Origin of the sequence: Octadecabacter algicola (genome assembly GCF_021532625.1) — a bacterium.
GTDB classification, from domain to species: Bacteria; Pseudomonadota; Alphaproteobacteria; order Rhodobacterales; family Rhodobacteraceae; genus Octadecabacter; species Octadecabacter algicola.
In genome coordinates this window covers 1-55774 of the sequence record NZ_JAKGAR010000002.1, presented here as the reverse complement: position 1 = coordinate 55774, position 55774 = coordinate 1, and the positions used below count along the sequence as shown (strand labels likewise).

Below are 55774 nucleotides of genomic sequence, written 5' to 3'. Positions count from 1 at the left end.
GTATGCGCATGTGTCTCCTTCAACGAGTTCGAGCGGCATGGGATAAGTTTCATGCTGCGATCGCCCGTTCAATTGCACGGACCACGTTTTCGCGGTCAGCTTGATATTTAATGAGGTGTTTGTCGCCGGCGGACGTGACGACCTGAACCGCGCTTAGAAATGGACGGACGGCGGTGATGTCGCCCAACGATGTGATCCGCATGTTCGGGCCCAAAAGGCGTTGGTTTGTCAGGTCCCAACGAACTTTGAGTTCGTCAGACGCCAAATAAAACGCACGCAGCGCAATCGCCGCGAGGCCGCCAACAGCGCCAGTCCAAACATGAGGATTACCCATCAACCAAAGCACCAACATCCCCAGAACCATCGCGACAACCGAGATCCACGCCATTTCGCGCCAATAGGTCATTCGGTCACTCGAGAACGATTGCAAGACATGCTCACTTTCATTCAGGGAAGTCGTAGGTGTGAACGATGGCTTCATCATCCTGCCACCTTGATCATGACCCAAACAAGAACAGCCATAACCAAAAGAGCAATCGTTGCGATCCGCCCCGACATAGCGGCGTCCGAAGGTTTCTTCTTTAATGGAGCATCTTCGATAACAGCTTGAGGGTCGGGGTTCGGCAACGGTTCAAACGTAACTTCCATCCCGTCTTCTTTAAAAGCTGCGATGTAGCGCAACGGAGCAACAGGGACCAAGGTTTGCTCGACGCCACCAAACGCCGACGTCGCAACCATCACCACATACCCTGTGATTCCGTCTAGCAACTCACGGTAGGGTTCAATGTCCGCTTCCGCGACGCCATTGCCAGTGATCATATACTGGGCCAATCCCATATCAGCGAGGTCGGCAACATCGAAAACTTCGACGAAGTCTTCGTCCAGATGGGTTGCACCCAGCGCTTCTTTCAGGGGCCAGACGGTATCATCATCGCCACTGTAATTCGGGTCAGCAAAAGCCGCGATATAATCCGCTGTCAGATCAACAGAGTAGAGCCGATAGAGCCCCTTTTCATATTGGCCGACATTCACTGGATCAATCATATGGCACCCTTTGCGGTCTCAATCGCGGCGATCAGAGCGTTCGCGTCTTCTGGGTACAGCAATTTCGTCCCTTTGCCGCCGTTGATCCACGCCAAACGCACGCCATTTCGGTTCTTCGTAACGGCTCCGATGTCGTCTAACGCAACCGACTGATCCGCTTGGAAAATCACTCTCTTGTTGGTGATCCACGCACGGTATCGGCCCAGCCGGACCCGTTCCTGCATCAAGATCACGCATGTCACAAACATCGGAACTACGGGCCAAAGAGTATCTGGAAACACAATCAGAAACACAACGACAGCAGGAACCGTCAACGCGATCATCAACAACGCCGTCCGCTTGAAAGCCCGAAAGCTCGGCACGTGATCAAACATCACGACTTCACCGTCTTCGAGCGGCGGCAGGTTGCTCATACCATGACCCCAACGGCCTTGGCCCCGCGTTTGGCGCGCAGGTTACGCGCCAATAAATCCATTGCAGCCATGCGCACAGCGACGCCCATTTCAACCTGTTCCTGAATAACAGACCGGTTGATGTCGTCGGCAATCTGGCCATCAATTTCAACGCCGCGGTTCATTGGGCCGGGATGCATAACGATCGCGTCGTCCTTTGCATAAGACAGCTTTTCCGCATCCAATCCATAACGGTGGAAATACTCGCGCTCAGACGGGATAAACCCACCGTCCATGCGCTCCTTTTGCAGGCGCAACATCATCACAACATCGACGTCTTCCAGCCCTTCGCGCATGTCATGAAACACCTCAACTCCAAGGTCTTCTACCCCAGACGGGAGCAATGTCGGCGGACCAACCAGCCGAACGCGGTTTTCCATCTTGCCTAACAGCATGATGTTGGATCGCGCCACGCGGCTGTGCGCAACGTCACCGCAAATCGCAATCGACAGGCGATGTAAACGCCCTTTGGCACGGCGGATTGTCAACGCATCTAGCAAAGCCTGCGTCGGATGTTCGTGCCGCCCATCGCCTGCATTCAACACGGCGCAGTTCACCTTTTGCGCCAACAGATCAACCGCACCAGAATTCGGATGCCGCACCACCAGAAGATCAGGATGCATAGCATTCAGCGACAACGCCGTATCAATCAAGGTTTCCCCTTTTTTGATACTGCTCGCTTGCATTGCCATATTCATCACATCCGCCCCAAGGCGTTTGCCTGCGATCTCGAAACTCGCCTGTGTTCGGGTCGAGTTTTCGAAGAACATGTTAATCTGGGTTAGCCCCTCAAGCACATCGCGATGGGCACGGCCTTTGCGGTTATCTTCGGCGTATCTGTCCGCCAAATCCAGTAATGTCGTAATTTCCGTTGGGTGGAGATGCTCAATCCCCAGCAAGTGATCAGCACGGTATGTCATGGGCGCCCTTCCCTTCGGTTCACGCGCTTATATGGGGCCAATGCAGGCGCGGCAAGATCAGCACGTGAACTCCTTCATTTCGCACGGTAGAATGCGTTATGGAATCGGCTGTTGAATATTGGACATCGAAAGCGCTCCTCGACTGGCAGGTCGAGATGGGCGCAGATGAGGCTATCGGAGACACCCCGATAGATCGCTATGCTTTGGAAACCAAAAAGCCTGCGCCAAAGGTCTCAGCGAAACCCGCCGCACCACCGCCCCCACCAGCAGAAGTCGAAGTCGACACAGCCGCCGTGGCCACTTCGGCAGCGAATGCTGCGCAAGACCTCGATCAATTGCGTGGCGCTTTGGACGCATTTGAACACTGCACGCTCAAGGCCGCAGCCCGAAATATGGTTTTTTCTGACGGTGTCGCTGGCGCTCCGATCATGTTCATCACTGACGCACCAGACCGCAACGAAGACCGCGCAGGCGCGATGTTCGCGGGGCCAAGTGGCATCCTGTTTGACAAAATGCTTGCCGCAATCGGAATGGGACGCAGCGGCGATAACCCAGTTTACTGCGCGCCTGTGCTGCCATGGAATCCTCCTCAGAACCGGGAACCCAACGCAGCCGAAATCGCGATGATGCTACCATTCTTGGAACGCCATATCGCCCTTGCGGCACCGAAGATCGTCGTTCTAATGGGCAATGGCCCGTGTCAGGCCTTGCTTAAAAAGAGCGGGATGACACGCCTTCGTGGCCGCTGGGTGGAAACTGCATCCTTGCCCGCCTTGCCTATGTTTGCACCATCTTATCTGCTGTCGCACAACGCGGCAAAACGCGATGCTTGGGCAGACCTTTTGGCGCTCAAGGCGCGACTGAAAGACCTAACATGACCTCCTCCCGTGAATTCATCCCAGTTCGGATTGCCGTTTTGACGGTTTCGGACACACGCACAATTGCCGAAGACAAATCAGGCCAAACGCTGGTGGATCGCTTACGGGACGCTGGTCATCACTTGGCAGAGCGCAAAATCCTGCGCGATGAGCGAGCGCAAATCGCCGAGCAATTGCGCAACTGGTGCGCCGATCCTGAGATTGACGTCATTCTAACCACCGGCGGCACGGGCCTTACGGGGCGTGATGTGACAGTCGAAGCCCACCGCGACGTCTATGAAAAAGAAATCGATGCTTTCGGCACGGTCTTCACGATTGTCTCCATGCAAAAGATCGGCACAAGCGCCATTCAATCTCGTGCGACGGGCGGGGTCGCCAACGGCACTTACCTATTCGCCTTGCCTGGAAGCACCGGCGCCTGCAAAGATGCTTGGGATGAAATCTTGGTCAAACAACTCGATTATCGTCACATGCCGTGCAATTTCGTAGAAATTTTACCCCGTTTGGATGAACATCAGCGACGGAAGTAACGATCTCGTGCGTATAAGATCCAAGCTCTTCTATGCGTCCGTAGTATTAAGACATAGTTCGCGCACCCATATTCGCCATCAAAGGCCCACATGACATGCAATTTCTTAGACGCAGCCTGATCGGTATTTTTCTTTTGTCACTGACGCTGGCCCTCTTCGCTTGGGCCGGCAATACGGTAAGGCTCGCGGTACAGGAACGCATGAATACGGAACCCCGCAGGTTTCAGCAACGCGAACGGGTTATGGCGGTCAACGTCGTACAAGTGACACGCGAAACGATTGCGCCGTCCCTTGTGGTGTTTGGCGAACTCAGCAGCACCAATACCTTTGATCTGCGCGCCCTGACGGGTGGGACCGTACTAAACGTGTCTGAAAACTTCGTCGAAGGGGGACGCGTCGAAAGTGGCGAACTCCTTGTCAAAATTGACCCCCGTGATGCCCAATCCGCCCGCGACCGTATCGCAGCGGACCTAAGAGACGCAGAAGCCGAAGTTCGAGACGCCGAACGCGCCTTGATCATCGAAACCGACGAAGTTGCTGCCGCCACCGAACAAGCGACCCTGCGCCAACAAGCCCTGCAACGTCAAAACGATCTGGTCACACGCGGCGTCGGGACAGCGGCCGCCGTAGAAACCGCCGAACTTGCAGTTTCGGCAGCAAACCAGTCGGTGCTGACCAGCCGACAAGCCGAAGCACAAGCGCAAGCGCGATTGGATCAGGCCGCAACTCGGCTTGACCGCGCTCAATTAAACCTCGCAGACGCTGATCGCGTCGTGACCGACACTGAAATCCACGCGCCTTACTCGGGGGTATTGGCCGATGTCACGATCACCCAAGGGGTTCGCGTCACAGCCAATGAACGCCTTGGCGAAGTCATCGACAACGACCAACTCGAGGTGTCATTTCGTCTGTCCACTGCGCAATACGCGCGTCTGATCGGCGAGGACGGCGCATTGAACAATGCACCTGTCACCGTTTCCCTTGAAACCCAAGGCTTCACACTTAGCGCAACAGGGCAAATCACACGCGAAAGCGCCGCAGTTGGCGAGGGCCAAACAGGGCGTCTTTTGTTTGCGCGTCTTGATACGAGCACAGGCTTGCGGCCCGGCGACTTTGTGACTGTTTCGATTACAGAACCTGAATTGCGCGGCGTCGCGTTGGTCCCAGCTACAGCAATTGATGCCAATGAAACCGCCCTGCTTTTGGACGGTGAAAATCGTTTGTCCGAGGTTGATGTAGAAGTTTTGCGGCGCCAAGGGGATGACGTCATCATCCGCGCACGCGACCTGTACGGCAAACAGATTGTCGCCGAACGCTCCCCTCTTCTGGGCGCGGGGATTGCGGTTCAACCTATCGATCCAACCGCCGAACCGGTGGTCCCGGAAGCGCCCGAAATGGTAGCATTGGATGACGAGAAACGCGCCGAAATGATCGCCTTTGTCGAAGCATCCCGTATGCCGCCCCCCGTCAAAACCCGAGTGCTGGAACAATTGGCGCAAGACGAAGTGCCGAGTGATGTGATCGCTCGTATTCAAGAACGGATGGGCTCATGAAGATGTCCGCTGGCGGTATCCTGTCCTACCTGACCCGCCATGCGACGGCGGCAAACTTGTTGCTGATAATTATGCTTGGAGCAGGCATTGCGGCCTTTCCCAAAATGCGGGCACAGTTTTTTCCCGACGTGATCGTCGATAGTGTTTCGGTCTCTGTTCAATGGACAGGCGCTGGCGCAGAAGACGTCGATGACGCTGTCGTCCAAGTCTTGCAGCCCGCCTTGTTAGGTGTTGAGGGCGTTGTCACAACAACATCCACATCGTCTGAGGGCTCCGCACGTATTTTCCTCGAATTCGAACCCGGTTGGGACATGGCGAAAGCCACAGAAGATGTTCAATTGGCCGTGGACGCCACATCCAACCTCCCCGATGACGCCGAAGACCCAACTGTGCGTCGCGGCCAATGGTCTGATCGCGTTACGGACGTTGTGATAACTGGGCCCGTTGCGCCGGCTCAACTGGCCCGCTTTGCAGATGAATTTGTCGTTCGCCTGTTTGCGCAAGGCGTAACCCGTACAACCATCCGCGGCGTCGCTGCGCCCTCTACGATCATCGAAGTTCCGTCTATTGCGCTGGTGCAATACGACATCTCTATGTCAGAGATTTCCAATGCTATCGCTCAGGAAGTCACCGCTGACCCCGTTGGCGACGTTAGTGGCGCTGCGCGCGTGCGGACCGGCGTTGAACGCCGCACTGCTGATGAAATCGAAGCGATCGTTCTTCGCACCGATCTGAATGGCGCGACCCTGACCGTAGGCGACGTCGCTCAAGTCTTCGTGGAAGGGGTTGACCGCGAACGTACCTACTTCGTTGGTGGCAACCCAGCGATTTCAATCCGCGTGGACCGTGCTGCAACAGGCGATGCGATCAAGCTACAAGAGACGGTCGAACAGGTCGCCCAAAGCTATGCCGAAACCCTCCCCAACGGGTCAAGTATAGACCTTATTCGGGCACGGGCTGAACAGATCACTGGCCGCCTTAACATCCTTTACGAAAACGCACTTCTAGGGCTCGCCCTAGTGGTCACTCTGTTATTCTTGTTCCTAAATGCTAGGACGGCGTTCTGGGTCGCGGCAGGTATTCCCGCTGCCATGTGTGGTGCGATTGCGCTGATGTGGTTTGCCGGTCTGACGATCAATATGATTTCGCTGTTTGCACTGATCATTACATTGGGGATCGTGGTGGATGATGCCATCGTAGTCGGCGAGCACGCTGACTATCGTCACCGTAAACTTGGCGAGGACCCCGCCCAAGCCGCCGAAAACGCCGCGAAGAAAATGTTCAGCCCTGTGTTTTCCGCGACGCTTACGACAATCATCGCATTCTTTGCGCTGGTGCTTGTGGGTGGGCGTTTTGGGGATCTTATTTCCGACATCCCGTTCACGGTGATTGTCGTTCTTATCGCATCCTTGCTTGAGTGTTTCTTTATCCTGCCCCACCACATGTACAAAGCTCTGTCACACACGGGCGGAAATAAATGGTACGATGCGCCGTCCCGTGTGGTGAACCGAGGGTTCGATTGGTTCAAAGAAACCCTATTCCGCCCCTTCATGGCTGGCGTGATCTGGGCGCGCTATCCTGTCATGGCTTTGGCTGTTGTGCTTTTATCATTGCAGGCTGCTTCGTTCATCCGAGGTGACGTTCAATGGCGCTTCTTCAGCTCGCCGGAACAGGGCAGCGTCACGGGGAACTTCGCCATGCTCCCCGGTGCAACCCGAACGGACACGATGGAAATGATGCAGACCCTGCAAGACGTCACAGAGACGTTGGGCGCAGAATTCGAAGCCGAACACGGAACAAACCCGCTCGACTATGTGATTGCTGAAATCGGCGGCAACTCGGGTCGTGGGATCGCGGGATCCGACACCAAAGACGCCGACCAATTGGGGTCAATTGCCATTGAATTGATCGACGCAGACCTGCGCCCTTATTCCAGTTCCGATTTTGTAACCGCGCTGCAGGATCGCGTGATCCGGCACCCGATGTTGGAAACTGTGTCCTTCCGCAGATTTGGTAGTGGCCCGGGTGGCGATGCAATCGATGTGCAACTGTTCGGCGCCAATTCTGAAATCCTGAAAGCCGCCGCCGAAGCGCTCAAAGTTGAACTCGCCCAGTTTGGTGAGGTGTCTGCAATTGAAGACTCTCTTGCTTACGATAAAGAAGAACTCGTCCTCGAACTAACCCCGCAAGGCCAAGCGCTTGGCTTCACCATTGATGGGTTGGGCAGCGTGCTGCGCGACCGTCTCGGCGGGATTGAGGCCGCGACCTATCCTGATGGTCCTCGCTCTGCCACTATCCGCGTCGAACTTCCGGCGGGCGAACTTACAGCAGACTTCCTTGATCGCAGCCAGATGCGCGCCAGCAGTGGCGCCTATGTGGCCTTGGCCGATATCATAACGGTCACGTCCCGCAACGGGTTCTCGACGGTTACGCGCGAGAACGGTGTCCAGCTTATTTCTGTGACCGCAGATCTTGCCGAAGACGACGCCGACCGCGCCACGGAAATCCAGACCCTGATCCAAGACGATATCCTACCGCGCATTCAAGCGGCCTACAGCGTCTCAACCACTCTTTCCGGGCTTAGCGAGCAAGAGGACGCGTTCCTAAACGACGCCCGCACAGGTCTCATCTTCTGTTTAGCCGGTATTTTCTTAGTCTTGGCGTGGATTTTTCAAAGCTGGACACGGCCTATTGTTGTGATGGCGATTATCCCGTTTGGTCTGATCGGGACCATTTACGGCCATATTATCTGGGAGGTTCCGCTGTCTATGTTTACGGTGGTCGGCCTGCTGGGCATGACCGGCATCATCATCAACGATTCAATCGTACTTGTGAAAACCATTGATGAATATGCCGAAACCCGTGGCATGAAACCCGCCATTATCGATGGCGTCAGTGACCGCCTGCGCCCTGTTCTCCTGACGACGCTGACCACGGTTCTTGGCCTTGCGCCGCTTCTCTACGAGGGATCAAGCCAAGCGGAGTTCTTGAAACCCACAGTTATTACGCTGGTCTACGGCTTGGGCTTTGGCATGGTTTTGGTGTTGTTTATCGTGCCGTCCCTCATGGCGATGCAAAGCGACGTTGCCGTGCAGGTTCGATCCGCCAAACGCGCCCTGACAAACCGCGCAGGCGCAGCCGTTTGGCCGACACGCATTGCGGCTCTAGGCGCGCTGGCACTTTTCGGGGCTATCGTCGCCCCCGTGATGCTAACGGGTCGCTCGTTGATACCAATGCTCGGCAGCAGCATAGCGATCTCAATCGTAGTATTTGCAGCCCTGACATTGATCTTTTTGCTGATTGTCTATCTTGTGACGGCTCTATTCGTGATGCGGTCAAGCAGTAAGGCAGACAGGATCGCAACAGCCTAGTTTGCGCCGCACCCCAGAATGTCGACCGACTGATTGCCTGCAATCACAGTTATCCGCACCTCGGAACGGTTGAGGGCAAAGCCGCCACCGTTCACATGGATCATGTCAGATCGCGCAAACAACGCATCACCATCGCGCCAAGTCTGGGGTTGAGACACCCAGACTTGTTGATCGCCAGCCTCGATCACCACGGCTTCGTCGCCAGCCATCGGCGGCATGTCCACTCGCGCAGTCACACGTAGCCCGTTTTCAACCGGATCAATTGCGCAAGTCACATCACCAACGCCTGCCTCAACAGAGGTCTGAGGCCGGTCCAGCAAAGCTGCGATGATTGCGGGGTCTCGCGCACCATCCGCAGGTAACGCCGTATCAAATTCAAGGAGTACCGGCACGCAAATTTCATCACATACACCAATCTGTACTTGGCCTCGCATCAGTGCCGGCGCCGTGTCATCCGTGACCGATAGTTCAACCGGAATCACGACAGATTGCGAATACCCAATGGATCGCATCCCGTTTTGGTCAAACACTTCGGGCACCGGCCAATGGAACGCCGCGCCCGTCAGGTTTTGTGATCCTTGCCAGCCAAAACGCGGGGGAATGCCACCATCACCTGGCGCGCGCCAATAGGTTTTCCAGCCGTCGGCAAGCTGCAATTGAAGTCCAGCCATATGGGTGCCGTTGTCGGTCCGCCATCCCGGCAAGACTTCAAGTTCAACCACACCATCCGCTGGCCCGGCCCACACAGGGGCAGCCACACAAAGCGCAATCAAGGAAACAGAAATTCGTTCAATCATGCATCTTCTTCGAACATCTTGCGTTCAAAGGAAAGTCACGTTTGGGTTAAGGATATGTCAGACAACGCGCTCAACCCCTTGCGCCTCCGTCGTCCGCGTCCCATCTTGAACCAATGACCGATAGCACTAACCTTCTTGGAAAACTCCTGATTGCGATGCCCGACATGGGGGACCCGCGGTTCGACCATTCTGTCATCTATATCTGCGCGCATTCCGCGGAGGGCGCTATGGGGCTCATCATCAACAAACCCACTCCCGAAGTCCGTTTTGGCGATCTCCTCGAACAGTTGTCCATCGACGAGGGGGAGCTAACGGTCGATGTTCGCATTCACTATGGCGGCCCCGTTGAGACGGGCCGCGGGTTTGTGTTGCACACATCGGACTATGCATCTGGCGCAGGCACAATGAATGTGTCCAACGGTATCGCAATGACCGCGACATTGGATATTCTAGAAGACATCGCGATGGGCAATGGCCCCAACAGGTCAATGCTTGGCCTTGGCTATGCTGGCTGGGGCCCACACCAGCTTGAGAACGAGTTGATAAATAACGGCTGGCTTGTCACGGACGCCAATGAAGACATCCTTTTTGGGCGCGCGGCAGAACACAAATGGACGGCGGCACTTAAGACGCTCGGCATAGACCCTTTGATGTTGTCAGCTACAGGCGGTTCTGCCTAACCGCACTATCTTGGCGCAGCTGCGCGGCGAAGACGGTCGTTGATTGCACGACCCAAACCATGCTCGGGGATCGGCGACACCGCGATCTTTTCCGCGCCCAGCGCATTTAACTGATGCAATGCATTAAACAAGTTCGCGGCCGCCTCGACCAAATCACCTGACGCAGACAGGTTGATAGCCGCTTCAACAGCACCAAACCCCAACAAGGTTTCGCCAACTCTGACGTCCACAGCGTTCAAGCGCACGTCGCCTTTCGGCGCATAATGTGACGCGAGTTGCCCCGGTGAATTTGGGGCTGCAGCATCACCTGCTTGTGCAAGTTCTTGCCCCAACGCGGCTTCGATCGCCTCACTTGGAAGGCCTCCAGCGCGCAACAATGTTGGCACTGGGCGTGTCGCCACTATCGTCGATTCCAGACCTACACCACAGGTTCCGCCCTCAACGATCCCATCGATCCGCCCCACCATCTGGTCACGAACATGGGCAAAACTTGTAGGGCTCACTTGCCCTGACGGGTTAGCAGAGGGTGCCGCAATCGGCCCCCCGTATGCGGCCAACAACGACTGTGCCAATGCATGATCCGGCACCCGCACCGCCAGCGTGTCCAATCCTGCTGTAACCAGCGGCGAAATCCCTGCCCCGTCTTTCAGCGGCAAAACCAGCGTCAATGCGCCCGGCCAAAACGCCGACGCCAACCGTAACGCGTCTTCGTCAAATTCGACCAAGGTTTCAGCGACAGCCAGAGTCTCCACGTGCACGATCAAAGGGTTGAAACTTGGTCGCCCCTTGGCCGCATACAAACGTGCCACAGCATCGCTATTGCGGGCATCTACACCCAATCCGTAAACCGTTTCTGTGGGGAACGCGACAAGGCCGCCACCGCTTAACAGCTCAGCGGCGACCGTCAGACCAACAGCATCTGGTGACAAAATCTTTGTATCGATTTCATTCATGACGCTGCGTTTATGTTGCGGGTTTGGCCCATGTCTTTAGCCTTTCATTGAATTGCCCACATACGCCCCAAACGGGCTGATTCCAAGAACGACCTAAATAAACCCAAGCGCTGGATTGATCCTATGCCGTATACTTCCCCTGTCGCCGACTTTCAGTTTCTGATGGATCATGTCGTGAACTTCACGCAGATCGCGAAGACAGACCGCTTTTCCGAAGCCACTTCAGACATGCGCGATGCGATCATGACGGAAGCAGCGAAACTGTGCGATGAGGTCGTCGCGCCACTGCAAGGCGCAGGCGACGAGCAGCCAGCATTTTTGGAGAACGGAATTGTACGTACCTCTCCTGGGTTTGACGCAGGGTACAAAGCCATCGCCGAGGGCGGCTGGATTGGCATCTCGGCCAGTCCTGAAAATGGCGGCATGGGGCTCCCGTTGACACTGGCCACAGCGGTCAATGAAATGCTGGCGGGCGCTTGTCTCTCGTTGCAATTGAACCCGTTGATGACGCAAGGCCAAATCGAAGCCCTCGAACATCACGCAAGCGATGCCATTAAAGACCTCTATCTCCCGAAACTGATTTCGGGCGATTGGAGCGGGACAATGAACCTCACCGAGCCACAGGCAGGGTCGGACGTCGGGGCGCTTGCCTCCAAGGCTGTGCCAAACGAGGACGGTTCTTATGCAATTTCGGGCCAAAAGATTTATATTTCTTGGGGCGATAACGACTTCACCGAGAACGTCTGCCATCTCGTGTTGGCGCGTTTGCCCGATGGCGTCCAAGGGACCAAAGGCATCAGCCTATTCATGGTTCCAAAGATTATCCCGAACGCAGATGGCACGTTGGGTGAGCGCAACTCGCTGCGCGTTGTTAGCCTTGAGCATAAGATGGGCCTACATGGCTCCCCAACTGCCGTAATGGAATATGATGGCGCAACGGGCTGGCTGATCGGCGAAAAACACGGCGGCATGGCGGCGATGTTCACAATGATGAACAACGCCCGCGTAGGCGTGGCAACTCAAGGTATTGGTGTCGCCGAAGCCGCATATCAACATGCGCTGGCCTACGCGATGGACCGTAAGCAAGGCCGCGCAGGCGGGTCTGGTACCATTATCGAACACGCTGACGTGCGCCGGATGCTCGCCACGATGAAATCCGAGATCTTTGCGGCCCGTTCTATCGCGCTCGCCAATGCGGTTGCGATTGATATGGCGACGGCGACCGGCGATGCTGCTTGGGATGCCCGTGCAGCCCTGCTGACCCCGATTTCAAAGGCCTTTGGCACAGACATTGGCGTCGAGACTGCCGCAACCGGCATCCAAGTTCACGGTGGCATGGGTTTTATTGAAGAAACCGGCGCGGCCCAATTCGCCCGGGACGTTCGTGTCACGACAATCTATGAGGGCACCAATGGCATTCAGGCAATGGATCTTGTCGCGCGCAAAATGATGGACAACGGCGATGCCGCCTTTGCCCTGATGGATGAGATCGAAGCCGCCGCAGAAGCTGCCAGATCAACCCTGCCCGACCTTGTCGATCCTGTTTGGCAAGCCAGCGAAAGCCTGCGCGAAACCACTGAATGGCTTGTCACCCAAGACATGGATCACCGCTTTGCAGGAGCCGTGCCATACTTGCGCGCATTTGCACGTGTACTGGGTGCACACTTCCATTTGACAGCAGCACTGAGCGGCGACGAAGCCCGCAAACGCCTTGCGACGTTTTATATCAAACGCTTGCTGCCGGAACATACTGCTCTTCTGGCTCACGTGCGCGAAGGGGCGGATGATCTGTTGGCTATAACTGCGGATGATCTGGCGTCCTAGGGCGCAAGTCGCTAAGCACCTAGATCATGAGCACAGACAAAATCCATTACCCATGGCCCGAACCACCCGCTACCGGAGAAGCAATCGAAGTCGCCACTGGTGTGTTATGGATGCGCCTGCCGCTTCCGATGGCTTTGGATCACGTGAATGTCTATGCGCTGGATGATGGCGACGGCTGGACAGTAATCGATACTGGATTTGACAGCGGTAAAACCCGCGCCATTTGGGAAACGCTTTTGGCGGGGCCTTTGGCAGGCAAGCCCGTCACGCGGGTCATTGGCACACACCACCACCCAGATCACATCGGCCTTGCAGGTTGGTTCCAAGAGTCGGGTGCAGAACTCGCGATGCCACGCACAGCATGGCTGATGGCACGGATGCTGACTCTCGACGAACAACCCGCCTATCCGACACGTTCAATTGAATTTTACCAACGCGCTGGTATGGACGAAGACATCCTCGCCAAACGTCGCAATGACCGCCCATTCAACTTTGCGGACTGTGTCCATCCGATGCCCCTCGGGTTCACACGCCTACAAGAAGGCGGCACGATCGATATCGGCGGACGTACGTGGGACATCCGTATGGGCAATGGTCACGCCCCCGAGCACGCCACGTTCTGGAGCCGCGACGACAACCTTGTGATTGGTGGCGACCAGCTGTTGCCATCCATCAGCCCCAACATTGGCGTCTATCCAACCGAACCAGACGCCGACCCTTTGGCTGAATGGTTGGAAGCCTGCGAACGTCTTGCGCCATTTGCCCGCGACGACCATCTGGTCCTTGGCGGTCATAAACTCCCCTTCACGGGCCTGCCAAAACGCATGCAGCAACTGATAGAAAATCACCACAGCGCGCTAGATCGTTTGGTTGACCACATCTCGACCCCGCAACGCGCTGGCGATTGTTTCAAACCGTTGTTCAAGCGCGCAATCGGTGAAAGCGAATATGGGCTGGCTCTGGTCGAGGCCCTCGCGCATCTCAATCACCTGCACCAAACCGGACAAGCTACCCGCACCTTGCGGGACGGGACCCATTGGTTTCAGGCAACCTGAGCGCACCCGAAAACATTTGTCTTTGCCAGAGAAGTGACGCAATCCTGTGGAACAGCGTGCCAACGCCCATCGGTGTCGCACAACGGTTCGGATGCAAAAGCATGCCCACCAAAATCAAGACCCTGCGACATATACAAAGTCGGCGCCTGCCCCGATGAAGCATGGCGAAACCCAAAGACATCCTCTCCATCACTGAAGACACAGGTTATTTTTACAGGTTCGGGTCCATTCCCGATCTCTTCTAACATAAGGGCGATCGCCCGCTCGGGATCTTCATCCAAACCATGCGCCAACATCGTCAGAAAGATCATCTCGCTGTCGGTCGATCCCTGCCGCGCAGCATAAAGATCGTCAGGAAGAGCAGCCTCCAGTCGACGTCGGATGGCAGGGAAATGTGGCACTTGCCCGTTGTGGCAGAACGACCAGCGTCCGAACTTGAATGGGTGGCAATTCTGGCGACTCGTTTCGCCCACAGTACTCGCCCGAACATGCGCCAAGAATAAGCGTGATCGCACCATACGGCACAGACTTGTCAGATTTCCATCAGACCATGCGGGCAGCACATCCCGATAAAGACCAAGTTCTTTTCTGTCATCATACCATGCAATCCCGAAACCGTCCCCGTTGACGGCCAACTTGGCCTCGGTTGCATGTTGGCTTTGCTCCAACAACGAGTGCTTGGGGCGCACGATTATGTTTTCCAGGGGAATTGGCGGGCCGCAATAGGCAGTTAGGCGACACATCCTAGTGTCGCGCCGCCATGCGCGCCGTTAATTTGGCCAGAATTCGGCTGGCGGTCGTTTCACAAACCGCAGGGAGAAAGGCATGCGTCAGGGCCGCAAGTCCTGCTACGATTAACCAAAACGAAAACCCAAGCGCGAAGCGCATGTGCTGAAGATAGGTTTCGTCTACCGTCGCGGGGTGGGCCAGAAACCAGCGATCAAGAATAGACTGGCGCTTTGGTGGGCTAAGATCAGACATTTGGGGACTCCAGATTGGGATTTCCCAAACCCTACCGGCCGAACGACGTCACTTTGTCCCAAAAAACACAAGCATATCCGAAGCTATTGGGATACTATCCCAAAATGACTCAAAAACTCGACACAATTGATCAAAAGATTCTATCAATTTTGCAAAAAGATGCGATGTGTTCGGTCGATACCATTTCCGAAAAGGTTGCCCTATCACGCAATGCGTGTTGGCGTCGGATCAAAGCAATGGAAGCCAATGGCGTTATCCGTGCGCGGGTGGCGCTGTTGGACGCCAGCAAGATCGGTTGCCCCTTAACGGCTTTAGTCCTTATCCGAACCGACCACCATTCGGATGCATGGCGCCGTGAATTCGCAATCGCCGTTGCCGCATTACCCGAAATCACAACCGCCCAGCGCATGACCGGTGACCTTGATTACGTCCTAACCGTCCGTTTAGCTGATGTTGCGGCCTACGATCACTTCTATAAACGGCTGACCTCACGAATTTCTGTATCGGATATCTCCGCCAGTTTCGTTATGGAGGACATCAAGGATACCACAGCATTACCACTCTGACAGAAAGACCGCACATGGACGACAAGATCATCACATCCGTTGAGGCGATGGAGGCCACGGCCATTCCCGATGTCCACGAAGTCCACACAGACCCCGACAAATGTGCGCCAGACCCTGCCGACATTCCAGCGTCGTCCGAACCAAAAAGCCCCGCGCGATGGGCCTATGAACGCCTAATCGTCTACATCCAAAACTTTGAGAAGACATTGGATAACGAACATGAGGTTGCCATGGGGTTTGCAGGCGACAGTTCTGGCGTCGTGCGGATTGAGGGCATGGGGTATTACGACCCAGATATCATAACGTTTTATGGTGCTGACCCCGCTGGCACCAAGACGCAATTGGTCCAACACGTCACGCAATTGTCGGTAATGCTTCGCGCCTTGCCAAAACAGGTCGAACAGGCGGAACCAAACCGCATCGGTTTCCGTTTGGCCGCGGATCTTGATGCAGGCGATGCGACGTCCTGACAGGGCTGACAAGTCCAAATGAATCGGTTAAGTCGGACCAAAGCGAACAAAGGAATTCAATATGTCAGATCACAAGCACGGCGAAATGAACATCGAAGTTCAACAGAAGACATTTGATGGCTTCATGAGCATGGTCACCAAAGGATCAATCGCGATCATCCTTCTTCTTATCTTCATTGCTCTGGTCAACGGCTAATCCGATGATGCGGCGCCGTAATTTTATGTTGTCAGCGCCTTTAGTGCTTGCTGGATGTGGCCGCGGTGTGATCCGTGAAGAAATACTCGCACCACAATCGGCTATCGATCGTGTGGCTTACGTTCATCCTGGACCAAAGCGGCTGACTTTGCTGACAATGAAAAACGTCGGCTCTAACAACGGCGCGCACTCAGGACTGATGATCAATGCCAGCCAGCGTATCCTCTGGGATCCTGCGGGGACGTTCGGTCATAGTTCTATCCCCGAACGCAATGACGTTCATTTCGGCATCACGCCGAGGATCGCAGAGTTTTACATCTCTTTCCACTCGAGAGAGACCTACTACACTCTTATTCAAGAAATTGACGTCGCACCTGAAGTCGCTGAAATGGCTATGAACCTCGCCATTGCGAACGGTCCAACACCCAAAGCCGCCTGCACTACGCACACGACGCGAATGCTAAAGCAGTTGCCGGGATTTGGTCACATCCGTCAATCGTATTTCCCAAACAATCTGTCCGATCAGTTTGCGGAGCTCCCAGGCGTGCGCGCCCGCGAGCATCGTGAGAACGACTCCGACGACAAATCAGTTGCAGCAGCTCAGATTGATGCGGCACTCAGTTCGGATCAATAAGCGCCGGTAATCGCTATCATCGCAAACAATGTGCCGCCGCCCGCAAGGATGGCGGCAATGACATTGCGCGTTAGCAACCCAACGCCGAACGTCACCAAAGCGGCGCTCAAGCGGGCTGGATCGATCTCTCCAGCCGTCGCCGTGGGCCACAAAACCAGCGGCGCCACCAAGCCAGGTAAGACCGCAACGGCGGTGTACCGCAGGTGCCGCAATACCCATTCTGGCAAATCTCGCCCGCCAATCAGGCCCAAAAACGAGAACCGGATCAGATAGGTTCCGACGCCGAGTATTAGAATAATGATCCAGATGTATCCCGTGCTCATGCCTTGGCCCGCCGTACTGTCCAAAGCTCAACTTGCGCACCGACCACCATTGCAAGAACCGCCGCGACCAATAGCCCAAGGTTGAATGGCAACCCAGCCAGAAGCAGCGCCACAACAATCGACGTTACCGCCGCCACCATATGCGCCATCGTACGCATCATCGGTGCAATAATCGCGAGAAAACAGATCGGAACCGCGAAATCCAAAGCCATCCAGTCCGGAATGCCATCGCCAAGCCAAATGCCCAAACCCGTTGCTACAATCCAAAGCGGGCATACGGGTGTCACCGCACCAAAAAAGAACGCAGTTCGATCCGATAACACCATCTGCGGTTCGTCTTCGTATTTATTGATCGACACAGCATAGCTTTGATCAACATTCACATAGGCGATCAGAGCGCGTTTCCATAACGGCGCGTCTCCAAGCCAAAGAGACAATGAGGCTGAATACATTGCCATCCGTAAATTCACCGCAAGTGCCGTTGCGATCACAATCGCCATTGGCGCGTTATCCACCATCAACTGGAGTGCTGCAAACTGAGCGGCCCCTGCGAATACGACGGATGAGAACGCCATCGTTTGCAGACTCGTGAAACCAGCCTCGGTCGCGACAACGCCAAACAACAGCCCGAATGGCACGACCACCAAGACAAACGGTACACCCGCGCGAAAGCCCGTCCAATAGTACGATTTCTGGGTCGCCTCGGCCATTTGCCTGCCTTACAGTTCGGTTATCACCGCCATAGCCTTGGCCAAGATGAGTTACAACAAGAGGCCGCAAATGCACGCGACAATCGCCCATGATTGAACCCTTAGGTCTGATCCTTGCAGGAGGACGTTCAACCCGTATGGACGGCGCATCAAAAGCTGATCTGCCCCTCGGAGGCGAACGACTAATAGATCGGTGTGCCGAAAGGCTTTTGCCACAAGTGCGCGATATTGCGGTGAACGCGAACGAGCCTATCGTCGGCAACTGGACGATCTTACCAGACACAATGCCCGGCCACCTTGGCCCGCTTGCCGGTGTCCTCGCAGGGTTGGAATGGGCGGCCAACCAAGGCGCGAGCCATATTGTCACCGTAGCCGTCGACACCCCATTCTTCCCATGTGATCTAGTGCCTCACCTTTTGATGGCAGCCGATGGCCATCCGGACGGCCTGACCATTGCCACAACACCGGATTGGGAACACGGCACGTTTGGCCTTTGGCCCGTGTCCCTTAGTGACCCACTCTCAGCTTTTCTGGCGTCAGGTGGCCGCAAGGTCCGCACCTTTACTAAGGACCAAAACGCGGCACTGGCACCGTTCCCGGACACCACGCCGCCCGTATTCTTCAACATCAATACACCGGACGATCTGGCGCAGGCCCAAACATGGGTTTGAACCTGCAAATCTCGGCTGGGTTTAACGACGATGAACGCCCTGAGATCAGCGCAATGTACTGGCAGGCCTTCGGCCAAAAACTTGGCTATGTCATGGGGCCACAGAAACGGGCTCTAACTTTCATCGAAGACTTGCTCGACCCCAGCCACGCAATTTGCGCCCGTGACCAAAACGGTACTTTGCTTGGCGTTGTCGGCTTTAAGACTGCCAAAGGTGCCTTAGTTGATGGCACTTGGAACGACATGACGCGCCACTACGGTTGGTTCGGGAGCACATGGCGGGCCACGCTTTTGCACTTGCTGGAACGCGATACCGAAAACCAACGTTTCCTTATGGACGGCGTCTTTGTCGCCAGTCACGCGCGCGGCAAGGGTGTCGGCACGGCGCTGCTTGATGCAATCAGCCATGAGGCCGCACGGCGCGGTTACAAGGAATTACGTCTGGACGTCATCGACAATAACACTCGCGCACGTGCGCTTTATGAACGCAAAGGGTTTGTTGCCGGCGACATTCACCACCTTGGCCCACTACGTCATGTATTTGGGTTTTCTTCAGCGACGACAATGATCCGTCAGGTCAGCCCTTAATCAAATGCGCCCGTGACACGACCAAACAACATGAAGGCGCGGCTTGTACGAGTTTCGGCAAGTGCTGCGATATCTTCATCACTGGCCTCTGCCTCAAATGCCAAAAGCATTTGGTCAAACTTACGCAAGAAATGGTGCGCCGCATCCCGAAAAATTGCGTCTTCCCGCATCCGGCCTGCCGTCAAAGCCAACGATGATCTGTCGCGAATCCCGCCCAATGCCGCAACCGTTTTACCTCGTTCGCCATGAGCGAAACGGCGCCAAATTTCAGGGCGCGCGCGATCTGGGCGCAGGTCATCCATGTAAATACCGTCTTGGCTCAGGAGAGTGAGTACATCTTGGCTGGCTTGAATCAGTTGTTTGGCGGTTCGGTCCTTTAAGGCGCGACGCAACGCAGCAAAACCGACCTCATCCCCTTCAGTGTCGGGAAAGTTTAATGCGCGAACCAAATCAGGCCGTGAAATGGGGGGTGCGATATCTTCCGCCGTTGTGCCCAATTCAAGGCTTGGCTGATCGTCGCGCGTTACCACAGCTGCACCCGCCCGCGGTGGTATCGCGACAGAAGACGGACGAGACGACGCGAATGTCGCCAAAGCCGTTTCGGTTTTCTGGGTCGCCCGTGCGATCTCGTTGAGTTTCTTTTCAACCGTTGGTTCGATCCCCGCGCCCCGCGCCTGTCGATCTGCAACATAGGTTTGCCGCATCGCATCAATCGCCGCCTGCAATCGCTGGCTTTCGTCGCGCACAATCCGCGCCGACCGCGCAGCCATTGCCGCGATCCAGACCATCGCTATCGGAAGAAAGATCGCCATAAGCGTCATCACAAAACGCAAGGAGTCGACGGTTTCTTCGTTCGAACCTTCTTCACTTCCGGGCAAGACAAGGAAGAAAATTGCGACCCCGACAAGCCAGACAATGCTAATGACAATCGCAATTACTTCGATTGCAGTCACGCGCACGCCGTCATTGCGCACACCCGCGCGCAACGGAACGTCTGCTGTGTTTTGGCTTTCCGGCATCGTTAAGGAGCCTTATTTAAAGACGATTTCCAAAATCTCGTAGGACTTCACACCACCTGGCGTACGCACTTCAACACTATCGCCATCTTCTTTGCCGATCAGTGCCCGCGCAATGGGTGATTTCATGTTCAGCTTACCATTTTCAATGTCAGCCTCGTACTCGCCAACAATCTGGTAGGTCTTTTCTTCGTCGGTGTCTTCGTCAACCAACGTGACATGGGCACCAAATTTCACGGCGCCGCTCAGCTTTGAGGGATCAATGACATCCGCCAAGGAAATCGCACCCTCAAGCTCTTTTACGCGCCCCTCGATAAACGACTGTTTTTCCTTCGCGGAGTGATACTCAGCGTTCTCGGACAAATCACCATGTTCGCGAGCCTCGGAAATGGCGCGAATAATTGCAGGGCGTTCAACAGACTTCAGGTGCTTCAATTCAGCATCCAGCTTGTCAAATCCAGCCCGTGTCAGCGGTATCTTTTCCATTTCGGCGTGTCCGTTGGTCAATTTCTCAAGTGCGCATGCATAACCCGCACCGCCCTACGGCCTCAAGGGGCATCAACACCCACTCGGCCTTTATTTGCAGACGTTACGTTTCCGTCGCTGTCACGCAACTTTATGTCGCGGCAAGATTGCTGCACCTGCACCCATGGGGTATGCAGTTCTAGAACAATTACGCGCTTACAGCAGGGAGGCCCGATATGGCCGAGATCGAACGTGAATCCATGGAATACGACGTTGTTATCGTTGGCGCGGGGCCCGCTGGCCTGTCCGCCGCGATCCGTCTGAAACAACTCGATTCGGATTTGAACGTCGTCGTCCTCGAAAAAGGCTCTGAAGTCGGTGCGCATATTCTTTCTGGTGCGGTCTTGGACCCATGCGGCCTAGATAAGCTGATCCCTGATTGGAAAGCCAAAGGCGCGCCTTTGAACACGCCAGTCACACACGACAATTTCTACCTGCTTGGCGAAGCCGGCAAAGTTCGGATCCCGAATTTCCCGATGCCGCCGCTTATGAACAATCACGGCAACTACATCGTTTCCATGGGTAACGTTTGCCGCTGGATGGCCGAACAAGCCGAAGCTCTCGGCGTTGAAATCTTTCCCGGTATGGCCTGTTCCGAACTCGTCTACGGCGACAATGGCGAAGTCAAAGGCGTGGTTGCAGGCGTCTTTGGCTTAGAGGCCGACGGCACCATTGGCCCGGATACTGAGCCTGGCATGGAACTTCACGGCAAATACGTTTTCCTTTCTGAGGGTGTTCGCGGATCGTTGTCGAAAGAAGTCATCGCGAAATACGACCTCGCAGCCGACAGTGAACCGCAGAAGTACGGCCTTGGCATGAAAGAAATCTGGGAAATCGACCCAGCCAAGCACAAAGAAGGCACAGTTACGCACACAAGCGGCTGGCCCCTTGGCAGCAACGCAGGCGGCGGTTCTTTCATCTACCACCTCGAGAATAATCAAGTTTACGTCGGCTTCGTGGTTCACCTGAACTACAAGAACCCACACCTGTTCCCTTACATGGAATTCCAGCGTTTCAAGCATCACCCGATGGTTGCGGACCTGTTGGAAGGCGGAAAACGCGTCGCTTATGGCGCACGCGCCATCACCGAAGGCGGTTATCAATCCATGCCGAAAATGACAGCACCTGGCGTTGCTTTGCTTGGCTGTTCTGTTGGCATGGTCAACGTCCCACGCATCAAAGGCAACCATAACGCCATGTTGTCCGGCATCGCCGCTGCAGAAGCAGCGCACGCCGCGATTGGTGCGGGCCGCGCATCCGACGAGCTGATCGAATACGAAGCTGAAGTCCGCGAAGGCCCTATTGCCCAAGACCTCAAGAAGGTGCGCAACGTCAAACCTATGTGGTCTCGCTGGGGCATGGTTGCTTCGCTGCTCGGTGGCGGTTTAGACATGTGGACAAATACGTTTGGGTTCTCGCTGTTTGGCACGCTCAAGCACGGAAAATCTGATGCGGAGTCGACTGAAAAGGCCGTAAAGTACCAGCCAATCGACTACCCGAAACCAGATGGCAAACTCAGCTTTGACCGCCTGACCAATGTGGCGTTCAGCTTTACAAACCACGAAGAAAGCCAGCCCGCGCACCTGAAATTGACAGATGACACCATCCCGACAGGCGTAAACTTCCCTGACTTTGCAGGCCCTTCAGCGCGCTACTGCCCTGCTGGGGTTTACGAATTTGTCGGCGACGGCGCGGACCGCAAATTCCAGATCAATTTCCAGAACTGCGTGCACTGCAAAACCTGTGACATCAAGGATCCGAGCCAAAACATCACTTGGACGGTTCCTCAGGGTGGCGACGGGCCAAATTACCCGAACATGTAAGCGCTACATCGATCATTTCATATGCAGCAGGGCCCCAACTGGGGTCCTGTTTGCGTTTGTGGGCGCAATAACACGCCAATGGACGAATTGTCATTTGCCCCGAGGAATCAGCCACCTTAGGCTGTTGATATATCGGAAACTGGAGCCCGCCTTGAGTAACAGCATAAGAAACGCCTTTCGACTGTCCGTAACCTGTGCGGCTTTGACCTTAGCCCTACCTGCCACCGCAGAAATAGACTCAGGGGCTTACCTTGCTGCCCGTCAAGCTGGAATTGATGCCGATTACGTTAAAGCGTCTGAGTACTTCCAAAGCGCCCTTATTGCCGATCCGAACAACCTGACACTCATGGAGCAATCCATCACGGCCTACCTCGGGACAGGGCAAGGTGAATCCGCCGCCGCCATTGCGCGACCATTCATAGCCGCTGGCGGCGAAAGCCAAGTCGCCAACATCGCAATTATGGCGCAGGCTGCACGCATTGGAGATTGGGACGCATTGTTCGACCTTCTTGAAGCGGGCCATGAGGTCGGACCATTAATGGACGCACTATCACAGGCTTGGGCCTTCTTAGGGAAAGGCGATCAAACCCGCGCTATGACGGCATTTGATGACGTTATCGTCACAACAGGTCTTCGTGCATTCGGCTACCACCACAAAGCAATCGCCTTAGAACTGGTTGGCGACTTAGCCGCTGCCGATGCCATTTACTCACTTCCCCCGAACGAGGGCCTTCCGCCGTCGCGCACATCCGTCATTGCACATCTACGGGTGCTTTGTGCGATGGGAGACTACGAGCGCGCTGACGATATACTGACGCGGGCCTTCGGCGGTGTGCCAGACGATGAAATCACTGCTCTTCGTGCGGCAATCGACACTCAATCGCCTTCAACTCTCACTCCACCAGTGACGTCAGCGGGCGACGGTATTGCATTTGCATTTGGTGGGTTGTCCAAAATCCTCCAGGGCGAAGCAAACGAGAGCTATCTGCTGCTGTATGCGCAAGCCGCTCGCTACATCTCACCCCACAATGCAGAAGCGCAGCTTGCCGCAGCGCGCCTATTGAATGCACTGGGCCAATACGATGCAGCCGCGCTAACCTTTGCGCAGGTTTCAACTAACAACCCTGCTTTTCACAGCGCCGAAATGGGCCGCGCCGAATCTTTGCGCCTTGCTGGTAAATTTGATCAAGCAATCGAAGTCCTAACCCAGCTCACCCGGAGCCATCCTGACCTCCCTCTGCCCTATGCATCCTTGGGCGATGTTTACCGTCAGCAAGAACAGTACTCCCAAGCCAAAGTCGCCTATACGGACGCCATCGAAGGCTACGACAATGACGCATCCATTCAATGGTGGCTGCACTATTCGCGCGGCATGACCAACGAAAGGTTGGACCAATGGCCCGAAGCCGAAGCTGACTTTCGCGAGGCACTGTCCCGCAACCCTGATAACCCTGCGGCGCTGAACTACCTCGGCTATTCTTTGGTCGATCGCGGAATTAAGGAAAGCTATGACGAAGCATTACAGATGATCGAAACAGCCGCCGCCGCGCGCCCTGATAGCGGTGCTATCATCGACAGCCTTGGGTGGGTCTACTACAAACTCGGACGTTACCAAGAAGCCGTTGCACCATTGGAACGCGCTGCCGAACTGGTGCCCAACGACCCAATCCTCAGCGACCACTTGGGCGACGTCTACTGGATGGTTGGCCGCGACACAGAAGCCCGCTTTCAATGGCGCCGCGCGCTGTCGTTTAACCCCGAAGAGGCCGAGGCCGAACGCATTCGCCGCAAGCTCGCGATCGGGCTAGATGCGGTATACGCCGAAGACGGTGAAACACCTGCCCCTGCAATCGAAATGGCCCATGACAACTAAAACGGTCCGCCAAGCGGCCCCTGCCAAAATCAACCTAACCCTGCATGTTACAGGGCAAAGGAATGATGGCTATCACCTGCTGGATTCACTCGTGATGTTTACCGAACTCGGGGATGTCTTGTCCGCCGCTGAGTCCGATACCCTTACGCTCACGATCGATGGCCCTTTCGGGGCGAACCTCTGCGCGAGCGATGACAACCTCGTTCTTCGGGCTGCTCGGGCCTTTGGGATAGATCGTGGAGCCGCAATCACGCTCACAAAGAACCTGCCCATTGCGTCCGGCATTGGTGGCGGCTCGGCGGATGCGGCGGCCACATTGTTCGCACTGTCACAGCTTTGGGAAACTCCGCTCCCTGATTGGGACATCATCATGTCTCTTGGTGCTGATGTGGGTGTGTGCATGTCGACCGAACTGACGCGCATGTCGGGAATCGGTGACAAAGTCGATCTCGTCGGGCCAACACCTCCAATTGACGTTCTGCTTGTTAACCCGCGTGTCGAAGTCCCCACACCGTCCGTGTTCAAGGCGCTACCTCATAAGTCGAATCCACCGATGCCTGATGAAATGCCGTCGCCTTTTCACACCAACGCTTGGCTGATTTGGCTGGCGGATCAACGCAACGATCTGCAAGCGCCCGCTATTCAAGCCGCCCCTGTCATAGCCGATGTTCTGGACAGTTTGGGATATCAAAACGGTTGCCAACTCGCCCGCATGTCCGGTTCGGGCGCTACATGTTTTGCGATTTTTAAAGATGCGGCCAGCTGCCGTGCCGCCGCAACGGCGCTATCTTCAGTCCACCCCGATTGGTGGGTTCAGGCCACGACGCAAGCGGCTACCTGACCCGCGCAACCACGTAATCAGCCAAATCAAGCAGCATGCCCTTGATCTCGTGGTCCGGCAAATTGGCCAACGCCGCTTTTGCCGTGTCCATCCAGGCCAGCGCCTCAACGCGTGTCGTCTCAAGTGTTTCGTGCTTCGCCAAAAGCCCTAACGCGGTTTCGAGGTCACCTTCTTCTTGGCGACCCTTTTCGATTGTCCGCACCCAAAATGCGCGTTCATCCGCATCTGCCAAGGCAACGGCCTTAATTACCGGCAACGTCAGTTTGCGTTCGCGGAAATCATCGCCAATGTTCTTACCCGTGGCATCTGTACCCGCATAGTCCAATAGATCATCAACGATCTGAAACCCAACGCCCAGCGCATCACCGTAATCATAGAGCGCCTTAACCGTGGCCTCATCTTTGCCGGCGATAACACCGCCAACTTCCATCGCGGCAGAAAACAGCGCCGCCGTTTTACCGCGTACGACCTGCAGGTAAATGTCTTCGCTCGTCGCCAAATCGCTCGCGGCAGTCAGTTGCAACACTTCGCCCTCGGCGATCGTTGCCGCAGCGTTGGACAGAATACGCAGCACGTCCAACGACCCAGTCTCCGTCATCAATTGAAAAGAACGCGCAAAAAGGTAATCTCCAACCAAGACCGACGACGTGTTGTCCCACAACAGGTTCGCAGTCGGCCGCCCACGACGCTGTGCGCTCTCATCCACGACATCGTCATGCAGCAAGGTCGCTGTATGGATAAATTCAACCGTCGCCGCCAAATGCACGTGAAAGGGGCCATCGTAGCCACACAGCTTTGCAGCAGCCAAGGTTAGCATCGGACGTAGACGTTTCCCGCCGGCCTCAACCAAATGCGCAGTCACTTCAGGGATACGGGGCGCATGTTCAGATGCCATCCGCGCACGGATCAAATCGTTCACGGCAGCCATTTCAATACTCAGCGCATCGGCCAAACGTTCATGGGGTTTTGTTGCGGCGTGGTCCAAGCTCATCACAGCTCCGTCAATTACTCGACAAAGGGCGACAATGCGCCTTAAGTCAGGGGTATGAAAGAACTTCTACGCACCAATGACATGACTGTCATCGCTTTTGCCAAAGCCCTTCTTCAAGGCGAGGATATAGAGGTGTTCGAGTTGGACGTAAATATGAGCATCCTTGACGGGTCCTTGGGCATTTTGCCACGCCGCCTCATGGTCCGACGCGAAGATCACTTCATCGCGACCTCCGTGATGAAGGCCAACAACATTGATTTGGGCCAATGAACGGCGATGCCGATACGACAAATGACGCCTTCCTAGGAGGGCTTTTGATGTTGGAACAACCGGCCAAAGGATATCGAGCTGGTGTTGATCCGGTACTTATGGCCTCGGCAGTGCAGGCGCAGGCTGGACAGTCAGTTCTGGAATTGGGCTGTGGGGCTGGGGCAGCAATCTTGTGTTTGGCGACACGGGTCGCTGGGCTGCATCTTCACGCGGTTGAGGTCCAGGCTCGTTACGCCAATCTTTGCCGCGCTAATGCTGCTTCCAATGGCTTCGATGCACAAATCTGGACGGCAGATGTGGGCGCCCTACCCCACGACCTGACAGCGCTGACATTTGATCATGTCATCGCCAATCCGCCCTATCTTGATCGCAAATCAGGCAAGCACAGCGAACTCCCAGACCGCGATATTGCTTTCGGTGGTGATACCGACACCAAAATCTGGATCGAAACGGCCACCCGTCGCCTGAAACCCAAAGGCTGGCTAACACTGATCCATAAGGCAGACCGTCTGCCTGAACTAATGCGCGCTATGGATGAAAGGCTTGGATCCCTCAGCGTGATCCCGATTACCGGTCGCGAAGGCCGATCCGCCGACCGCATCATTGTCCACGCGCGCAAAGGAGGCCGGACCCCATTCAAACTTCATGCGCCCGTTTCCCTGCATGTCGGCCCCACACACCTGACAGACGGCGAAGATTACCGCCCCGAAATCGCAGCAATTCTACGTACAGGCGCTGCGTTCCCCTTCCCAGATTAATAATTTGGCAATCTTTTCACGATCTTCTCAACTCACCGCTAGTTTGCTGCCCTGCAGCGTGACAGATGCGTGAAACTGTGGTCATCTAAAAGAACCACAAACCGATGTAAGGAGGATCTATAAAATGAGCTTGTCGTCCCACCTCGAGGAACTCAAGAGAAAGCACGAAACCCTTTCAGATGCCGTGGAAAAGGCACAGCGGAGCCCCGGCTCCGATGACCTAGAGGTGTCCCGCCTCAAGAAAGAAAAACTTTATCTCAAAGAAGAGATCACGCGACTTACTCCCGCATAATCATTTTTTGGTGCTGGCGGGGTCCGCCAGCGCCTGCACCGATTGGCTACATCTGAACAGGCACCAGATCGCGCGCGCCTTCAAACGCTTTAGAACTTTGAATTTCATCTTTGATCCACGATCGAAACGCCGCCACATGGGGGCGTTTTTCTGTTCCTAGGGGACAAACAAACCGAAAGTGCGCTGGCGGGACAAGACCAAGCCGAAATGGCGCGACCAAATGGCCCCTCTCTAACGCCCGTGTCGCCAAAGACACCCGACCAAGAACAACACCCACCCCTGATAGGGCAGCATCCAATGCATGGTCTGCTTGGCTAAATCGAACCCCGGCGCCCGTCGCGCCGGTCACACCAGCTGCTTTAAACCACCCTGACCAGTTGGATGTGTCTTTTAGAAACGCCAAGGAATCATCATGGATCAAAGGCGCATGGCTTAGTTTTTCTGGCGTGTCGTATGACTCGGCCAATTCTGGTGTCATCATCGGCGTCATCCATTCCCGAACTAACGGCTCTGAATAAACGCCCTTATCTTTACCCAGCCCAAAACGGATCGCGACATCCACTTCATCGCGCTCAAAATCCATCAACCGCAATGATGCCGAAAACCGCAGCTCGATCTCCGGATGGCGCTCCGCAAACTCGAACAAACGTGGAGCCAGCCACTTTGACGTAAAGGCTGGCCCCGCCGTAACCGTCAAAACATTGTTATTAATAGACCTTTGAGCATTCCGCCACGCAGCAGAAATCGCCGCGAAGCCATCATTCACGCCCGGCGCAAGTGCCCTACCCGCTTCAGTTAGTTCAACCGCCCGGTTTAAGCGGTGGAATACGGGCTCCCCGAGATGTTGCTCAAGCGATTTGATTTGAAAGGATAATGCAGCTGGCGTGACATGTAATTCCGCCGCAGCTTGCGCAAACGACAAGTGCCGCGCGGCGGCTTCAAACGCGCGTAAGGCCGTCAAAGGGGGGAGTCGATCAGACATTTCACATAAGTATAACTTAACTGAACCCCTGTGAAGTCTCGTTTGTCAGTACACTCACAAAAGGTCACCTTAGGTACAAGAAATGAAACACCACCAAAGGAAACCGCCATGTTCGAAGCCACCACAAATGCCCGCACCCGCGACGCCATCCGCACCGCACACGCTGAACGCGGCGCCATCCTGCGCCTCTTGTTTCGCCGCAAATAGAACGCTCCGGCAGGCTTAGGTCTAACGACCCGTCCAGCCGAACGAACGGGCCATTCCTTTTGGGATGGCCCAACCAACCTGCCCTGCGCCCAGCGCAATGCGGGAATGCGAGATCGTCGGTTTTTACCGCACACCAAAGGCACTACCTTTCAATCAAGGGAGCGAACAACGCACCAAAGGATTGAAAATATGTACAAAGAACTGACTCAAAAAGAGATCGACGAAATCATGACACGTGCGCGTGTTGAACGTGCTGGTGCTTTTGGCCGTATGATTTCAGGTATCTTCGGTCGCTAATCGCACCGAAGACCACAATACAAAAAGGGCGGGGATATTCCCCGCCCTTTTGTCGTTTCTGACCTAGTGGCTTAGACGAAGAACTGGCCGCCATTGGCCGAAATTGTTGACCCGTTGATAAAGCCCGCATCATCAGACGCAAGGAACGCAACACAACGTGCGATTTCTTCGGGCTCGCCCAAACGACCCGCTGGGATCTGACCAATGATGCTTTCACGGACCTTTTCAGGAACAGCCATCACCATTTCCGTACCGATGTAGCCTGGACATACAGCGTTTGCTGTAATCCCAGCACGCGCGCCTTCTTGCGCCAAGGATTTTACAATCCCCAGATCGCCAGATTTTGTCGCAGCATAATTTACCTGAGCGAACTGGCCTTTTTGACCATTGATCGAAGAAATAACGATCACGCGGCCGAACTTGCGTTCCCGCATACCAGGCCAAACAGGGTGCACGGTGTTGAACACGCCCGTCAGATTTGTGTCGACAACTTCATTCCACTGCTGTGGCGTCATCTTATGGAACGGTGCATCGCGCGTGATGCCAGCATTGGCGACAACAACGTCAATCGGACCAAGATCAGCTTCGACTTGCTCAATGCCCGCTTTGGAAGAATCGTAATCCGCCACGTTCCACTTGTAGGTCTTGATGCCAGTCGCTTCGGTAAACTTGGCAGCGGCTTCGTCGTTGCCTGCGTAAGTTGCAGCAACCGAGTAACCGTCAGCCTGTAACTTCTTAGAAATGGCCTCGCCGATACCGCGCGATCCGCCAGTGACGAGTGCAACACGTCCCATAATGTTCTCCTCCAAGAGATGATTGTTCGGTAATCTAATTACCCCAACGAAACCAGCGGCGCAATAATATTACGCCACTGAATCGATTTATTTATGGACGCTCAACACAAAGAGCGACGCCCATACCGCCGCCGATGCACAAAGTCGCGAGACCTTTCTTAGCATCACGACGCTTCATTTCGAACAACAGCGTGTTCAACACGCGGCAACCAGAAGCACCAATCGGGTGACCGATTGCGATTGCGCCGCCGTTCACGTTCACAATGGATGGGTCCCAGCCCATGTCTTTGTTCACAGCACAGGCTTGCGCAGCAAAGGCTTCGTTGGCCTCAACAAGATCGAGGTCATCGACGGACCAGCCAGCTTTGTCCAACGCCTTGCGGGATGCATAGATCGGGCCGACGCCCATAACAGTCGGGTCAAGGCCAGCCGTTGCGTATGACACGATACGGGCCAGTGGTTCGATTCCACGCTTTTCAGCTTCATCAGCAGACATCAGCAGCGTGGCAGCCGCGCCGTCATTCAGGCCGGATGCGTTGGCCGCAGTTACGGTGCCGTCCTTCGTGAAGGCAGGGCGCATTTTTTGCATGGCTTCGATGTTTGCGCCGTGGCGGATGTATTCATCGCTATCGACCACAATGTCGCCCTTGCGGGTCTTGATGGTAAATGCTGCGATTTCATCGGCGAACTTGCCAGCTTTTTGCGCCGCTTCCGCTTTGTTCTGGGACGCTACCGCGAACTCATCCTGCATCTCGCGAGAAATCTGCCATTTTTCGGCAACGTTCTCGGCGGTTTGACCCATGTGGTAGTTGTTGAAAGCATCCCAAAGACCGTCTTTGATCATTGTGTCGATAAGCTTCATGTCGCCCATCTTCTGACCAGCACGGATGTTTTGCGCGTGTGCAGAAATGCTCATGTTTTCCTGTCCACCTGCCGCGACGATTGAAGCATCGCCCAACATGATGTGCTGCGCACCAAGCGCAACAGCCCGCAGACCGGATCCACAAACCTGATTGATGCCCCAAGCAGCCGCATCCTGCGACAGGCCCGCATTGATATGCGCCTGACGCGCTGGGTTCTGGCCTTGCGCAGCAGTCAAGACCTGACCAAGGATCGTTTCCGAAACTTCAGACGCATCAATACCCGCGCGTGCGACGACTTCTTTCAAGACGGCAGCGCCAAGGTCATGGGCAGGTGTGCTGGCAAAAGAGCCACCAAAACTGCCCACGGCGGTGCGCGCAGCGGATGCGATAACTACGTTGGTCATATGGGAAATTCCTCTCTAGGGTCCGACATTCGGCAAGACCAGAGGGCCATGTGGATTACGCCGCCCCCCGCCGCCGTTATCGATGTAATACGCTCTTGGTAATGCAATCGCAACGGACTTACCCTGCGTCAATTGCCCGCTTTAGCGGTAACGGTTGCGCAACCTCACATTCAGACCGAGAATTTTGGCACGCCAAAGTGGTAGCCTTGAACACAATCAACACCGATTCCGATTAGAAAATCCGCTTCTTCCTGGGATTCGACACCCTCAGCAACAGCGAACATTTCGAACTGGTGAGCAACCGTAATCAACGCCTCTGCGAGGACCTGATTGTCGGGATCCTCGTGAATATTGCGTGTGAAGTGGCTATCGATCTTGACCAAGTCGAAGAAGAAATCCTTGAGGTGCCGAAATGCCGTCAAACCCGCTCCGAAATTGTCCAACGCAAAAGCAAGCCCATGTGGCTGCATTTCTTCCATGAACCTGATCACAACCTCGGGCAATTGCATTGCACTGTCTTCACTGATCTCAAAAATCAGACGGTCTACATGACCCGTCAAACTTGCGAGCTCTTGATCCAGAACCCGCCGCCACGCCGCATCCCCCAACGACCGAGCCGACACATTGACCGAGAGCCGAATACCCGGGTGATATTTGAGTAATCCAAATGCCAACCGCAGACTCGCGGTATCAATATCGCGCCCGAGGACAGTCTCTTCGATCTGGTCCATGAATTGGCCTGCCGGAATGATACGCCCGGTTTCGTCCATCACGCGGATCAAGCATTCATGGAACGCAATGCGGTAGTTGTCATGGGCGGTGCAGACAGGCTGTAGCGCCAGCCGACAATTGTCGGTGGCCAAGGCTTCTCGAACCATTGATAGAACATCTTTGTCCCGCACGCTGACCGCATATTCCAACGGATCGCGCGGTGTCTGATCGTCCCATGCCTTATTCTCAGCACTCATGCTCATGACGCATCCTCTTCGCCATCAAATTGCACGCCAAGCTTTAAGGGCTGGTAAAGGTCCCAAGTTTGAATTCAATTGAACACATCTAACGAGAGGAATGACACAATGTCTGAACGCTGCGGCTGGACCGGACTCGAACCCATCTATGTGGACTATCACGACACGGAATGGGGCGTTCCGGAATGGGACAGCCGTGCGCTCTGGGAAAAGCTAATTCTCGACGGTTTCCAAGCGGGGCTCAGCTGGATCACTATCCTCAAGAAACGCGAAAACTTCCGCGCCGCCTTCGAAGGATTCGACCCTGCCACAATAGCCACATGGGGCGAAGACGACGTGCAGCGATTGCTGCAAAACGAAGGCATCATCCGCCACCGCGGCAAAATCCAAGCCACCATTACCAATGCGCAGGCCTATCTGAAGATAGATGACTTTTCGGCCTATTGCTGGGGCTGGGTCGGTGGCGCGCCGCTGCAAACCAACTTTACCAAGCAGGCCGATGTGCCGCCGTCCACGGACCTATCCCTCGCCTTTTCCAAGGACCTTAAGAAACGCGGGTTCAAATTCTGTGGTCCAACGATCGTCTATGCATGGATGGAAGCCTGCGGCCTCGTCAACGACCACCTAACCACCTGCCCGCAACACGCCCCGTGTAAGGCGCTCGCGTCACCACCTCTTTAGTGCATCCTCATCGTCATCTTTGGACGCCACCCATTCGGCCCCATCCTCGGTGACTTCTTTTTTCCAGAACGGAGCGCGGGATTTCAAATAGTCCATCAGGAACTCGGCCGCCTCAAAGGCGTGCTTGCGATGGCGTGATGCCGTCGCCACCATCATGATGACTTCACCTGCTTCAAGGCGTCCATACCGATGAATGACCAAGGCATCGGCTAAATTCCAACGCGCCATCGCATCGTCACGAATCTTGCCCAGCGCCTTTTCAGTCATGACGGGATAGTGTTCGATCTCCATGACCGACAACCCGCCAGACACATCACGCACAAGCCCAGTGAAACTCACAACAGCGCCCGAGCCCGCGACGCGGCTGGAAAAGCTGTTAAGCTCAGTCCCCGCATCAAACGGTATGTCCTGAACGCGGATCATCCGCCTGTCATCGGCGGGAAAAACGCAACTTCGCGAACACCTGCAAGGGGGGCATCAAACTCTGCCAACTCCTGATCCAACGCCACGCGCAACGCACTGGTGTCCGCAAACGCCGCTTCATACCGCTCTTCACGCGCGCGCAGCTCAGCGACCAGATCATTCACCGTCGCCGCCGACGTCTCTACGTCTTCACGCGGCACTCCTATGCGTTCCCGCACCCATGCGAAATACAATACCTGCATCAATCTTCCTTTAGATGTGGCGCCGCTTTGCGAAGATAGTCTGCACCCGTGATCAAGGTCAAAACCATCGCAGCCCAAAGCAGAATAATACCGACCCACCATGAATAGGTCATGCCATTCAACTTCCAGATCACGCCACCCTCATCGGGAATTTCGCCCGACCGAATGCCGTCAAATGTGGCCTGATCCATGCCCTCAATCGCCATATTGAAATAGGTCTCAAACGCGCCCGTTGAAAACAAAACTGCTATCGCCGTCATCTGTGCAGCGGTCTTCCATTTGGCCAACCGCGTTACCTTCAAGGTGCCCGCTGTATCGCCCAAGAACTCTCGCAAACCAGACACAAACGTCTCTCGAAACATGATCAAGGTCGCGGGCAACAAAATCCAAGGGTCCATGCCGGAAAATCCGCAGATCACCAACAACGCAATCACCACCATCGCCTTATCGGCAATCGGATCCAACATTGCACCAAATTTGGTTTGCTGGTTCCACGCGCGCGCCAAATACCCGTCAATCCAATCTGTCGTCGCCGCGACCACAAACAAGACCAATGCGTACCAATCGGCCCACGGCCGCGCGAAATACAAAAACATGATCGCAACCCCGGGGGCCGCAAGAAGACGCAACAGCGTCAGGATATTAGGTATATTCCAAGTCATACCCCTATCTAGTCCGTTTCAATACAACGCACCACACCTTGCCTTTTTTTCTTAAAGTCCCTGGGTAGTCAGAAGGGTGGGAAACAGCCTTTCGGGGTCGAAATCGAAAGAAAAATCAGAATTAACAAACTGTTAATAAAGAAAAATCTTATCCGCAGATTAGGTTAACCCTTTTCATTGAAATAGCCGTAAATCGTATCGGCCATCGCATCTGAAATCCCTTCAACGGCCTTCAGATCCGCCAATGCAGCGCGCCCAACTGCCTTGGCCGATCCAAAGTGCTGCAACAAAGCGCGTTTGCGGGTCGCGCCGACGCCGGGCACATCGTCCAGCGGCGTAGCTCCAATGGCCTTGGCACGTTTGGCACGATGTGTGCCAATCGCAAAGCGGTGCGCCTCGTCGCGCAGCCGTTGAATGAAATACAAGACAGGGTCATTACGAGGCAGAGCCATCACAGGTTTGCCCGTGCGATAGAACTCTTCTTTGCCGTGGTCTCGGTCTACCCCCTTAGCCACACCGACCATGGGCACATCACCCACGCCCAAATCAGTCATAATCTCGCGCACAGCACTCACCTGCCCTGCCCCCCCGTCGATCAACAATAACCCCGGCCATGTACCAAGCTGGCGATCAGGGTCCTCTTTCAACAGCCGCTTAAACCGCCGCGTCAGCACTTCTTTCATCATGCCAAAATCATCCCCCGGGGTCAGGTCTTCACCTTTGATGTTGAATTTGCGGTACTGGTTCTTGTCGAACCCTTCAGGTCCCGCAACAATCATAGCCCCAACAGCGAACGCCCCTTGGATATGTGAGTTATCGTAGACTTCGACACGTTGTGGCACGGCGTCCAGATCAAAGGCCTCCTTTAGCCCGCGCAACAAACGGCCCTGTGTGGCGGTCTCTGACATCTTGCGGCCCAGACTTTCGCGGGCGTTTCGGGCAGCTCCTTGGACAAGTTCCGCCTTCTCGCCCCGTTGCGGCACGATAACTTCAACCTTGCGCCCCGCTTTTTCACTCAGCGCTTCGGTCACCAAATCTTCGTCATCTAGCCCATGCGACAGCAACAACAGACGCGGTGGTTCGCGATCCCCGTAGAACTGGCCGACAAAGGCCTGCATGACCTCGCTCGCATCCTCATCGCCACTGACCCTCGGGTAGTAATCCTTATTCCCCCAGTTCTGGTTGGCGCGGATGAAAAACACCTGAACGCAGGCTTGCCCGCCATCCCGGTGCAAGGCGATGACATCGGCCTCGTTTGTGTTCTGCGGATTGATCCCCTGTGAGGTCTGCACCTGCGTCAATGCCTTAATACGGTCCCGCAATGCGGCGGCGCGCTCAAACTCCATCTCCTCGGAGGCTTTGTTCATCCGTTCAGCCAAGCTCGCCTGCATCTCCGTCGATTTACCTGACAGAAACCGCTCCGCATCTTTCACAAGCTGTTTGTAGTCGTCATGGCTGACCTTGCCGACACATGGCGCGGCGCAGCGCTTGATCTGGTATTGCAGGCAAGGGCGCGTACGGCTTTCGTATTCACTGTCGCTGCAATTGCGCAACAGGAATGCCCGCTGCAAGGTGTTCAACGTCCGGTTTACAGCGCCTGCACTGGCGAAAGGACCGTAATAGTTGCCCTTTTTCTTTTTCGCGCCGCGATGCTTTTCGATACGAGGAAAGTCATGGTCGCCGGAGATTAGTATATTCGGGAACGACTTATCATCGCGCAGCAGCACATTGTATTTCGGCTTGAGCTGCTTGATCAGGTTTTGTTCCAGCAACAGCGCTTCGGTCTCTGTCTGGGTGGTCAGAAACATCATCGACGCCGTGTGCGAAATCATCGTCGCAATCCGCGCCGAATGCCCTGCCGGCCGCGCGTAGTTACTGACGCGGTTCTTAAGATTTCGCGCCTTGCCGACGTAAAGCACACGGCTTTCGGAATCGAGCATCCGGTACACACCGGGTGATCCGTCTAAGGTGCGGAGGTACCCTTGAATGACCTCATGGCCGGTGGAGTTAATATTCATGGCCCTAACCTATGATTCTATGGTGCCGCTGCAATGGCTAAGACAGTCCTGCAAGCGCTAACATACCCACCGTTTCTGTGGATAAGTTCGTGGGCAAATCCTGAGCAGGTCCAATTTTTCGTTGCAAAATGGGGAGTTCCGCGAACTGCCTAAAAAATAGGCGCCAACCTAACCCATTGAATTTTAATGAAAGAAATACGCCCACTTAACAAGCAATTGAAAACATTAAGGAAAAGTAACCGAATTGTGACGAACTGGTATGCAAGTGCACAAGTTGCCGCAACCCTAGCGTGCTGAATGCTCTCCACTGATGGAAATCCGCACTTTACGCCACATGATGGAACTACTTTGGGCGGGTGTTACAGTACAACAAAAACATATGCCGCGTATAGCATTGCCAGCAAAATCCCCCAACCGCGGGTCAGGTCCTGCCTGAAGAAGACGAACGGTATGAGCAATAGGGACGCGCCCAGCATGACCCAAAGATCGAACGTCAAAAACTGTTGCTCGACGGGAATGATCCCTACCAAAGACGCGACCCCCATGATCCCAAGCAGGTTGAACATATTGGACCCAATCACACTGCCCAAAACTACGTCAGCTTGTTTACGCAACGCTGCCATAACCGTGGTCGCAAGCTCAGGTAGGGACGTACCAATCGCTACCAATGTCAGACCAATCACCGTTTCGCTGATCCCGTAATCGCGCGCGATATTGGACGCCCCGTCCACGAGCAGGCTCGCCCCCAATGGCAAGCCTATCAGGCCCAGCACCAAGAAAAGGATGATCTTACCCCATGGCAAATCAGGGTCCGCGCCTTCGAGGTCATCAACGTCGACTTCATCCGCGCCCGCCTTACGATGCGCATTTGCCGCCCGCGCGGCATGGATCAGCATCGCTGCCAATGCGGCAAGCAGGATCAAACCTGAAATCCAGTCAAATTTGCCGCGAAATGCTAGTACGATAAACAATATTGTTCCGCCTAGCATCTGAAGGTAGCTGACCCGCGTATCACATTCGCTGGTGTGCATAACAGCCAGCATGGCAGGAATACCGAGCACCAACAGGACGTTTGCTGTGTTGGACCCAACAACGTTCCCCATCGCCAACCCAGGAACCCCGTCCCAGATCGCTTGCACAGAAATCAAAAGCTCGGGAGCTGAGGTTCCGAAGGCCACAATCGTCAATGATACGATCAGCGCGGGAACGCCAAGGCGCAGCGACATATTCACCGCCCCTTTTACAAGGCTGTCCCCCGCCAAAAGCAGCAGAGCCAAGCCAATAACTACGGCAACCCAATCCATCATCGGGCTTTGGGGCAACATCAGCCAGTCAGGCATTACTTACGCCCCTTACAATCGCAGGATTTCCCGAAGGTGAATTTGCCGCAAGATTTGCAGCGCGCATCCGCCAGCCGTTTTGCACCCGGTACGGTAAGTTTACCAAACATCGCAAGCACACCCATGCCAACCAAAAACAAAGAAACTATCTTAAAAATCATTCAAAGACCAAACCGCGCATAGGCTGCGCGCTCTTCGATCCCTGCGACGGCATCATCAACAATCTGCACACCCAAACGCCCAAAGAACGGCTTTTTCTTTCCGAAACGGCGGAACGTTACCTTATCGCCAAAGCGGTCTTTCATCACGGGTACGAGGTGCCCGATCTTATCAGCAAGGCCAACATCGATGGATTTTGCACCCACCCAAATCTCACCCGTAAACAGGTCTTGATCGGCCAGCTTGCTACCGCGACGGCTTGTGACCTGATCTTTGAAATAATCGTGCATGTCGTCCAGCAAGCCTTTCAACCGCTTCACGTCGGCTGGTTTTTCAGCTTGGAATGGGTCGAGCATGCTTTTGGATTTTCCGGCGGTGTAAACACGGCGTTCAGCACCAACCTTTTCAAGCGTACCCGTAAGCCCGAATCCCGCTGAAATCACGCCGATAGAACCAACAATAGATCCGCGGTCGACAAAAATCTCGTCCGCCGCAGTGGCCAACCAATATCCGCCAGAAGCGGCGACATCTTCTACGAAGGCTACTACGGGTATGTCTTTTTCATCCGCCAAACGTCGAATACGCGCGGCAATCAAAGATGATTGCACGGGGCTACCCCCGGGGGAACTAATCTCAAGCGCGACGGCCGCAGGTTTGCTGCGGAATGCTTTGTCAATAACATCAGCAAGGCCGCGATCAGACAATCCGCGCCCGCCCGTTGCAATCGTACCTTGCAAGCGAATGACGGCGACGTGAGGCGGCGTTTTAAGGAAAGGGATCCAGCGTTTCATAAGTGACCATTTAGTGCCCAGCGCGACTGGAAACAAGCCCAGCGCTATTGCCGGATGCGCCAGCCCGTGCGGAATATCCATGCGATGACGCCAACACAGATCGCCGTGAACAAGCCGATAGCAAACAAGCTGAGGCCGATTGGGACATCCGCCGTGTCAAAGAACGCCCATCGGAACCCCGAGATCAGGTAGACCACTGGATTAAACATGGTGATGGTTTGCCAGATCGGCGGAAGCATAGAGACCGAATAAAATGACCCACCAAGGAAGACCAAAGGCGTGATGATCAACAGTGGGATCAGCTGCAACTGTTCGAAATTCCCCGCCCAAATGCCGATGATAAACCCAAGCAGGCTGAACGACAGACAGGTAAGCACAAGGAACGCCAGCATCGCAATTGGATGTGCAATGTGCAGATCAACGAACAGGAAAGACGTCGCTAGGATCACAAGCCCAATAAACAACGCCTTTGTTGCGGCCGCCCCGACGTAGCCGATCGTGATTTCTAGGAAATTCACAGGTGCCGACAACAGCTCGTAAATTGTACCGATAAACTTTGGGAAATAGATGCCAAAGCTTGCGTTACTGGTCGCTTGCGTCATCACGGACAACATGATCAGCCCCGGAACGATGAACGCCCCATACCCCACGCCTTCGACTTCTTGGATACGAGACCCGATGGCCGTGCCGAACACGACAAAGTACAGCGACGTTGAAATCACCGGGCTAATGAAGCTTTGCATCAGCGTGCGGAAAAATCGCGCCATCTCAAAGATGTAGATCGATCTGATTGCTTGCAGGTTCATTCCGCGCCCTCCTTTTCAGCCACGAGGGACACGAATATTTCTTCGAGCGAACTTTGCCGCGTTTGCAGGTCGGTCATTTTCAGTCCCGCTTTTTGCAGATCCGCCAACAGACTGGTGATTCCCGTGCGATCTGTCTGCGTGTCATAGGAATACAGAAGGCCTTCGCCATCCACGGTAAGGTCGTATTCCGACAAAGCCGCAGGAACAGCGTTCACAGGTTCGGCGAGTTCGATCTTCAGCGTCTTCTGACCCATGCGGGTCATCAGATCGTCCTTATTTTCCACAAGTAGTATTTCACCCTTTGCGATGACCCCGATCCGGTCGGCAATTGCCTCGGCCTCTTCGATGTAGTGCGTAGTCAAGATAATGGTCACGCCGTCGGCCTTTAGTTTGGCAACAACGTCCCACATGTCTTTGCGCAATTCGACGTCCACACCCGCAGTGGGTTCATCCAAAAACAGAACGCGTGGTTCGTGAGATAGGGCTTTGGCGATCAAAACACGGCGCTTCATGCCGCCCGACAGCATCATGACCTTGGCGTCCTTTTTGTCCCACAAGGACAAGGATTTCAGGACTTTTTCCAGATGGGCATCATCTGGCGCTTTACCAAACAAACCGCGTGAAAACCGCACGGTGTTCATCACCTTTTCAAAGGGTTCCAGATTGAGTTCCTGCGGTACAAGCCCGACCAAATTACGGGCGGCGCGAAAGTCAGTTACGTTATCATGGCCGCCAATGGAAACCGTTCCATCTGTGGCTCGTGTGATGCCGCAAATTGTCGAAATGAGTGTGGTTTTTCCTGCACCATTGGGACCAAGAAGGGCGATAATCTCGCCTTTCTTGATATCCAGGTCCACGGATTTCAGTGCTTCAAACCCACCATCATATCGCTTGGTGAGCCCGCGAACTTCTACAATATTAGTCATCAGCGGCCTCCTTTTGCGGGCACCCTAGTCGGGCGTCCGCAAAAGGGAAAGCCGTTGCGTCTATCGCAGAGCGTTTAGAACGTCTCGAGTGGCTTGGCCTGTCACGGTTAGCCCCTGACGCTGCTGAAAATCGGAAATCGCCGCTTCGGTACGCGCACCAATGACACCGTCTATTGTTCCGATATCGTACCCGCGCGCGGTCAGACGGGTTTGAAGCGCGATACGGTCCGCAGCTGTCAGCCCATTGGCATCTGGCGGGAATGACCCCTGCAAAGGCCCAGCGCCACCAAGACGATCAGACAGATGGCCCACACCCAAAGCATAAAGGTCGGAGTTGTTGTAGGTCTTCAGCACGTTAAAGTTACGGGTCACCGTGAACCGTACCCCCCCAGCTTGTGGCTGGATGGTGTTGCCGGACAAGTTTGACGTACCCGCCTCAGCCCCCCACGGCACGCCACTGCGCCATCCGTTACGGGACAAATAGCTTGCCGTAGATGCCAGTGCATCGGCAGGATCATCCGACCAAATATCACGCCGACCGTCGTCGTTAAAATCAACAGCAAACGATTGATAAGACGTCGGGATGAATTGTGTATGGCCCATGGCCCCCGCCCATGATCCGGTCAATTGGGCTGGCGTCGTGTCACCGCGTTCCAAAATCTTCAGCGCCGCGATCAGTTGGCTTTCGTAAAACGCGCCGCGTCGTCCATCAAAGGCAAGCGTTGCAGTCGAAGAGACCACAGGAATAAGCCCGCGTTTTTCACCGAACGTGGATTCCATCCCCCAAATCGCGGCTACGATGAGCGCAGGAACACCGTAGCGGCGTTCGATTGCGTTAAGTGTATTGCCATAGCGTGCAATCGCAGCACGACCCTTTTCAAGTCGCTCATCGGAGGTCGCAATGGACAGATATTCTTCGAGGGTGCGGCGGGTTTGAATTTGATTGCCATCCCTCGCTACGACGCCCGGAATGTAACCAGCATCCGCGAACGCCGCATCAAAGGTGGACCCCGAAATGCCGTTCCCCAAGGCCCGAGGGCGGAACGCGCGAACCCAAGCACTAAAAGCGTCTGTTCGAATAGGGCGAAGGTCATCGGGCAGTGACTGTGCGCGGACAGGCTGCGCTGTCGGAACACTAACGCCACATGCTGCAAGGCCTAGCACGCCAATTCCGCTGATAAAGTGACGGCGATCGATACTCATACTCAAAATCCTTTTGGACGGACCCTAAGCCAGTGCGCCGTGAAGGCAAAGTTTCAATATGTGCGTGGCTGTAACGTCAGCGATATTTGGCGCGTCCTATCGAATGATCGCGAAGTGGTTTACTGAGACGCGAGAATTTCCGCTAGGACGGACACGGCTAGCGTGCTGCTGTCGCGCACTGAGGGGATCAGCCCAATCGGGCCGCGCACCTTTTGCGCATCTTCATCGCAAACGCCCAAGTCTTTCAATTCAGCCAATCTGGTTTGACTGGTTTGCCAACTGCCCTGACAGCCAATGTAGCAGGTGTCATGATCAAAGACCCCCTTCAGGATTGGGGCTTCCCATTCATGGTCATGAAAAAACAGGAGGACAGCGGTTCTGTCGTCGAGAGCTACATTTTCAGGGCAAATTGGGCTGCGAATTTCGTGCGTCACCCATCCGCTTACAGGCGGAATGCTGAGCGTTTCCAAGTCAGGTGAGACCAAGTCACCCTCATAGCCAAGCGATTGAACCAGCCGTGTAAACGTCGTCGCCTCGGGGCCTTTGCCGAAGACGGCAAACCGAAGCGGCGGGATTAATGCCAAGTCGAAACGGTCGCCATGAATGCCGGTCACCGTGGGGGCGGAACGCGAGATACGCCCCGTTTCAAAGTCGATCGAAATCGCAACTGGCCGGCGGTCCGTTACCACCGTTGCAATCAAGGATAATTCATCCGGTCGCGGTTGCGGCAGCAGCAAGATTTCAAGCCCGCCACCACAGGGAAGCCGAATGTCCTTATATGGTGATCCGGTGCCGTAGAGGACCCGCAATGGCGAACCGTCTGACAACACCTGCGCCGCATGCAGAGCGAGGTCCGCTTCAATACAGCCTGATGACAGGCTTCCGATCCGCACACCGTTATCGGAAAAAACCATCGACGCCCCAACAGAGCGATAAGACGGTCCTTCGGTTCGGATGACCAAAGCCAAAACACCCGACACGTGCCCAGTCGCGAGCGCGAGTAAGGGGTCACGGATGTCTGAATGTGGCGATATGATCGGTGTCATTTGCAAGGGCAGTACGCTTTCTGGAAACGGTAGACGGATGCGACGCCCAGAGAGCGGCGCCGCATCCGTCTATTTCGCGATCAGCAGCTTTGTACAGCGCGGCGCGTCAGGACAGTGATCAAATGTGCGCGATACTCAGCCGTGCCGTGAAGGTCCGTGATGAGGTCACCGGCATCAACAGCCAAGCCCTCAATCGCATCCGCTGCGAAATTCGAACTTAGGGCTGCTTCCGCTTCAGACCAGCGGAACACCCCGCCGTTAGATGCACCCGTTACAGCCACGCGGACCTTGTCCCCGAACTTGGCGACAAAAACCCCGACCAATGCAAACCGTGAGGCTGGTTGGTCGAATTTCTGATAGTTCGCCGCGTCGGGGATCGGGAAATTCACACCGGTGACGATTTCACCTTCTTCGAGGGCTGTTTCAAACAGATCAACAAAGAAATCGTCCGCTGCAATTTCGCGCGTGTTGGTGACGATGGTCGCGCCTGATCCAAGCGCGCCAGCCGGATAGCACGCCGACGGATCGTTGTTGGCGATAGATCCACCAATGGTGCCACGGTTGCGAACAGCCGGATCGCCGATGTTGCCCGCCAAAGCCGCCAAAGCAGGGTAAGCAGACCCTTCAGACGCGACCTGCCCATGTGTTGTGGCGCCGCCGATACTAAGGGTGCCAGACGCCGCATTAACACTGACAATATCAGCCAGTTCGCTGAGGCGAACCAACACTTCAGGTGCAGCAAGGCGTTGTTTCATGGTCGGCAAAAGCGTTTGCCCGCCGCCCAGCGCTTGCGCGCCATCTGCCTTCATAGCCGTTGACGCCTCGGCGACCGTCGCGGGGATTACCAAATCAAAATCATACATATTTCATGTCCTTGTTCTGTGGCCAAAGGGAGGGGCGCAGCCCTGCCCTTCGCCAGTAGAAAGTCATTTGTTCATAGCCGCCCAAACGCGCGACGGAGACACGGGCATGTCGATATGATCGACATCATGCCCCCCACGCGAAAGCGCGTCGACAACGGCATTCACGATGGTCGGTGGGGACCCAATCGCCCCCGCTTCACCGCAGCCCTTTGACCCGATCGGGTTATGGGTACAGCGCGTTGCATGGCTGTGATCAACAACAAGGTTGGGCAGATCATCCGCCCTCGGCATTGCGTAATCCATCAAGGACCCAGACAACAATTGGCCGGTGTCATCATAGACTCCGTTTTCCAGTAATGCCTGACCGATACCTTGGGCCAAACCACCTTCAACCTGTCCCGTAACGATCATCGGGTTCACGACCACGCCGAAATCATCGAGCGCGACCATGGAGCAAATCGTGACTTTGCCAGTCTCCGGATCTACTTCGACCTCGCTGGCATAGGCGCCAGAGGGGTATGTGAAGTTCGCAGGATCATAGAAGGCCGTTTCTTCCAAGCCAGGTTCAAGATCCTCAATTGGATAGTCGTGCGGGATATAAGCCTTTAGCGCGACATCACCGAAGCCAACATTCTTGTTCGTCCCTTTGATCGAAAAGACGCCATCGTTGAATTCGATGTTTTCCGGTTTATCCTCCAACATATGCGCTGCAATCGCCGTCGCCTTTAGGATGATCTTTTCCGTCGCGCGGAACACCGCAGACCCGCAAACCGCAAGGCTACGTGACCCGTAGGTGCCCATCCCGAACGGGATTTTGGACGTGTCACCATGAACGATATCAACCGATTGCGCATCCACGCCCAACATATCCGCAACGATCTGCGGGAAGGCGGTTTCATGGCCTTGGCCATGGCTGTGCGCCCCCACCATCACTGAAATGTTGCCCGTTGGGTTCACCCGCACGGTCGCTGCATCATAAAGCCCGACACGCGCACCGAGAATACCGACAAGGTTGGACGGCGCGATACCGCATGCTTCAATGTAGGCATTGACACCAAGCCCGCGAAGTTTGCCTTTCTTAGCGCTCTCCGCGCGGCGCGCTTCGAACCCAGCAAAATCAGCTACCTTTTCCAAGCCATCCATTAAGGAGTCGTAGTCACCACTGTCGTATTCCAGACCCGCAGCAGACGCGTAAGGATACTGGTCCTTCTTGATGAAGTTCTTGCGCCGAATTTCAACAGGATCAATGCCTAGTTCGCGCGCACATTTGTCGATCACCCGTTCCAGAGAATAGGTCGCCTCGGGGCGACCAGCGCCGCGATAGGCATCCACAGGTGCTGTGTTCGTGAAGACAGCCTTTACGTTCACATAGACGTTGGGAACGGTGTAGTTCCCCGCCATCAGTGTCCCGTGCAAGAACGTCGGCGTCACCGTCGAAAAGTTCGACAGATAAGCCCCGACATTCGCCATTGTTTCGGTGCGGAACGCGATGAACGTGCCGTCCTTTTCGCAAGCAAGTTCGATCTTGGTGACGTGGTCTCGACCGTGCGCATCCGCAAGGAAAGATTCCGTGCGCGTCGCTGTCCATTTCACTGGCCGCCCGAGCTTCTTGGCCGCCGCCAGCACCAAAGCTTCTTCGCTGTAGTGATAGATTTTCGAACCAAACCCGCCACCAACGTCAGGGGCAAGAACTGTCAGTTTGTTCTCTGGAATGCCCAGAACAAAGGCCGCAATCAAAAGCCGCGACAGGTGCGGGTTTTGCGATGTTGTGGTCAGTTTATACTCGCCCGTGCCCGGATCGTATTCACCAATGGATGCCCGTGGCTCCAAAGCGTTGGGGACAAGGCGGTTGTTGACCAGTTCCAGCGTCGTCACATGTGGCGCGTTCTTGATTGCCTCGTCTGTAGCGGCGCGGTTGTCTTCGATCCAGCCCCAATCAAAACAGACGTTGGTTTCGATCTCGTCGTGGACCATAGAACCGGCCCCTGCGACGGCTGACGCCATATCCGTGACAGCATCTTGTTCGTCAATGTCAGCTTCGATCGCTTCAACCGCATCAAGCGCCTGTTCCAGCGTTTCAGCAACCACTGCGGCATAGGCATCGCCAACATGGCGGACTTTGCCGTGCGCAAGTACGGGACGTTTGGGTTCTTTCATCGGTTCGCCGTCACGGCTCACGATAGCCCAACCCGCGGGGTTGCCACCGACTTCAACGAAATCTTCGCCGGTAAAAGTCGCCAAAACACCGGGCATTTCTGCCGCAGCACTCGTGTCGACACTTTTGATCACACCATTCGCCACCTGACTGCGCGCAAAGGCACAATACGATGTGTTTTGAGGTGTGAAATCATCTGTGTATTTTCCGCGGCCTGTTAGAAACCGCGTGTCTTCTCTGCGTTTGGTTGGTGCACCAATTCCTCCGTCTGGCATTTGGTATCCTCCCTTATTCAGCGGCGATTGAGGGGACGTCTTGTCCGCTCGCAGCCAGGATTGCGTTCACGATGCCTTGGTACCCAGTGCATCGGCAGATGTTGCCTTCGAGGTAGTCGCGCACCTCGGCCTCGGTTGGCTTGGGGTTTTCTTTCAGCAGTGCTGCAGCACTCATCACCATGCCGGGCGTGCAAAATCCGCACTGCAATCCGTGGTGATCCTGAAACGCCTGTTGAATGACGTTCAGTGTTCCATCGGGGCTGGCTTGGCCTTCGATTGTATCAATGTTCGCCCCATCAAGTTCAGATGCAAAGATCGTACAAGACTTCACAGCTTTGCCGTTCACATGTACGACGCAAGCACCACACTGGCTGGTATCACAGCCGATATGCGTACCTGTCAGGTGCAATTTTTCACGGAGCGCAGTCGACAACAGAGTGCGGTTTTCCACCTCTGCCGACGTCTCGCGCCCGTTAATGTTCATGGTTATCTTTGGCATCTTTTCCTCCCTAGAAATGATCAAAGACCGGTGCGCGTTATGATGAGAACACGCGCCCGATCCATCCTTTTTTGGTCTCTTGTTCTTCAGTATCTTCGGCCGTGTCCGCCGTTTCAGGCTCAAGCCCGTTTTGGAACCGCTCAAAAAATTCGCCCGCAAGTTTTTTGGCAAACCCGTCAATAATCCGGCTACCCAACTGGGCGAGCTTGCCACCCACTTTTGCGTCCACGTCGTATTCCAGCAACGTGCCGCCTTCTATGTCACTCAGCCGCACGTCGGCAGCCCCAGATGCATACCCAGCAGGTCCGCCCTTGCCTTGACCAGACAACGTCAAGCTTTCGCCCTCTACGATGTCCGATATTGTGACTTCGCCTTTGAACTTGGCTTTAACGGGGCCAACTTTCTGCACGACGACTGCTTCGAACCCGTCTTCGGGCGATCCTGTCAGCTCTTCACAGCCCGGAATGCAGGCCTTTAGAACCTCAGGGTTCAAGATCGCATTCCAAACGGCGCTTCGTTCAGCAGCGATCTCTCGTTGGTCGGTTAACTTCATTGCGGGCCTCCCAGTCCATCAATGTCTCCTCAAGGTGGACAGAGCAGCAATTTTGGAGAGGCCTGGGAAGTAGGCGTCACGCCATGACATATCGAATGTGTCTCACATCTGAGACACGCGATGAGTTATTCGTTTAGGCCAAGCCGTTTCATGCGCCGATACAGCGTTGCACGGGACACCGCCAAGTCGCGGGCCGCGACGCTTACGTTGTTGTTTGCCCTCACCAAAGCGCGCACTAAAACAGCGCGTTCAGCTTTTTCGAAACCGACGGGGCCATCGCCCCGCCCGAACAAATCGCTGGCGGGCAAAGGTGTCAGTTTCCCTTGAGATTCGAGCCCATAAGCCTTGCGCGCACCACGGGTCGCCCCAATGACCACATCGTCTTGATCGACCGCAAGCAACATTGAGCTTGTTGAGTCGTCATGATCAGCAACAACGATACGAGCCTGTTCAAAATTGGCGCGGAAATTATCAGCCTCAACCGTACGAGCGATCCGCGACACCATCTCTGCAATCAGCCCATTGATCGCCTGAGTTTGGTCAGCCCGCGCGGAGGACACATCAAGTGCGGCGATCAATTGACCCTCAGCCCCAAAAATTGGGGCGTCGATGCAGCTCATGGCAGTGTTGCGAGCCATGAAATGGTCATTGCGGTGGATGGTGACGGACCGTTCTTCTGTAATGCAGGTGCCGATACCGTTGGTGCCTTCCGCGGCCTCGCTCCAGATCGCACCGAGGCCCAAGCCCCACCCTTCAAAGACTGTCTGGTCTGCGTCAGAAAAGCGATGATCAACAACCACACCATCACAGTCGGTTAGCACGACGCCGCAGCCGGAACTTCCGACTAAGTCGTACAGCCGATCCAGTTGGGGCGCTGCAATTTCCATAACGCGACCCAGCGCGTCTTGCCGGTCCGCAACATCACGCCCCGTCAAATAAGACGGTGATGCATCATGGGAAGGATCAAGCCCATGGGACAGCATTGACCTACGCCAAGACGCCGCAAGCCGAGACCGCGCTGCAGCCGATTTCGACTCCACGGACGCAATAACAGCATCAACATGTGATGTAGGTAGCGGTGCCAAGATGTAATTCTCCCACCTCAATCATTAGCAATTTGAAACGAGAGTCAAATTTTGTTGCCTTTCAGGGGCCATGAGAGCAGCAGACAACACCGAAGCCAGAGAGCATCAGGCCGTCTTTGACAAAGCGGTCCGGCCATCCTATGAGTTATGCATCCAAGCGGATACAATGCAAGGATAGTCAATGAACACCGAAGATGAAGAAAACCTGTCCCAAGGGGGCGTGGCATTTGCACAGCTTATGCAAGCCATCGAAGCAGGCATCTATCAACCGGGTGATCGGCTTCGCGAAATCGAAGTTTCCGAAAGATTATCACTGTCCCGCACTCCCGTCCGCGAAGCACTCCGGCGGCTCGAAGCTGAGAACATCATCGAACATCGTCCTAGATTTGGCGCGGTGATCCGAAAGCTTGGGCAGGCTGAAGTTGTCGAGCTTTATGAGATGCGGTTGGTTCTTGAACGAACCGCCGCCGAGATGGCAGCCAAACATGCAGCAGGTGCCGAAGTTCATGCGATGGCCGCCATGAACGATGACATTGCGGACGCACGCAACAACGCCGCGCGCGCAGCCGCGATTAATCAACGATTTCACCAAGCGATCTACATCTCGGCGCGCAACCGCTTTTTGCTGGATTCAGCTCGGGCCATGAATAACGCCTTGCTTCTGCTAGGGCCCACGACCTTGGCAGACCCAGAGCGCGTAGCGATTGTCGTGGACGAACACCAAAACATAATGGAGGCCATCGGCGCCGGTGATATCGACGCTGCGGGCGCGGCAGCGGCAACACATTTGCAAACCTCGCTGCGATATAGATTGAAGGTAATGTGGGGTTGAAACGGGTCCTTATCACGCACGCCATTGCAGCATTTGGGGGCACCTTATTTGTATTTCTCGGCTTGCCCCTGCCTTGGCTTTTGGGGCCAATCACAGCCTGTTTGAGTGCCGCACTTTTGGGGGTGCAAATGCAGGGCATCCCCGAGCTGAACAATGCCATGCGTTCGATCCTCGGTGTTGCGGTTGGGTCGACGTTTACTGTCGCCCTTGTGGTCAGCATGGCCGCGGCGTGGACAACGTTGATCCTTGTCCCTGTGATGGTTTTCCTCATCGGGTTGGTCGGCGTCCCTTATTTCCAGAAGCTTTGGGGATTTGATTTCGCGACCAGTTATTACTCTGCCATGCCGGGGGGCTTGCAGGACATGTTGTTGTTCGGCGAAGAGGCAGGTGGCGATGTGCGGGCCCTTTCGTTGATCCATGCTACGCGAGTCATGGTAATCGTGGCCGCATTGCCATTTATCCTGAAAGGGTATTGGGGCGTTGACCTCAGCAACCCACCAGGCGCACCTGCGTCGGATTTGCCTTTGTCTCAAATGGTATTGTTGGCGGTGGCCGGATTGGCGGGGTGGCGAATGGCAAAGGCCGTCGGAATGATTGGTGCGTCTATCCTTGGGCCGATGATTTTAGCCGCTATCTTGGCATTACTTGGAATCTTACAATATCGCCCCCCCGCAGAGGCTATCTGGGTCGCACAGTTCTATATCGGTATGACGGTGGGATCCAAATACGCCGGCGTCACGGGAGAAGAGCTGCGACGCGTTGTTGTTGCAGCATTGGGCTTTTGTGTAATCCTCCTCATTCTTGCGGCGCTTTTTGTTGAGGCTATCCACGTTTTGGAACTGGCACCACCGCTGGAAACCCTCTTGGCGTTCGCTCCGGGTGGTCAGGCAGAAATGACAGTTCTGGCATTGATCGCAGGGGCGGACATGGCGTTCGTGATCGCGCATCACGTGCTGCGGATCGTAACGGTTATTGTTGGTGCTCCGCTTGCCGCGCGATTGTTTGAGGAGAAACCTTAGTGTCAATGGTGCAGGCCAGCGTGCCAGATGCGAAAGCGTTGATGTGGTCGAAGATTTCACTGAGCGGCAGTTTGAATTCTCTCTCGGTCACGAACCCGAAGTCAGTGACTATGATTCCTTAGTTTGGGCGCTAGTTTCGGGTCTTGAATCGGCCGCACACCAATAAGAAAATGAGCGCGAAATCTGACCGTAGCTTGTTCTAGGGCCCAAGTTCGAAGCCTCAAACTTCACGATACGCCCCCGTTTCCGCCGGCGAGGAGGCAGGCTATTTATTATAATATTCAACTACTTAAGCGAACCCGACATAACGCAAATATCACGTTACACTGACAACTGTTTACAAAACGACCCATGTGTGGCCAACTCGAGAAATCAAACAAGTATACTAGTCCGCATGCTGTGTGCGGGTAATTTACGTCTGGGAGGACACAATGTTTCATTTCAAATCAATGAAGGCTTTAACCGTCGGCGCTATCGCTGCCACAACGTTCATGACGACTTCAGTTTCGGCGGAAACTGCATTGCGCGGCGCGAGCTTGTTCGACGAAGAGCACGCCTACACCAAAACCCTTCGGGAGTTCGAACGCTTGGTTGGCGAAAGCTATGACGGCGATGTTTCATTTGACGTCAGCCTGAACGGCGAACTTGGCGACGAGAGCGATTTCGTTACGTTCCTGCAGCAAGGTGTTGCGATCGATTACGCCATCATGGCGCCGTCCAACATGGCAACATTCGCGCCATCCATTCCTTTGATGGATATGCCATTCTTGTTCCGTGACCTTGAGCACTGGGACACTGCACTTGCCAGCGGCGTTATGGCCCCTCTCGAAGCAGAGCTTCTTGAAAAGGCAAACATCCGCGTCATCGGTTATGCAGGCGGTGGTGTCCGCAACCTCGCATCCGCTGAAGCCATCGCGAACATCGACGAGCTGACGGGCCACAAAATGCGCGTTATGGGTGCACCAATTCAGGCGCAAATTTTTGACGCAATCCAAGCGGCTCCGTCTGCTATTGCGTACAACGAAGTTTACAACGCGATCCAAACGGGCGTGATTGCGGGTTTCGAAAACGAAGCGGCATCTATCCAGAACCTTAAGTTCTACGAAGTCGCGCCCCACATCACATTGACACGTCACGCTATCACAGTGCGCCCGTTGGTGATGTCCGAAAGCACGTTCTCTGCTTTGCCTGCTGACCTTCAAGCCGCCGTACTGGAAGCTGGCGCAGAAGCCGGCGCATTCGGCCGTGAGCTCGAAAGCCGTCAAGATGGTGAAAAGATGCAAGAAATGATCGATGCGGGCCAAGTTTTCGTAACTGAGTTCGAAAACCGCGATGCGCTTCTTGAGATGGTGATCCCAGTTCAGGATGCCTACGCTGCAGAGCTTGGTGCGACTGACCTTCTTGAAGCGATCCGCGCACAGTAATCGAGCCATCAAAAAATTGACGATCGGCGCCCCTATTGGGTGCCGATCGTTTTTTAGGGAGGGAATGAACTATGATCGGACGCGCGCTTGATCGGCTTTGCAATGGTCTACGAATATTGCTTGGCATACTGATTGCAGCCCTCGCTATTCCCGTCGGAATGCAGGTTCTCGCCCGTTACACTGGCGTTATTCCCGTTTATCTTTGGACGGAAGAACTCGCGACATTTATCTTTGTTTGGGCGGTCATGATTGGCGCGATGATTGCCGTTTGGGACGGATCACACTTTGATGTTCGCGTCATTCCAGATGCCAAACGACCACTGCTTATTTTGCTTCAGGACGGGTTCGTTCTAATCATGGTACTCGCCTTTGCACTCATTTTTGCGTGGTATGGGCTTGAGTATGCTGAATTCGGGTACATCCAAAATTCGGTCATGATGCGTGCGAATATGCTCATCACTTATATCTCGGTCCCGCTTGCTGGCGTGGTCTGGATCTTTTTCGCTGGCTACCGACTATACGAAGCCATCCTCACATATAGAAACCGGGCGGTAGACGCAGCATGATTATTTCAACGGGCCTCGCCTGCGCCATTTTGGTGGGTGGTTTCATTTTCTTGGTAGCGATGCGCGTCCCGGTAGCCTTTGCATTAGCGATTGCCACCGTTCCTATCGTGGTTTTAGAACTGCGTTTGACGCCATTCATTGTACTGGATCGCATGTTCCAGTCTTACAATTCTTTCATCTTACTGGCGGTGCCATTCTTCTTGCTGGCTGCGAACCTTATGAACTCTGGTAAGGTAACGGATAAGCTCATCGATCTTTCGCGGGTTTTGACGGGTTGGATGCCCGGCGGCTTGGGCCACGTCAATGTAGCAGTCTCGATGCTGTTTGCTGGTATTTCGGGGTCGTCCACCGCTGACGCTGCTGGTTGCGGTAAGATCCTTATCCCCGCGATGATCAACGAAGGCTATGACCGTCGTTTTGCAATCGCGATTACGGCCTGCTCATCGGTTATGGGGGTAATCATTCCACCGTCGATCTTAATGATCGTTTGGGGTGGGGTCATGCAAACTTCGGTTGGGGCCCTGTTCCTCGCTGGCGCCATTCCCGGGATCATGATTGGCCTCGCGCTGATGGCCACGGTTTATGGCTACGCTAAGGTTTATGACTATCCGATCATCGGCAAACCAACTTTGTGCGAAATTTGGACGGCGTTTAAGGGGGCTTTCCTTGCGATGCTCACTCCGATCTTTGTGATCGGCGGCATCGTTGGAGGTATCGTTACCCCAACCGAAAGCGCGATCATTGCCGCGGTGTACTCTCTAATCCTTGGGATGTTTGTATACCGTACAGTGACGGTTAAGGACCTCGGCCACATTTTCTATGACACGGGACGATTTGCATCGATCTCACTCTTTGCCATTGGCTCTGCTTCGGCCTTTGGTTGGTTGCTTGCGTTCTACCATGTGCCGCAGTTGGTTGTGGACACGATGACCAGTCTTGAATTTGGAACCTTTGGAACCTGCCTTGTAATCGCAGGCCTGTTCTTATTCTTCGGTCTGTTCATCGACGCGATCCCGACCATTATCATCCTCGGCACGGTTCTGCTGCCTGTGGCGACAGCTGCGGAAATTCATCCGGTTGTCTTTGCGATCATTGGCATCGTATCGCTCGCCTTCGGCCTTGTGACACCGCCCTATGGGCTATGCTTGCTGATCTCGGCCTCAATCGGCGGTATGAACGTGGTGCAAGTCATGCGCGAAGTCTGCATTATCTTACTGCCGATGCTATTGATCTTGCTCTTGATTATCATCTTCCCCAACATCGCGCTTTGGCTGCCGCAGACGTTGATGCCTGACACGTTCAAGTGACTCTGTAGGTAAGGACAGGTTAGTGATGGGGGCGGCTTTCCGATGTATGCCCCCATCTAGCCCTCTAATTAAGCGCCGCCGTCGCTCGGGCGGGTGAGGATGTAGAGGCTGGCGCAAGCCATACAGATCACCTGTATTGCCAAAATGATCGGCGCAATCTTCAGAACGACAGTCAGGAGTAAACCAGCCAACATCATCAGGTGTGCAAACACCTTGTAGCGTTTCGCAATGGCCCCGTGCGCACGCCATTCAGCGATGATTGGCCCGAAGATCGTATGGTTCTCCAAGAACTTTGCAATAGTCGGCGACCCTTTTGCGAACGCAAATGCCGCCAAAATTACGAACGGTGTCGTTGGTAAGATAGGAAGCACAATACCAATTACACCAAGGAGCAGAGCCAAGGCACCAACAACGAACCAAATCGCGCGACCCAAAGTGTTGGATAGTATTTGGATCTGGATTATCCTCATTCTGATATTGCGAGGTTCAATATGGACTGCATGCTTATCGCATGGTTTCAATATCATGTTAATTGATCCTGCCAAAATTACTTAGAGAGAGACAGATGGGCTGGGCAAGCTTTGGACTAGCGTTCTTCGTTTTCTTCCTCAGTCACTCGATACCAGTACGACCACCTTTAAGGCCGTGGCTGATTGCGCGGCTTGGCACGACTGGGTTCACTCTTATTTATTCAGCGATGTCGCTCGCTGTGCTGGTCTGGCTCATTGTAGAAGCGGGCGGCGCACCATTCGTACCAATTTGGAATTGGGCACCCTGGCAGTCTTACGTTCCACTGATCGTTATGTTCCCAGTTTGTATCATAATCACCCTGTCAGCGGGGCAACCAAACCCGTTTTCGTTTGGTGGAGCGCACAACGAACGATTTGACCCACAGGCTCCCGGCATTGTCCGGTTTACGCGCCATCCATTCCTGCTGGCATTGGCCCTTTGGGCCCTCGCTCATATTGTTCCGAATGGCGATTTGGCGCACGTCCTGTTGTTTGGCACTTTCGCCGTTTTCGCAATTCTCGGTCGCAAGATAATTGATAAACGAAAGAAGCACGCGCTTGGCGCCGAATGGGCAACGCTTGTGCAGGCCCTGCGGGATCGCCCTGTACTGTTGGGCAATTTTTCGGGTCTTTCCAAGATACGACTAATGGTCGGTGTTTTCTTTTATCTCGCCTTGCTCGCCGCGCACCCCGCCTTCATCAGTGTTAGCCCGATGCCATAACACTTTGATAAGGTGCCCGCTTGCAAGAACCTATGCAAAAAGCGAAAGAAAAGGCCTGTATCCATAGCCTCTCTGATCTGACGTCAGGCAGAAATTCCGGCCAGATACACGCCAAGCTTTTCCAATCCCGCCTTCAAGACATCTGTGTTGTTGGAATAGCCCATGCGTACATAGCCCTCCATATCGAAGGCATCGCCAGGCGTCATCATGACACCGGTTTTCTGCAAAAGATCCACGCAGAACTCACGTGATGTCATGGGGATATCAACCTTAAGCATCGCTGTGGTTCCCGCGTTTGGCTTTACCCAAGAAACGCGCGGTTGGTCCGCAATCCAAGTATCCAGAAGTGCAAGATTGCTGCGGGTGATTTTTTGGCTACGCGCCAAAAGCTTATCTTTGTTTTCCAAAGCCATGGCTGCAAAGTGATCGTTAATCATCCCGACCGAGATTGTGTCGTAGTCACGGTGGACTAGAATCTGTTCGGTTACATCCGAAGGCGCGACAATCCAGCCAACGCGCAAACCGGCGAGAGAATAGGCTTTGGACATGCCGGCGGTGGCAATCCCCTTCTCGTAAACATCGACAATTGACGGTGTCATCCCGTGACCCGTTTGGGCAGTGCCGCGATAAACTTCATCGCATAAAACATAGGCCCCAACCTCGCGGGCGATCTGCGCGATCTCTTCAAGCATTGGACCCTCAATGAGCGCGCCTGTGGGGTTGTTGGGATTTGTTAAAACTATCAGCTTGGTTTCTGGCGTCACCAAGGCGCGCAGCGCGTCAAGGTCAGGTAAAAACCTATCTTGCGCGCGCAATCGCAGCAGCTGAACGTCCGCCTCGATGCTAGCCGGTATGGAATAATGCTGTTGGTAGCTGGGAACGATGGAAACTACCCGATCGCCACGTGCCACGAGAGATTTATGAACAAGCGCATTGGCTGCGATGGTCCCGTGGGTAACGGTGATATTGTCGATGTTTTGATCGTCATAAAGCGTCGATATTGCCGTACGTAGACGAGGGGAACCTTCAATTGCGCCGTAGGTCATCTTCATCGGCAGAAGCGCAGAAAGATCATCGCTGTTGCGACCGGACATTTGCAGCAACTCATTGATCGTGATGCTGGCCACGCAAGTTTCCGCAAGATTATAGGTGCAGCGGTTTTCCCACTCGTTCATCCAAATTTCGACCTTGAAGGGTTCGATGTGCATTGGCGTGATCCTTATCTTATAGTCCGTTGATAGTAAGCTTTGCTGTAGCAACCTCTCGTTACCTCTAGACCGAACAAACACTTCACTATTTCGGCTATACTAATTTAAGCGAGCGTGTGCTCAACTTCCTCTTCGACATACAGCTAGTTAGGTATCGTCTCTTCGGACCAGTTGCGTGTGCCGGAGGCACGTTTGGGATCTTTGGCGATCACCTCACCAATACTCTTACCAAAGGATCGTCTTTCTGATCTTCGCGACCTCAGAGGTTACGATGAGCACGCAGCGCTGTCTTTGCAAGTCATGATGTTTGGTCCGTGGTCCCAAAGGATCTGACGTTAGTCCCCCAGTAGGGTTCATGCCG

General features: G+C 54.8%; 62 protein-coding genes (1 of these 62 cut by a window edge). 26 read left to right on the top strand and 36 right to left on the bottom strand.

The genetic code is table 11. The features are described 5' to 3' along the window. The 5 genes in view from pyrC to L0666_RS07015 are tightly spaced (at most 39 nt apart) and all read right to left on the bottom strand, a layout consistent with a single transcriptional unit that may run on beyond the window. On the bottom strand, positions 1–10 hold the beginning of the coding sequence (gene pyrC / locus L0666_RS07035; protein WP_235259696.1) for a dihydroorotase. The gene continues 1262 nt to the left of window position 1, outside the view; 10 of the gene's 1272 nt are visible here — the first part of the coding sequence; the start codon lies at positions 8–10; its stop codon lies off the left edge, out of view. 39 nt (positions 11–49) lie between these two features. Next, positions 50–484, bottom strand: coding sequence for a hypothetical protein (locus L0666_RS07030; protein WP_336246273.1), 435 nt, complete (start codon positions 482–484; stop codon positions 50–52). Beyond that, the gene (locus L0666_RS07025; RefSeq protein WP_235259694.1) at positions 481–1044 is read right to left on the bottom strand and encodes a hypothetical protein; all 564 of its coding nucleotides are present in this window, start codon (positions 1042–1044) and stop codon (positions 481–483) included. The genes L0666_RS07030 and L0666_RS07025 overlap by 4 nt, the downstream gene beginning before the upstream one ends. Continuing rightward, entirely contained in the window at positions 1041–1457 is a 417-nt protein-coding gene (locus L0666_RS07020) for a hypothetical protein (RefSeq protein ID WP_235259692.1), read from the bottom strand. The genes L0666_RS07025 and L0666_RS07020 overlap by 4 nt, the downstream gene beginning before the upstream one ends. Further along, entirely contained in the window at positions 1454–2416 is a 963-nt protein-coding gene (locus L0666_RS07015; protein ID WP_235259690.1) for an aspartate carbamoyltransferase catalytic subunit, read from the bottom strand. The genes L0666_RS07020 and L0666_RS07015 overlap by 4 nt, the downstream gene beginning before the upstream one ends. Before the next feature lie 98 nt (positions 2417–2514). Here L0666_RS07015 and L0666_RS07010 point away from each other — a divergent pair, with 98 nt between their 5' ends. The 4 genes from L0666_RS07010 (at position 2515) to L0666_RS06995 (ending at position 8748) form a co-directional block, all read left to right on the top strand. Further along, positions 2515–3294: a uracil-DNA glycosylase gene (locus tag L0666_RS07010; protein ID WP_235259688.1), complete on the top strand. Its 780-nt coding sequence runs from the start codon at positions 2515–2517 to the stop codon at positions 3292–3294. Beyond that, positions 3291–3824: a molybdenum cofactor biosynthesis protein B gene (gene moaB / locus L0666_RS07005; protein ID WP_235259686.1), complete on the top strand. Its 534-nt coding sequence runs from the start codon at positions 3291–3293 to the stop codon at positions 3822–3824. Before L0666_RS07010 ends, moaB begins: the two co-directional genes overlap by 4 nt. 95 nt (positions 3825–3919) lie before the next feature. After that, positions 3920–5377, top strand: a complete 1458-nt coding sequence (locus tag L0666_RS07000) for an efflux RND transporter periplasmic adaptor subunit (protein ID WP_235259684.1) — start codon at positions 3920–3922, stop codon at positions 5375–5377. Continuing rightward, a complete protein-coding gene (locus L0666_RS06995; protein WP_235259679.1) occupies positions 5374–8748 on the top strand; it encodes an efflux RND transporter permease subunit in 3375 nt (1124 codons plus the stop codon). The genes L0666_RS07000 and L0666_RS06995 overlap by 4 nt, the downstream gene beginning before the upstream one ends. On the opposite strand, the gene L0666_RS06990 is transcribed toward L0666_RS06995, so the two are convergent. After that, a complete protein-coding gene (locus L0666_RS06990) occupies positions 8745–9545 on the bottom strand; it encodes a protein-disulfide reductase DsbD domain-containing protein (RefSeq protein ID WP_235259677.1) in 801 nt (266 codons plus the stop codon). The two genes, L0666_RS06995 and L0666_RS06990, sit on opposite strands and share 4 nt — an antisense overlap. A gap of 113 nt (positions 9546–9658) precedes the next feature. Between L0666_RS06990 and L0666_RS06985 the strand changes: the two genes are divergently transcribed. After that, positions 9659–10225, top strand: coding sequence for a YqgE/AlgH family protein (locus L0666_RS06985; protein WP_235259676.1), 567 nt, complete (start codon positions 9659–9661; stop codon positions 10223–10225). Positions 10226–10230: 5 nt separating this feature from the next. Here the strand turns inward: L0666_RS06985 and L0666_RS06980 are convergent, their stop codons facing one another. Beyond that, positions 10231–11178, bottom strand: a complete 948-nt coding sequence (locus tag L0666_RS06980) for an L-threonylcarbamoyladenylate synthase (RefSeq protein WP_235259675.1) — start codon at positions 11176–11178, stop codon at positions 10231–10233. Between the two features lie 123 nt (positions 11179–11301). On the opposite strand from L0666_RS06980, the gene L0666_RS06975 reads away from it, so the two are divergent. Both L0666_RS06975 and L0666_RS06970 read left to right on the top strand, forming a co-directional pair. After that, positions 11302–13002 carry an acyl-CoA dehydrogenase gene (locus L0666_RS06975; protein ID WP_235259672.1) on the top strand — a complete coding sequence of 567 codons (1701 nt, stop codon included), beginning with the start codon at positions 11302–11304 and terminating at the stop codon, positions 13000–13002. 26 nt (positions 13003–13028) lie between these two features. After that, positions 13029–14057: an MBL fold metallo-hydrolase gene (locus L0666_RS06970; RefSeq protein ID WP_235259671.1), complete on the top strand. Its 1029-nt coding sequence runs from the start codon at positions 13029–13031 to the stop codon at positions 14055–14057. Here the strand turns inward: L0666_RS06970 and L0666_RS06965 are convergent. Next, the gene (locus L0666_RS06965) at positions 14045–14746 is read right to left on the bottom strand and encodes a class II glutamine amidotransferase (protein WP_235259663.1); all 702 of its coding nucleotides are present in this window, start codon (positions 14744–14746) and stop codon (positions 14045–14047) included. The two genes, L0666_RS06970 and L0666_RS06965, sit on opposite strands and share 13 nt — an antisense overlap. A 55-nt stretch (positions 14747–14801) precedes the next feature. Further along, positions 14802–15038, bottom strand: a complete 237-nt coding sequence (locus L0666_RS06960; RefSeq protein ID WP_235259662.1) for a DUF6356 family protein — start codon at positions 15036–15038, stop codon at positions 14802–14804. Positions 15039–15142: 104 nt separating this feature from the next. Here L0666_RS06960 and L0666_RS06955 point away from each other — a divergent pair, with 104 nt between their 5' ends. The 4 genes from L0666_RS06955 (at position 15143) to L0666_RS06940 (ending at position 16904) form a co-directional block, all read left to right on the top strand. Next, complete coding sequence (locus L0666_RS06955; RefSeq protein ID WP_235259659.1) at positions 15143–15604, top strand: Lrp/AsnC family transcriptional regulator; 462 nt, start codon at positions 15143–15145, stop codon at positions 15602–15604. 14 nt (positions 15605–15618) lie between these two features. Next, complete coding sequence (locus L0666_RS06950) at positions 15619–16074, top strand: DUF6173 family protein (RefSeq protein WP_235259657.1); 456 nt, start codon at positions 15619–15621, stop codon at positions 16072–16074. Between the two features lie 61 nt (positions 16075–16135). Beyond that, on the top strand, positions 16136–16270 hold the full coding sequence (locus L0666_RS06945; protein WP_235259656.1) for an aa3-type cytochrome c oxidase subunit IV: 135 nt from the start codon (positions 16136–16138) through the stop codon (positions 16268–16270). Continuing rightward, positions 16251–16904, top strand: a complete 654-nt coding sequence (locus L0666_RS06940) for a hypothetical protein (protein ID WP_336246272.1) — start codon at positions 16251–16253, stop codon at positions 16902–16904. The genes L0666_RS06945 and L0666_RS06940 overlap by 20 nt, the downstream gene beginning before the upstream one ends. Here the strand turns inward: L0666_RS06940 and L0666_RS06935 are convergent. Continuing rightward, complete coding sequence (locus L0666_RS06935; RefSeq protein WP_235259654.1) at positions 16898–17227, bottom strand: AzlD domain-containing protein; 330 nt, start codon at positions 17225–17227, stop codon at positions 16898–16900. The genes L0666_RS06940 and L0666_RS06935 overlap by 7 nt on opposite strands. Next, positions 17224–17937 carry an AzlC family ABC transporter permease gene (locus L0666_RS06930; protein WP_235259653.1) on the bottom strand — a complete coding sequence of 238 codons (714 nt, stop codon included), beginning with the start codon at positions 17935–17937 and terminating at the stop codon, positions 17224–17226. The genes L0666_RS06935 and L0666_RS06930 overlap by 4 nt, the downstream gene beginning before the upstream one ends. 89 nt (positions 17938–18026) lie before the next feature. On the opposite strand from L0666_RS06930, the gene mobA reads away from it, so the two are divergent. Further along, entirely contained in the window at positions 18027–18608 is a 582-nt protein-coding gene (mobA, locus tag L0666_RS06925; RefSeq protein WP_235259651.1) for a molybdenum cofactor guanylyltransferase MobA, read from the top strand. Then, positions 18599–19195, top strand: a complete 597-nt coding sequence (locus L0666_RS06920; protein ID WP_235259649.1) for a GNAT family N-acetyltransferase — start codon at positions 18599–18601, stop codon at positions 19193–19195. Before mobA ends, L0666_RS06920 begins: the two co-directional genes overlap by 10 nt. Here L0666_RS06920 and L0666_RS06915 read toward each other — a convergent pair. Together L0666_RS06915 and greA are read right to left on the bottom strand one after the other, a co-directional pair. Beyond that, entirely contained in the window at positions 19192–20214 is a 1023-nt protein-coding gene (locus L0666_RS06915) for a hypothetical protein (protein WP_235259646.1), read from the bottom strand. The two genes, L0666_RS06920 and L0666_RS06915, sit on opposite strands and share 4 nt — an antisense overlap. A 12-nt stretch (positions 20215–20226) precedes the next feature. Continuing rightward, positions 20227–20697: a transcription elongation factor GreA gene (gene greA, locus L0666_RS06910; RefSeq protein WP_216037739.1), complete on the bottom strand. Its 471-nt coding sequence runs from the start codon at positions 20695–20697 to the stop codon at positions 20227–20229. Between the two features lie 215 nt (positions 20698–20912). On the opposite strand from greA, the gene L0666_RS06905 reads away from it, so the two are divergent. From L0666_RS06905 to L0666_RS06895, 3 genes are all read left to right on the top strand, one after another. Continuing rightward, positions 20913–22559 (top strand): electron transfer flavoprotein-ubiquinone oxidoreductase, encoded by a 1647-nt coding sequence (locus L0666_RS06905; RefSeq protein ID WP_235259643.1) that lies wholly within the window; start codon positions 20913–20915, stop codon positions 22557–22559. 151 nt (positions 22560–22710) lie between these two features. Then, positions 22711–24432 (top strand): tetratricopeptide repeat protein, encoded by a 1722-nt coding sequence (locus L0666_RS06900; protein ID WP_235259642.1) that lies wholly within the window; start codon positions 22711–22713, stop codon positions 24430–24432. After that, a complete protein-coding gene (locus L0666_RS06895; protein WP_235259640.1) occupies positions 24422–25273 on the top strand; it encodes a 4-(cytidine 5'-diphospho)-2-C-methyl-D-erythritol kinase in 852 nt (283 codons plus the stop codon). The genes L0666_RS06900 and L0666_RS06895 overlap by 11 nt, the downstream gene beginning before the upstream one ends. On the opposite strand, the gene L0666_RS06890 is transcribed toward L0666_RS06895, so the two are convergent. Next, positions 25266–26264, bottom strand: coding sequence for a polyprenyl synthetase family protein (locus L0666_RS06890; protein ID WP_235259639.1), 999 nt, complete (start codon positions 26262–26264; stop codon positions 25266–25268). The two genes, L0666_RS06895 and L0666_RS06890, sit on opposite strands and share 8 nt — an antisense overlap. Positions 26265–26318: 54 nt before the next feature. On the opposite strand from L0666_RS06890, the gene L0666_RS06885 reads away from it, so the two are divergent. The 3 genes from L0666_RS06885 (at position 26319) to L0666_RS06875 (ending at position 27584) form a co-directional block, all read left to right on the top strand. After that, the gene (locus L0666_RS06885) at positions 26319–26534 is read left to right on the top strand and encodes a putative signal transducing protein (RefSeq protein ID WP_216037734.1); all 216 of its coding nucleotides are present in this window, start codon (positions 26319–26321) and stop codon (positions 26532–26534) included. Continuing rightward, positions 26531–27292 (top strand): tRNA1(Val) (adenine(37)-N6)-methyltransferase, encoded by a 762-nt coding sequence (locus L0666_RS06880; RefSeq protein WP_235259636.1) that lies wholly within the window; start codon positions 26531–26533, stop codon positions 27290–27292. Before L0666_RS06885 ends, L0666_RS06880 begins: the two co-directional genes overlap by 4 nt. Before the next feature lie 124 nt (positions 27293–27416). Then, positions 27417–27584 carry a YdcH family protein gene (locus tag L0666_RS06875; protein WP_235259635.1) on the top strand — a complete coding sequence of 56 codons (168 nt, stop codon included), beginning with the start codon at positions 27417–27419 and terminating at the stop codon, positions 27582–27584. A 46-nt stretch (positions 27585–27630) separates the two neighbouring features. Here the strand turns inward: L0666_RS06875 and L0666_RS06870 are convergent, their stop codons facing one another. The 4 genes from L0666_RS06870 to L0666_RS06855 all read right to left on the bottom strand — a co-directional run bounded on the left by L0666_RS06870 (position 27631) and on the right by L0666_RS06855 (position 32105). Then, positions 27631–28566: a transcriptional regulator GcvA gene (locus tag L0666_RS06870; RefSeq protein WP_235259633.1), complete on the bottom strand. Its 936-nt coding sequence runs from the start codon at positions 28564–28566 to the stop codon at positions 27631–27633. Between the two features lie 575 nt (positions 28567–29141). Next, complete coding sequence (phbB, locus tag L0666_RS06865) at positions 29142–29864, bottom strand: acetoacetyl-CoA reductase (RefSeq protein WP_235259631.1); 723 nt, start codon at positions 29862–29864, stop codon at positions 29142–29144. Positions 29865–29955: 91 nt separating this feature from the next. After that, positions 29956–31131: an acetyl-CoA C-acetyltransferase gene (locus L0666_RS06860; RefSeq protein WP_235259629.1), complete on the bottom strand. Its 1176-nt coding sequence runs from the start codon at positions 31129–31131 to the stop codon at positions 29956–29958. A gap of 170 nt (positions 31132–31301) precedes the next feature. Next, the gene (locus L0666_RS06855; RefSeq protein ID WP_235259628.1) at positions 31302–32105 is read right to left on the bottom strand and encodes an EAL domain-containing protein; all 804 of its coding nucleotides are present in this window, start codon (positions 32103–32105) and stop codon (positions 31302–31304) included. 102 nt (positions 32106–32207) lie between these two features. Here L0666_RS06855 and L0666_RS06850 point away from each other — a divergent pair, with 102 nt between their 5' ends. After that, positions 32208–32780: a DNA-3-methyladenine glycosylase I gene (locus tag L0666_RS06850; RefSeq protein WP_235259627.1), complete on the top strand. Its 573-nt coding sequence runs from the start codon at positions 32208–32210 to the stop codon at positions 32778–32780. Here the strand turns inward: L0666_RS06850 and L0666_RS06845 are convergent. The 16 genes from L0666_RS06845 to L0666_RS06770 all read right to left on the bottom strand — a co-directional run bounded on the left by L0666_RS06845 (position 32766) and on the right by L0666_RS06770 (position 47826). Continuing rightward, positions 32766–33203, bottom strand: a complete 438-nt coding sequence (locus tag L0666_RS06845) for a molybdenum cofactor biosynthesis protein MoaE (protein WP_235259626.1) — start codon at positions 33201–33203, stop codon at positions 32766–32768. The two genes, L0666_RS06850 and L0666_RS06845, sit on opposite strands and share 15 nt — an antisense overlap. Continuing rightward, positions 33200–33445 (bottom strand): molybdopterin converting factor subunit 1, encoded by a 246-nt coding sequence (gene moaD, locus L0666_RS06840; protein WP_235259625.1) that lies wholly within the window; start codon positions 33443–33445, stop codon positions 33200–33202. Before moaD ends, L0666_RS06845 begins: the two co-directional genes overlap by 4 nt. Further along, complete coding sequence (gene pgsA, locus L0666_RS06835; protein ID WP_235259624.1) at positions 33445–34107, bottom strand: CDP-diacylglycerol--glycerol-3-phosphate 3-phosphatidyltransferase; 663 nt, start codon at positions 34105–34107, stop codon at positions 33445–33447. The genes moaD and pgsA overlap by 1 nt, the downstream gene beginning before the upstream one ends. Before the next feature lie 164 nt (positions 34108–34271). Then, entirely contained in the window at positions 34272–36125 is a 1854-nt protein-coding gene (gene uvrC / locus L0666_RS06830) for an excinuclease ABC subunit UvrC (RefSeq protein WP_235259623.1), read from the bottom strand. Between the two features lie 359 nt (positions 36126–36484). Continuing rightward, complete coding sequence (locus L0666_RS06825) at positions 36485–37465, bottom strand: calcium/sodium antiporter (RefSeq protein WP_235259621.1); 981 nt, start codon at positions 37463–37465, stop codon at positions 36485–36487. Then, the gene (locus L0666_RS06820) at positions 37465–37626 is read right to left on the bottom strand and encodes a hypothetical protein (protein WP_235259618.1); all 162 of its coding nucleotides are present in this window, start codon (positions 37624–37626) and stop codon (positions 37465–37467) included. Before L0666_RS06820 ends, L0666_RS06825 begins: the two co-directional genes overlap by 1 nt. Beyond that, a complete protein-coding gene (locus tag L0666_RS06815; RefSeq protein ID WP_235261361.1) occupies positions 37627–38415 on the bottom strand; it encodes a S49 family peptidase in 789 nt (262 codons plus the stop codon). A 44-nt stretch (positions 38416–38459) separates the two neighbouring features. Continuing rightward, positions 38460–39221, bottom strand: a complete 762-nt coding sequence (locus tag L0666_RS06810) for an ABC transporter permease (RefSeq protein WP_235259617.1) — start codon at positions 39219–39221, stop codon at positions 38460–38462. After that, positions 39218–40147 carry an ABC transporter ATP-binding protein gene (locus tag L0666_RS06805; protein ID WP_235259614.1) on the bottom strand — a complete coding sequence of 310 codons (930 nt, stop codon included), beginning with the start codon at positions 40145–40147 and terminating at the stop codon, positions 39218–39220. Before L0666_RS06805 ends, L0666_RS06810 begins: the two co-directional genes overlap by 4 nt. A 60-nt stretch (positions 40148–40207) precedes the next feature. Then, a complete protein-coding gene (locus L0666_RS06800; RefSeq protein WP_235259613.1) occupies positions 40208–41350 on the bottom strand; it encodes a lytic murein transglycosylase in 1143 nt (380 codons plus the stop codon). A gap of 119 nt (positions 41351–41469) precedes the next feature. Beyond that, entirely contained in the window at positions 41470–42396 is a 927-nt protein-coding gene (locus L0666_RS06795) for an XdhC family protein (RefSeq protein WP_235259606.1), read from the bottom strand. Between the two features lie 80 nt (positions 42397–42476). Further along, positions 42477–43259, bottom strand: coding sequence for an FAD binding domain-containing protein (locus L0666_RS06790; RefSeq protein ID WP_235259604.1), 783 nt, complete (start codon positions 43257–43259; stop codon positions 42477–42479). 63 nt (positions 43260–43322) lie between these two features. Next, entirely contained in the window at positions 43323–45689 is a 2367-nt protein-coding gene (locus tag L0666_RS06785; RefSeq protein WP_235259601.1) for a xanthine dehydrogenase family protein molybdopterin-binding subunit, read from the bottom strand. Positions 45690–45702: 13 nt separating this feature from the next. Continuing rightward, positions 45703–46188 (bottom strand): (2Fe-2S)-binding protein, encoded by a 486-nt coding sequence (locus L0666_RS06780; RefSeq protein WP_235259600.1) that lies wholly within the window; start codon positions 46186–46188, stop codon positions 45703–45705. A 37-nt stretch (positions 46189–46225) separates the two neighbouring features. Then, positions 46226–46741 carry a CoxG family protein gene (locus tag L0666_RS06775; protein ID WP_235259597.1) on the bottom strand — a complete coding sequence of 172 codons (516 nt, stop codon included), beginning with the start codon at positions 46739–46741 and terminating at the stop codon, positions 46226–46228. A gap of 125 nt (positions 46742–46866) precedes the next feature. Beyond that, complete coding sequence (locus tag L0666_RS06770) at positions 46867–47826, bottom strand: GAF domain-containing protein (protein WP_235259595.1); 960 nt, start codon at positions 47824–47826, stop codon at positions 46867–46869. A 181-nt stretch (positions 47827–48007) separates the two neighbouring features. Here L0666_RS06770 and L0666_RS06765 point away from each other — a divergent pair, with 181 nt between their 5' ends. The 5 genes from L0666_RS06765 (at position 48008) to L0666_RS06745 (ending at position 52974) form a co-directional block, all read left to right on the top strand. Continuing rightward, positions 48008–48658 (top strand): GntR family transcriptional regulator, encoded by a 651-nt coding sequence (locus L0666_RS06765; protein ID WP_235259593.1) that lies wholly within the window; start codon positions 48008–48010, stop codon positions 48656–48658. Beyond that, positions 48655–49677, top strand: a complete 1023-nt coding sequence (locus L0666_RS06760; protein ID WP_235259591.1) for an AbrB family transcriptional regulator — start codon at positions 48655–48657, stop codon at positions 49675–49677. The genes L0666_RS06765 and L0666_RS06760 overlap by 4 nt, the downstream gene beginning before the upstream one ends. A gap of 431 nt (positions 49678–50108) precedes the next feature. After that, positions 50109–51101, top strand: coding sequence for a TRAP transporter substrate-binding protein (locus L0666_RS06755; protein WP_235259590.1), 993 nt, complete (start codon positions 50109–50111; stop codon positions 51099–51101). Positions 51102–51172: 71 nt separating this feature from the next. Then, positions 51173–51667, top strand: a complete 495-nt coding sequence (locus L0666_RS06750; protein WP_235259589.1) for a TRAP transporter small permease — start codon at positions 51173–51175, stop codon at positions 51665–51667. Next, on the top strand, positions 51664–52974 hold the full coding sequence (locus L0666_RS06745; protein WP_235259583.1) for a TRAP transporter large permease: 1311 nt from the start codon (positions 51664–51666) through the stop codon (positions 52972–52974). The genes L0666_RS06750 and L0666_RS06745 overlap by 4 nt, the downstream gene beginning before the upstream one ends. Before the next feature lie 68 nt (positions 52975–53042). Here the strand turns inward: L0666_RS06745 and L0666_RS06740 are convergent, their stop codons facing one another. Further along, positions 53043–53444 carry a YbaN family protein gene (locus L0666_RS06740; protein ID WP_235259581.1) on the bottom strand — a complete coding sequence of 134 codons (402 nt, stop codon included), beginning with the start codon at positions 53442–53444 and terminating at the stop codon, positions 53043–53045. Between the two features lie 95 nt (positions 53445–53539). On the opposite strand from L0666_RS06740, the gene L0666_RS06735 reads away from it, so the two are divergent. Beyond that, a complete protein-coding gene (locus L0666_RS06735; protein ID WP_235259579.1) occupies positions 53540–54205 on the top strand; it encodes an NnrU family protein in 666 nt (221 codons plus the stop codon). Positions 54206–54288: 83 nt separating this feature from the next. Here the strand turns inward: L0666_RS06735 and L0666_RS06730 are convergent, their stop codons facing one another. Next, on the bottom strand, positions 54289–55413 hold the full coding sequence (locus L0666_RS06730; RefSeq protein WP_235259578.1) for an aminotransferase: 1125 nt from the start codon (positions 55411–55413) through the stop codon (positions 54289–54291). Positions 55414–55774: the final 361 nt, after the last annotated feature.

Bases quoted from the DNA above. Each gene is read 5' to 3' on its own strand.
- L0666_RS06975 (WP_235259672.1), top strand. From the start codon at position 11,302: ATGCCGTATACTTCCCCTGTCGCCGACTTTCAGTTTCTGATGGATCAT.
- L0666_RS06800 (WP_235259613.1), bottom strand. From the start codon at position 41,350: ATGAGTATCGATCGCCGTCACTTTATCAGCGGAATTGGCGTGCTAGGC.
- L0666_RS06825 (WP_235259621.1), bottom strand. From the start codon at position 37,465: ATGCCTGACTGGCTGATGTTGCCCCAAAGCCCGATGATGGATTGGGTT.
- L0666_RS06785 (WP_235259601.1), bottom strand. From the start codon at position 45,689: ATGCCAGACGGAGGAATTGGTGCACCAACCAAACGCAGAGAAGACACG.
- L0666_RS06860 (WP_235259629.1), bottom strand. From the start codon at position 31,131: ATGACCAACGTAGTTATCGCATCCGCTGCGCGCACCGCCGTGGGCAGT.
- L0666_RS06935 (WP_235259654.1), bottom strand. From the start codon at position 17,227: ATGAGCACGGGATACATCTGGATCATTATTCTAATACTCGGCGTCGGA.
- moaD (WP_235259625.1), bottom strand. From the start codon at position 33,445: ATGCAGGTATTGTATTTCGCATGGGTGCGGGAACGCATAGGAGTGCCG.
- L0666_RS06820 (WP_235259618.1), bottom strand. From the start codon at position 37,626: ATGATTTTTAAGATAGTTTCTTTGTTTTTGGTTGGCATGGGTGTGCTT.
- L0666_RS06855 (WP_235259628.1), bottom strand. From the start codon at position 32,105: ATGAGCATGAGTGCTGAGAATAAGGCATGGGACGATCAGACACCGCGC.
- L0666_RS06945 (WP_235259656.1), top strand. From the start codon at position 16,136: ATGTCAGATCACAAGCACGGCGAAATGAACATCGAAGTTCAACAGAAG.
- L0666_RS06995 (WP_235259679.1), top strand. From the start codon at position 5,374: ATGAAGATGTCCGCTGGCGGTATCCTGTCCTACCTGACCCGCCATGCG.
- L0666_RS06735 (WP_235259579.1), top strand. From the start codon at position 53,540: ATGGGCTGGGCAAGCTTTGGACTAGCGTTCTTCGTTTTCTTCCTCAGT.
- L0666_RS06815 (WP_235261361.1), bottom strand. From the start codon at position 38,415: ATGAAACGCTGGATCCCTTTCCTTAAAACGCCGCCTCACGTCGCCGTC.
- L0666_RS06875 (WP_235259635.1), top strand. From the start codon at position 27,417: ATGAGCTTGTCGTCCCACCTCGAGGAACTCAAGAGAAAGCACGAAACC.
- L0666_RS06895 (WP_235259640.1), top strand. From the start codon at position 24,422: ATGACAACTAAAACGGTCCGCCAAGCGGCCCCTGCCAAAATCAACCTA.
- L0666_RS06795 (WP_235259606.1), bottom strand. From the start codon at position 42,396: ATGACACCGATCATATCGCCACATTCAGACATCCGTGACCCCTTACTC.
- L0666_RS06850 (WP_235259627.1), top strand. From the start codon at position 32,208: ATGTCTGAACGCTGCGGCTGGACCGGACTCGAACCCATCTATGTGGAC.
- L0666_RS06740 (WP_235259581.1), bottom strand. From the start codon at position 53,444: ATGAGGATAATCCAGATCCAAATACTATCCAACACTTTGGGTCGCGCG.
- L0666_RS07020 (WP_235259692.1), bottom strand. From the start codon at position 1,457: ATGAGCAACCTGCCGCCGCTCGAAGACGGTGAAGTCGTGATGTTTGAT.
- greA (WP_216037739.1), bottom strand. From the start codon at position 20,697: ATGGAAAAGATACCGCTGACACGGGCTGGATTTGACAAGCTGGATGCT.
- L0666_RS06985 (WP_235259676.1), top strand. From the start codon at position 9,659: ATGACCGATAGCACTAACCTTCTTGGAAAACTCCTGATTGCGATGCCC.
- L0666_RS06920 (WP_235259649.1), top strand. From the start codon at position 18,599: ATGGGTTTGAACCTGCAAATCTCGGCTGGGTTTAACGACGATGAACGC.
- L0666_RS06980 (WP_235259675.1), bottom strand. From the start codon at position 11,178: ATGAATGAAATCGATACAAAGATTTTGTCACCAGATGCTGTTGGTCTG.
- L0666_RS06805 (WP_235259614.1), bottom strand. From the start codon at position 40,147: ATGACTAATATTGTAGAAGTTCGCGGGCTCACCAAGCGATATGATGGT.
- L0666_RS06950 (WP_235259657.1), top strand. From the start codon at position 15,619: ATGGACGACAAGATCATCACATCCGTTGAGGCGATGGAGGCCACGGCC.
- mobA (WP_235259651.1), top strand. From the start codon at position 18,027: ATGATTGAACCCTTAGGTCTGATCCTTGCAGGAGGACGTTCAACCCGT.
- L0666_RS06755 (WP_235259590.1), top strand. From the start codon at position 50,109: ATGTTTCATTTCAAATCAATGAAGGCTTTAACCGTCGGCGCTATCGCT.
- L0666_RS07010 (WP_235259688.1), top strand. From the start codon at position 2,515: ATGGAATCGGCTGTTGAATATTGGACATCGAAAGCGCTCCTCGACTGG.
- L0666_RS06775 (WP_235259597.1), bottom strand. From the start codon at position 46,741: ATGAAGTTAACCGACCAACGAGAGATCGCTGCTGAACGAAGCGCCGTT.
- L0666_RS06780 (WP_235259600.1), bottom strand. From the start codon at position 46,188: ATGCCAAAGATAACCATGAACATTAACGGGCGCGAGACGTCGGCAGAG.
- uvrC (WP_235259623.1), bottom strand. From the start codon at position 36,125: ATGAATATTAACTCCACCGGCCATGAGGTCATTCAAGGGTACCTCCGC.
- moaB (WP_235259686.1), top strand. From the start codon at position 3,291: ATGACCTCCTCCCGTGAATTCATCCCAGTTCGGATTGCCGTTTTGACG.
- L0666_RS06750 (WP_235259589.1), top strand. From the start codon at position 51,173: ATGATCGGACGCGCGCTTGATCGGCTTTGCAATGGTCTACGAATATTG.
- L0666_RS06745 (WP_235259583.1), top strand. From the start codon at position 51,664: ATGATTATTTCAACGGGCCTCGCCTGCGCCATTTTGGTGGGTGGTTTC.
- L0666_RS06880 (WP_235259636.1), top strand. From the start codon at position 26,531: ATGAACGGCGATGCCGATACGACAAATGACGCCTTCCTAGGAGGGCTT.
- L0666_RS07015 (WP_235259690.1), bottom strand. From the start codon at position 2,416: ATGACATACCGTGCTGATCACTTGCTGGGGATTGAGCATCTCCACCCA.
- L0666_RS06765 (WP_235259593.1), top strand. From the start codon at position 48,008: ATGAACACCGAAGATGAAGAAAACCTGTCCCAAGGGGGCGTGGCATTT.
- L0666_RS06885 (WP_216037734.1), top strand. From the start codon at position 26,319: ATGAAAGAACTTCTACGCACCAATGACATGACTGTCATCGCTTTTGCC.
- L0666_RS06955 (WP_235259659.1), top strand. From the start codon at position 15,143: ATGACTCAAAAACTCGACACAATTGATCAAAAGATTCTATCAATTTTG.
- L0666_RS06990 (WP_235259677.1), bottom strand. From the start codon at position 9,545: ATGATTGAACGAATTTCTGTTTCCTTGATTGCGCTTTGTGTGGCTGCC.
- L0666_RS06930 (WP_235259653.1), bottom strand. From the start codon at position 17,937: ATGGCCGAGGCGACCCAGAAATCGTACTATTGGACGGGCTTTCGCGCG.
- L0666_RS06915 (WP_235259646.1), bottom strand. From the start codon at position 20,214: ATGCCGGAAAGCCAAAACACAGCAGACGTTCCGTTGCGCGCGGGTGTG.
- L0666_RS06730 (WP_235259578.1), bottom strand. From the start codon at position 55,413: ATGCACATCGAACCCTTCAAGGTCGAAATTTGGATGAACGAGTGGGAA.
- L0666_RS06970 (WP_235259671.1), top strand. From the start codon at position 13,029: ATGAGCACAGACAAAATCCATTACCCATGGCCCGAACCACCCGCTACC.
- L0666_RS06845 (WP_235259626.1), bottom strand. From the start codon at position 33,203: ATGATCCGCGTTCAGGACATACCGTTTGATGCGGGGACTGAGCTTAAC.
- L0666_RS06790 (WP_235259604.1), bottom strand. From the start codon at position 43,259: ATGTATGATTTTGATTTGGTAATCCCCGCGACGGTCGCCGAGGCGTCA.
- phbB (WP_235259631.1), bottom strand. From the start codon at position 29,864: ATGGGACGTGTTGCACTCGTCACTGGCGGATCGCGCGGTATCGGCGAG.
- L0666_RS06870 (WP_235259633.1), bottom strand. From the start codon at position 28,566: ATGTCTGATCGACTCCCCCCTTTGACGGCCTTACGCGCGTTTGAAGCC.
- L0666_RS06905 (WP_235259643.1), top strand. From the start codon at position 20,913: ATGGCCGAGATCGAACGTGAATCCATGGAATACGACGTTGTTATCGTT.
- L0666_RS07000 (WP_235259684.1), top strand. From the start codon at position 3,920: ATGCAATTTCTTAGACGCAGCCTGATCGGTATTTTTCTTTTGTCACTG.
- L0666_RS07030 (WP_336246273.1), bottom strand. From the start codon at position 484: ATGATGAAGCCATCGTTCACACCTACGACTTCCCTGAATGAAAGTGAG.
- L0666_RS07025 (WP_235259694.1), bottom strand. From the start codon at position 1,044: ATGATTGATCCAGTGAATGTCGGCCAATATGAAAAGGGGCTCTATCGG.
- L0666_RS06810 (WP_235259617.1), bottom strand. From the start codon at position 39,221: ATGAACCTGCAAGCAATCAGATCGATCTACATCTTTGAGATGGCGCGA.
- L0666_RS06960 (WP_235259662.1), bottom strand. From the start codon at position 15,038: ATGTCTGATCTTAGCCCACCAAAGCGCCAGTCTATTCTTGATCGCTGG.
- L0666_RS06890 (WP_235259639.1), bottom strand. From the start codon at position 26,264: ATGAGCTTGGACCACGCCGCAACAAAACCCCATGAACGTTTGGCCGAT.
- pgsA (WP_235259624.1), bottom strand. From the start codon at position 34,107: ATGACTTGGAATATACCTAATATCCTGACGCTGTTGCGTCTTCTTGCG.